Source organism: Pseudoduganella sp. HUAS MS19, from assembly GCF_053615455.1.
The window spans coordinates 6,186,082-6,240,297 of the sequence record NZ_CM132133.1; the positions used below are offsets into that span (position 1 = coordinate 6,186,082).

Sequence of the window (54,216 nt, forward strand, 5' to 3'; positions counted from 1 at the left end):
CAAGCCCTTGACCATGCGGTCGACCTGGGCGGCCTGCTGCATTGCCGCCTCCAGCGTGGGCAGCGAGATGCGGCGCAGCGCCGGCTCCATCAGCCGTTCGCGCGGGCCCCAGATGCGGTATTCCTTCAGGAGCGCCGGCAGCGGACGGCCCTGGGCCATGCCTGCCTTTAATTTTAGCAGCGTGCGGATTTCTTCGGAGACGGCCCACAGAACCAGCGGCAGCGCTTCCCCTTCGCCTTTCAAGCCTTCCAGCATGCGGATCAGGCGCGCGGTGTCGCCGGAGAGCATGGCTTCGGACAGCTTGAACACGTCGTAGCGTGCCACATTGAGCACGGCGTCCTGCACCTGTTCGTGGGCCAGCTTGCCCGGCTCGTGCAGCAGGCCGAGTTTCTGGATTTCCTGGTGTGCCGCCAGCAGGTTGCCTTCGACGCGGTCGGCGATGAAGTCCAGGCTGGCGCGCTCCGCGCTCTGCCCTTGTGCGGCAAGGCGGTTTGCAATCCATCCCGGCAGCGCATTGCGCTCGATGTTCGGGATGTCGATGTACACGGCGGCCTGCTGCAAGGCCGCCACCCACGCTGCCTTCTGCGTCTGCCAGTCAAGCTTGGGCAGGGTGATCAGCGTGAGGTTATCGGGCGATAAGTCTTTCGCGTAAGCTTGCAGGGCGGCGCCGCCATCCTTGCCCGGCTTGCCGGTCGGGATGCGCAGCTCGATCAGCTTCTTGTCGCCGAACAGGCTCATGGCCTGGTTGGCGGCCAAGAGCTCGCCCCACTTGAAATTGCGCTCGACGGTGAGCACTTCGCGCTCGGAGTAGCCTTGCGCGCGCGCCGCGCGGCGGATCTTGTCGGCCGCCTCCAGCGCCAGCAAGTGTTCGTCGCTGGTGATCACGTACAGCGGGGCCAGCGTCTTGGCGACGTGGCCGTCCAGGGCGTCGGCGCGCAACTGCATGGCGCGCCTTTAGCGGACCGGCGGCGCGGCCGGCGCGGTGGGGGCGACCATGTCGGGCGCCGCCAGCACGCCTGGCAGGACGCCGGACGGGGTGGGCGCCGGCGCCGGCTTGCCCGGTTTGATGGCGGCCATGCGCCGCATCATCTGCTGCACCAGGTCGGCCTGCATGTCCTTGTACAGCAAGGCTTCCTCCTGCTCTTTCGCCAGCAGCTGGGTTTCGCTGAAGGTGATCGGGCGGCCCAGCACGATATTGGTCGGCGCCAGCAATTCGTTGCCGGCCTGGTCGGTCACGCGGAACAGGATGTTGTAGCTCAGCAGGTATTCGCGCACGCGGCCATTGCTGTTCAGGGACAGGATCGACTTGGTGCGGGTCTTTTCCGGATTGGTCATCACCTCGATCACGCCGTCGGCCTCGCTCTTGCTCGACACCACGGTGGTGTGGCCGTTGACGCGGATATTGCGTTTGAGCTCGATCGCCAGCGGCGACGACTCCGGCAAGCCCACATACATGGCGTTGAACGGCAGCGTATACGTGCCGCCCGAGCCGCGCAGGTGGAAGCCGCAGCCGGTGGCCACGGCAGCCATGCCCAGCACACTCAGCGCCAGCATCGTGCGGCGCAGCGCGCCGCGGGATTTCAGAGTCGTCGTCATCTTTGCCTTACACCACGATATTGACCAATTTGCCCGGTACCACGATGACCTTCTTCGGCGCGCCTTCCAGGAACTTCTGCACACTTTCCTCGGCCAGCGCGGCCGCTTCGATGGCGGCCTTGTCGGCGGCCTTCGGCACTTTCACCGAGCCGCGCAGCTTGCCGTTCACCTGGATCATCAGCTCGATCTCGGACTGCTCCAGCGCGGCCGGGTCAACCTGCGGCCAGGCGGCATCCAGGATGTCCCCGGCATAGCCCATTTCCTGCCACAGTACGTGGGTGATGTGCGGTGCCACAGGGTTCAGCAGGCGCAGGAAGATGGCGTAGCCTTCTGCCAGCACGGCAGGCTCCACGCCTTTGGCCGATTCCAGGGTGTTGAGCATCTTCATGCAGGCCGACACCACGGTGTTGTACTGGATACGCTTGATGTCGTAGTCGGCCTGCTGCAGCACCTTGTGCACCTCGCGGCGCAGCGCCTTGCCGTCGTCGGTGGCGGCCACCGCGGCCAGCGGCGAACCGGCGGCGCGGATGGCGGCGCGCTGGGCGTAGCCGAAGTTCCACACGCGCTTGAGGTAGCGGTTGGCGCCTTCCACGCCGGAACCGGACCACTCCAGGGTCTGCTCTGGCGGCGAGGCGAACATGGTGAACAGGCGCGCGGTGTCGGCACCGTACTGCTCGATCTGCACTTGCGGGTCGATGCCGTTGTTCTTGGACTTGGACATCTTCTCGATGCCGCCCAGGTTGACCGGCTGGCCGTCGGCCTTCAGCACGGCCGACACCGGGCGGCCGCGGTCGTCGGTGGTCAGGGTCACGTCGTCCGGGTTGAACCAGTGCTTCTTGCCCGAGGCTTCCTCGCGGAAGTAGGTTTCGTTCAGCACCATGCCCTGGGTCAGCAGGTTGGTGAAGGGCTCATCGAACTTCACCAGGCCGAAGTCGCGCATCACCTTGGTCCAGAAGCGCGCGTACAGCAGGTGCAGCACGGCGTGCTCGATGCCGCCGATGTACTGGTCCATCGGCATCCAGTAGTCGTTGCGCTCGTCGATCATGGCCTGGTCGGAACCTGGCGAGGTATAGCGCATGTAGTACCAGCACGAGTCGACGAAGGTGTCCATGGTGTCGGTCTCGCGGCGCGCCGGCTTGCCGCATTTCGGGCAGTCGCACTTGAGGAAGGCTTCATGCTTGTTCAGCGGGTTGCCGGTGCCGTCCGGCACGCAGTCTTCCGGCAGCACCACCGGCAGGTCCTTTTCAGGCACCGGCACCGAGCCGCAGGATTCGCAGTGGATCATCGGGATCGGGGTGCCCCAGTAGCGCTGGCGCGAAATGCCCCAGTCGCGCAGGCGGAAGGTGGTCTTCTTCTCGCCCAGGCCCTTGGCGGCCAGGTCGGCGGCGATCGCTTCCAGCGCTTCGTGGTAGCGCAGGCCGTCGTACTTGCCGGAGTTGGTGACCACGGAGACGGCCTTGTCGCCGTACCATTCCTGCCAGGCCTCGTCGGAATACGACTGGCCTTCGGCGGCGATCACCTGCTTGATCGGCAGATGGTATTTTTTCGCGAAGGCGAAGTCGCGCTCGTCGTGCGCCGGCACGCCCATCACGGCGCCGTCGCCGTAGGTCATCAGGACGTAGTTGCCGATCCAGACTTCGACTTGTTCGCCGCTGATCGGATGGGTGACGAACAGGCCGGTCGGCATGCCCTTCTTTTCCATGGTGGCCATATCGGCTTCGATCACGGAGCCCATCTTGCATTCGGCGATGAAGGCTTGCAGTTCCGGCTTGTTCTGCGCGGCGTGGGCGGCCAGCGGGTGCTCGGCGGCCACGGCGCAGAAGGTCACGCCCATCACGGTGTCGGGACGGGTGGTGAACACGAACAGCTTGCCGTCGTTGATCAACTGGCCGTCGCTGCCCTTGATCTGGTGCGGGAAGGCGAAGCGCACGCCGGTGCTCTTGCCGATCCAGTTCGACTGCATGATGCGCACGCGCTCAGGCCAGCCTGGCAGCTTGTTGTCGACGTAGTCCAGCAGCTCGTCGGCGTAGTCGGTGATGCGGACGTAATACATCGGGATTTCGCGCTTTTCGATCAGCGCGCCCGAACGCCAGCCCTTGCCATCGACCACCTGCTCGTTGGCCAGCACGGTCTGGTCGACCGGGTCCCAGTTCACGGTGCCGGTCTTCTGGTAGATGATGCCTTTTTCCAGCATCTTCAGGAACATCCACTGGTTCCATTTGTAGTATTCCGGCTTGCAGGCGGCCATCTCGCGCGACCAGTCGATCGCCAGGCCCATCGACTCCATCTGCTCTTTCATGTGGTCGATGTTGGAATAGGTCCATTTGGCCGGCGGCACGTTGTTGGCCATGGCGGCGTTTTCGGCCGGCATGCCGAACGCATCCCAGCCCATCGGCATCAGCACGTTGTAGCCGTTCATCCGCAGGTAGCGGTACATCACGTCATTGATCGTATAGTTGCGCACGTGGCCCATGTGCAGCTTGCCCGACGGGTAAGGCAGCATCGAGCAGGCGTAGTACTTGCCCTTAGGGAAACGCGGGTCGTTTTCGACCGCTTTGTAGGCGTCGATCGCCTTCCAGTGCGATTGGGCGGCTTTTTCGACTTCTGCTGGACTATATTTTTCTTGCATGATGGAGCGCACTAAAATGAGAGGATATGAACCGGACATTATAACAATGCATTGGTGCGGCGCGTCAGAATGAGATATCAGGAATTTCCTCCCCCGCCCGGGCTGGCCGGCCTGGTGGACTGCCTGTGGCTGTCCGAGGCCTCGGCCGCACCTGTTCCGGCGACCGTTCCCGCCCCGGTGTTGCACCGGGTGCTGCCCGATAATTGCACCGACATCCTGTGGCAGGACAGCGGGGCGGCCTTTTTTGTCGGCATGATGAGCACCTGGTTCGATGTGCCGGCTGCGCGCCGGCTGCGCACGGTGGCGGTGCGCTTCCGGCCGGGGGCGGCCAGCGTGTTCATCGGGCCGGTGCCGCAGGCGGGGCTGGTCGACCAGCGCGCCGACCTCGACCTGCTATGGGACCGTCCGATGGCCGAGCGGCTGCGCGACACACTGTGGTCGGTGGCGCGCAGCGATGCCGAACGCCTGGCACTGCTGACCGAGGCACTCTACGCCCGCCTCTCGCTCGCCCCAGCCGGCGCCCGCGCCGCCAGCTCGCTTGCGGCCCGCGTGGCCGCTACTGCGCCGGCCGGCCAGTCGCTCGCCTTGCGCGCAGTGGCACAGCTTGAAGCCAGCGGCGGGGCCTTGCGCGTCGAATCACTGGCGGCGGCGTTTGGCGTCTCACGCCAGTACCTCGCCAACCAGTTCCGCGACCATGTCGGTCTGTCGCCCAAGCTGTTTGCCCGCATCTGTCGCTTCCGGACAGCCCGCGCTTCCGCCCTCGCTGCCGCGCCCGCCCAGCATGGTCACGACTGGGCCACCCTGGCCCTCGACAGCGGCTATTTCGACCAATCCCACCTGATCCGCGATTTCCAGGACTTCACCGGCACCTCTCCTGAGGCCTATTTAGGCAAAGGGTGAGTCGCCCGGCGCTGTCGCGAGAAAGTGCGTTTTTGGGCCCAAATTGGCCTGACCAAACCGCTATTTTTTGCGATTTTTGGGAACTTTCCGTGATTTCGGCTGTCCAAAGGAAAAAATCACGGAAAAGACCTGAAAATCGCACGAAATAGCGGTTTGGTCAGGCCAATTTAGGGCAAAAAACGCACTTTCTCGCGACGGAGATGAAAATGACACCGAATCTTTGTATCGCCATTTCGGCGCCCACACTGCGCGCCCTGCTCGACTTCCAAAGCGAGCATGACCATGAAGTCGATCCAGCCGCTCTGGCCGATCTGGCCATCCGCAACTGGCTGCACCATCAACGCGAGCTCGCCAAACCTTCCGGCCAGCGCGGATATTTCTGGAAGAAGCTCTTCCTTCGCGCTGGAGGCCGATGAACGCCGTGCCGCCAAGCGCACGGGCGCGCCGCCAGCGGCCGCCACGCCACCGCAAGCCTTGACGCCACAGGTGGCGTCACCGTCGCCGCCGCGCAGTTTACCCGCTGGGACCCTGCTTGCGCCTCAGTTGAGGTCCGACTGCGAAGAGCGGCGCAAGGCATATCGCCGCGCAGAAGACCTCCTGCTCGATTAGTTTCCATTTTTCCAATCGTGGCAGCGACCGGCATGGCAAGATGCGCCCATCAACCCGCCAACAGAGGAGAACACCATGATCAAAGGCCTGCGCACTGCAATTTACCCTACCCCCGACCTGGAAGCCGGCAAAGCCTGGTACAGCAAAGTTTTCCAGACCAAGCCCTACTTCGACCAACCGTTCTACGTCGGCTTTGAAATCGGCGGTTTCGAGCTCGGCCTGGTGCCAGATGGCAAACCGGTCAAACACGGCGTCCAGGCCTATTGGGGCGTGGAAGACATTGCCAAGGAAGTCGAACGCATCGTGACCCTGGGAGCGAGCATTCACTCCGACATCCAGGAAGTGGGTGAACGGATCCTGGTGGCCGAACTGGCCGACCCGTTTGGCAACTTGCTGGGCCTGATTGAAAACCCGCATTTCGACAGGGCCAAGGTCACGTGATACCATGCACCCCCTATGCGCAAACGCAATAACAAATCCATCCTGATCAAGACGCCCGACCAGGTCGAGCTGGCCCGCGTGGCCGGCCAGCTGGCAGCCGACGTGCTGAGCTTCATCGCCCCGCACGTCAAGCCGGGCGTCACCACCGCCCAGCTGGACAAGCTGTGCAACGATTACATCGTCAACACCCAGCAAGTCATCCCGGCCAACGTCGGTTATGGCGGCTTTACCGGCACGGTGTGCACCTCGGTCAACGAGGTGGTCTGCCATGGCATCCCATCGCCCAAGAAGGTGCTGAAGGATGGCGACATCATCAACATCGACGTGGCCGTCATCAAGGATGAATGGTTCGGCGACACCAGCCGCATGTACTACGTCGGCACCCCGTCCAAGGCAGCGCAGAAGCTGTGCGAGGTGACGTATGACGCGATGTGGGCCGGCATCCGCGCAGTCAAGCCGGGCAACCGCCTGGGCGACGTCGGGCACGCCATCCAGAAGCTGGCCGAAGCAGCCGGCTACAGCGTGGTGCGCGATTATTGCGGGCATGGCATCGGCATGGTGTACCACGAAGACCCGCAGGTGCTGCATTACGGGCGTCCGGGCACCGGCCTGCTGCTCGAACCGGGCATGGTGTTTACCATCGAGCCGATGATCAATGCGGGCAAGCATGCCACGCGCGCGCTGCCCGACGGCTGGACGGTCGTCACGGCCGACAGGTCGCTGTCGGCGCAGTGGGAGCATATGGTGGCAGTCACCGAGACCGGCTTCGACGTGTTGACGTTGGCGCCGGGCGAGCAAAACCGGTAAGCCTGTGTCAGACCCACAGGGTCTGACACTGCATTGCCGGTTTTAGCGCAAGGTCAGCTTCAACGCCGGCTTCTCGCCGTAATCGTCATAACGCTCGTTGATCCCGCCAACGCAGTAAGTGATCTCTTCCAGCAGATCCGCCGGCATCTTCGCCGCCTCCGTAATGACGATCTCCAGCACCTCATTGGGCTTGAGCCTGAACCTGGTCATATTGTCCTCATCGCGCAGGTAGGACAGGCAGTCCACCCAGGCATCGATGGTCGCGCTATAGCCCGACGGGAATCCCAGTTCCGCCTGGCAGGCAGCGTGGAAAGCCGCCTCATCGCCGATCGCGGCGCCGTTTAATGTGGCAATAGCCATTATTTCTTTTCCTTCGGATCGGTGACAAACCCAATGCGGGTCAGGCCATGCGACTGCGCCGCCGCCATCACCTGCGCCACCACTTCATAGCGGGTATCCTTGTCCGCCCGCAGCTGCAATTCTGGCTGCTGCGGCAGGCCCGCCGCCTCGGCCAGGCGCTGTTCCAGCTCCCCGGCCTGCAAGGCAGCGTTATTCCAGTAGACCGTGCCGGCGGCATCGATAGCCAAGCTCACACTATCGGCTTGCTGCTGCGAAGCCTTGGCCTGCGCCTTGGGCAGCTCCAGCTGCACCGCATTGGTAAACATCGGCGCGCTGATGATGAAGATCACCAGCAGCACCAGCATCACATCCACCATCGGCGTGACATTGATGTCCGCCATGGATTCCTTCTGCCGGTGATGGTTGAAGGAGCCGAATGCCATCCGTTCAATCCCTGGCCAGGTAAGCGTGCAAGTCGTGCGCAAACGCGTCCAGCTCGGACAGCGTGATGCGGTTGATGCGGTTAAAGCCGTTATACGCCAGCACCGCCGGTATCGCCACCACCAGGCCGACGCCGGTCATGATCAGGGCCTCGCCCACCGGCCCGGCCACCTTGTCGATCTGCACCGTGCCCTGCGCCGACACCGCCGCCAGCGCATGGTAGATGCCCCACACGGTGCCCAGCAAGCCGACAAACGGCGCGGTCGAGGCGATCGAAGCGAGCAGGGTCAGGCCGGACTCGAGCCGGGTGGTCGAGACATGGATCGCATCGCGCAGCACGCGGGTGACCTGCTCGGAGCGCGCCATCTCGGCGCCGATGCTGCCGCTCCTGGCATGCGCCAGCTGGTGCGCGCCGGCCTGCGCCACTGCCGCGAAGATGCCCTCCTGGTCGCGCACGGCCATCAGCGCCACGCCGTCGGCCACCGACGGCGCATCCCAGAACGCCTGCACCACCGGCGCCGCGCGCCGGATGCGCCACGAGGCCCAGCCCTTCCACAGGATGAAGAACCAGGACGCGAGCGACATCGCCAGCAGCAAATAGGCCACGGCGTGGCTGATCGCATCGCCGCGCTGCCAGTAGCTGGCGAAGGTGAAGTGCTCCATCAACCGTTCAGGCCCAGCACGTCGTACATATCGTACAAGCCGGTCTTCTTGTCGGCCAGGAAGGCGGCCGCGCGCAGCGAGCCGTTGGCGTAGTGCTGGCGCGAAGAAGACTTGTGGCTGATTTCGATGCGCTCGCCCTCGGTGGCGAACATCACGGTATGGTCGCCGATGATGTCGCCGCCGCGCACGGTGGCAAAGCCGATCTGCGACGGCTCGCGCGGGCCGGTTACGCCTTCGCGCGCGAACACGCCGCATTGCTTCAGGTCGCGCCCCAGCGCTTCGGCAATCACCTCGCCCATTTTCAGCGCGGTGCCAGACGGCGCATCGACCTTGTGGCGGTGGTGCGCCTCGATGATCTCGATGTCGTAACCAAGGTCGAACTGCTTGGCCGCAAACTCCAACAGCTTGAGCGTTACGTTGACGCCCACGCTCATGTTCGGCGCGAATACGATCGCCGTGCGCTTGGCCGCTTCCGCGATAGCCGCCTTGCCCGCCTCGTCGAAGCCGGTGGTGCCGATCACCATCTTCACGCCATGCTCGGCGCAGTAAGCCAGGTGGGCCAGGGTGCCTTCGGGGCGGGTGAAGTCGATCAGCACGTCGGCGCCGGCCAGGCCGGCGGCCAGGTCGGCCGTGATGGCCACGCCCGCGGGCTGGCCGGTGAAGGCGGCCGCGTCGCTGCCCAGGGCCGGCGCGCCTGCGCGGTCCAGCGCACCGGACAGGCGCGCCGCCGGCGCCTTCTGCACCGCCTCGATCAACATATGGCCCATGCGGCCGCTGGCGCCGGCGATGGCGATATTCAGTTGCGTCATCTTGCTAATTCCTTAATGCTGTCAATGCTTACTGCCTGGTGCCCGATTCCTGGCCGCCCGGCAGCGGCGCCTTGCCCGGCGCCAGATTGCCCTTGGCGTCCTCGGCCTTCTTGAATTCCTTGATCGGGCCGGCAATGCGCTCGATGTATTGCTGTTCGGTCGGCAGGTCGCCGCCCTCGAAGCGTTCCACCTTGTCATCCTTGTCGAAGAACACCACCACCGTGCTGGTGGTCAGCTCGCCATTGCCCTTGGCCAGGCGGAACGGGTAATCCCAGCGCTTGCCGTGGAAGGCATCGGCCATCAGCGGGGTGCCTAGCAGGAACTTGACCTGGTCCTTGCTCATGCCGTTCTTGAGCTGGGCCAGCATTTCCTTGGACACGAAATTGCCCTGCTGGATGTCGGGCCGGTAGGGCGAGAAGAACCACAGGAATTTCTGCGTCTTGCTGATCTGGGTGGTCTGGGCCCCCTGCGAGGCTTCCACCGGGGCCACGGTGGCTGGCTTGCTGGCGCAGGCCGCCAACAGGGCAGCAGCCAGCAGCGCAGTGCTACGTTGCAACAAAGACAGCGGGGTCAAACGCATAGTATGCATACCTCAATTCCGTGAGCAGAAGTGCCTAAAACGCTATATCATAAAGCACTTCCCGCAACTGACGTTAGCAAACATGAGTAACAGCCCTACCGACCTGAAGGCGTCCGGCCTCAAGGCTACCCTGCCGCGCCTGAAGATCCTCGACATTTTCCAGAGCAGCCCCGTGCGCCATCTGACGGCAGAAGACGTGTACAAGCTGCTGCTGGCCGAGAACATGGATGTTGGCCTGGCCACCGTGTACCGCGTGCTGACCCAGTTCGAGCAGGCCGGCCTGCTCAACCGCAACCATTTCGAGAGCGGCAAGGCGATTTTCGAGCTTAACGAAGGCTCGCACCACGACCACCTGGTCTGCCTCGATTGCGGCCGGGTCGAAGAATTCGTCGACGAAGAGATTGAAAAGCGCCAGCAAAGCATCGCCGCTGAGCGCGGCTTCAAGATTGCCGAACACGCGCTGGCCATCTACGGCAGCTGCACCAAGGTCAACTGCCCGCACAAGCACTGAAAAAATAAATGGGGACGTACCCCATTTTTCTTCGAAAAATAAATGGGGTACGTCCCCATTTATTTTTTAGTGGTTGCTGAGCGCGTTTGACAGCAGCCGCGACGTAATATCGACAATCGGGATGACCCGTTCGTACGCCATGCGGGTCGGTCCGATCACCCCCAGCGTGCCCACGATCTTGCCGTTGGCTTCATAGGGCGCGGTCACCACGCTCATTTCATCCATCGGCACCAGCTGCGACTCGCCGCCGATGAAAATCTGTACGCCGGAAGCCTTGGACGACACGTCCAGCAGCTGCATCAGTCCGGTCTTCTGCTCGAACAGGTCGAACATCGCGCGCAGCGAGCTCATATTCGAGGACAGGTCGGCCACCGACAGCAAGTTGCGCTCGCCGGCGATCACCATGTCTTCGGCCGATTCGGCCATCGCCGCGCTGCCGGCCTCCACCGCCGCCTGCATCAGGCGCCCCATATCGTCGCGCAACTGGCGCAGCTCGTGCTGCAGGCGTCCGCGCACATCCTCGAACGACAGCCCGGAATAATGCTGGTTGATGAAATTGGCCGATTGCTGCAGCTGGGCCGGGGTGTAGTCGACGTCGGTCAGCAGGATGCGGTTTTGCACGTCGCCGCCGGGCGAGACGATCACCAGCAGCACGCGTTTCTCGCCCAGGCGCAGGAATTCGATCTGTTGGAACACCGACTCGTGGCGCGGCGCCAGCACTACCCCGGCAAACTGGGTCAGCGAGGACAGCATCTGGGCCGCGTTGGCAATCAGCTTTTGCGGCTGCGGCGAGGCCGCCTGCAGGCCGGCCTGCACCGCGCGTTCGTCGATGTGCTGCACCGTCAGCAGGGTGTCGACAAAGATGCGGTAGCCGCGCGGGGTCGGCACCCGGCCGGCCGAGGTATGCGGGCTGGCCACATAGCCCTGCTCTTCCAGGTCGGCCATGATGTTGCGGATGGTGGCCGGCGACAGCTCCAGGCCGGAAATCTTGGACAGGGCGCGCGAGCCCACCGGCTGGCCGTCGGCAATGTAACGCTCGACCAGGGCTTTGAGCAGGGTTTGGGCGCGGAGATCGAGATGCATGGCTCTATTCTGCCAACTGTTGTTCCAGCCACGCAAGCAATTCATCGAGCGTGGCGCAAATCGCGTCCGGCCGCGGCGCCCCTTCCGGCAGCGTGGCGCCATGCCGGTTCATCCACACCGCGCGTAGGCCGGCCGCCTGCGCCCCGGCCACGTCCAGCGCCAGGTCGTCGCCCACGTACACCGCATCGTGCGGCGCCACGCCCAGCGCCTGGCAGGCGGCGCGGAAAATGTCCGGCGCCGGCTTGGCCGCGCCGAAATGGGCGGCCGCCAGCGAAACCTGGAAATGGTGGGCCAGGCCGATCACTTCCAGGTCGGCGTTGCCATTGGAAATCGTACCCAGTTGCACATGCTGGCGCAGCTTGAGCAAGCCCGGCAGTACATCGTCGTAGGGCGTCACCGCGTTGCGCGCGGCAAAAAAATGCGCCATGGCGCTGTCGACATGGGCCGCGTCCTCGCCCGCTGCGGCAAAGGCCGCCTGCAGGCTGGCGCGGCGCAGCTGGCCCAGGTCGATCAGCAGTTCCGGGCGGGCCGCCGCCAGTTCGGCGCGGTGCGCGCGCAAGGCATCGATCGACCACGCCGCGGCCACTTTCGGCGCATGGGCCGCCAGCCAGGCGTGCAGCGTGACTTCCGCCTCGGCAATCACGGGCGCGATCGGCCACAGGGTGTCGTCCAGGTCGAACAGGATGGCTTTCGGCTTCATGGGCGCATTGTACCGCGCCGCGGTTGCAAGCTGTTACAAGGGAAAAGCTGGCCAAATCGGCTATAGAAGTAGCAAATGCACTAAAATAGGCGCCGATTTGTCCGCGCAAGGCGCGAAACCGACTGGAGAACGTGGAATGAAGAGTAAGTATCTGTCTGCTGCCGCCGCGCTGCTGTGCGTCGCCGGCCTGGCCGCCTGTGGCGGCAAGGGCAACGGCAGCTTGAACCTGGGCGTGCAGGTCATCGGCATCGACCGCAGCGGCCTGGTGCTGCAGAACAATGGCGGCGACGACCTGGTCATCACCGGCACCGGCAACGGCATGTATTACTTCAAGACCCTGATGGAACCGGACGCGCCATTTAACATCACCATCAAATCCGCGCCGGCCAACGTGACGTGCAAACTGGCCAACAATACCGGTAAGATCAATTACTACACCTATCAGCAAGCCGCCGTGACCTGCACCCCCGATGCCTTCCCCCTGGGCGGCACAGTTAGCGGTCTGAACGGCAGCGGCCTGGTGCTGGCCAACGGCGCCCAGACCCTGGGCGTGACCGCCAACGGCCCGTGGCAATTCGCCAGCCCGATCGGCAACAATACGGTGTATGGGGTGACCGTGCTGAACCACCCGACCGGCCAGACCTGCACCGTCAGCGGCGGCGGGAACGGCCTGGGCGCCGGCACCATGCCCGCCAACGCTGTCGTTGACGTGACAGTCACCTGCGTTACCAAATCCAGCTAAGAAGGCATCCTCATGAAAACCAAACTGATTGCCGCGGCCCTGCTGGCCGCAGCCCTGGCCGCCTGCGGCGGTAAAGCCAGTTTCACCCTCGGCGGCACCATCACCGGCCTGGCCAACAACGGCCTGATCCTGCAGAACAATGGCGGCAACGACCTGAGCATCAACGCCGGCGCCACCAGCTTCAGCTTCCCGAACAGCATCAGCTACGGCACCGAATACCGGGTCAGCATCAAGCAGCAGCCAGAGCACATGACTTGCGGCTTCCTGGGCGGCACCGAACACGGGTCGGCCGGCCACACCACCAGCATCAATATTGCCATCAGCTGCAGCCAGAACGCCTACGCCCTGGGCGGCACGGTGGAAGGCTTGAATGCCACCGGCCTGGTGCTGGTCAACGGCAGCTCGAGCGGCAGCATCACAATTGCCAAGGATGCCACCAGCTTTACCGTGCCGGGCACTATCCCGGTCGGCACCGCTTACGGCATCACGGTGCTGGCCCAGCCAGATACCCTGTCTTGCAGTGTGGAAAACGGCAGTGGCGTGATGGGCGATGCCCCCCGCACCAACGTCAAGGTGATTTGCAAAGCCAAATCGTGATATAAGAAAATGGAATGACTGGGATTCGTAAAATAAATTGGAACAATATGCCGCGACGCAGCATACTTCTCCCTGTCTCCTCCACTTCTTAACAGAAATGGATTCAGCCCGCTCCCTGAGCGGGCTTTTTTTTCGTCCAGCGCCGGCCGCACCCGAACCGGGCCAGTCTTGATGCGCGCGATATTTGTGAGCTATAGTCGCCTACTGTTTCAAGATCCAAGCGGCATTGCCGGAAAAATTTATGACCTCAGACGGCTACCAGGGCCAACCGGTAAAACTGCTGAATGCAACACAAAACGCCTACGCGGTAGCATTCTTCTTTCTTCCCCTGTCCAAGGCACTGCTGTTCATTGCGCTGGCGCTTGCCTTCATCCTGTTTGTGGCGGGCGGCGGCTTCGCACGGGCGCTGCGCTGCTGGCGCACCTTGCCCTGGATCGCGCCGGCGGCGATCCTCGCCGCCTTGCCGGTATTGTCGCCCCTGCTCCATCCTGCCAGCAGCAAACTGGTGATCCAAGCCGAAACCAGCTACTACTGGATCATTGCGCTCATGACCTCCCTGGCGGCCAGCCAGATGCGTATCCTGCCCTGGCTGCGCGCGCTGGTATGCGGCATCTTCGTCGGCTTCCTGTACGCCCAGCTCCCGTACAAGGGCTGGTGGCCACTCGACCCGCCGTCCCTGATTGCCAATTACATCCTGTACTCGCAGTTCCTGGCAATTGGCGTGGTTTTGCTGTCGATTCTGTATAAACATGAAACAAGCAAGGGGATCCGGGCCGCCTATATTGCGGGCATGATCCTGTTCTTCGCCGGCCTGACTTCCGGCATGGGGCGCACCGGCATGTGGGTGGTGCTGGTCTTGTTGCCTTTCATCATCACCAACCTGTTCACCAAGCAGAACCGGACCAAGGCCGTCCTGCTCTGCGTGATCGCCTGCGTTGCGCTCCTGATGGCGCCCACGGTGCAAAAACGGATCAAGGACGCGGCCAGCGATATGCAGCTGCTGCAGCAAAATGTCACGCAAACCTCGCTGGGTTACCGGCTGGAAATGTGGAAGACCGCCTGGGGCGTCTTCCGCGCGCATCCCCTGCTGGGCGGCGGCGCGGCAGGTTTTGAAGCCGCCTGGGCCAGCCAGGCGCAAGGCGAGGAAGGCAAGGCATTCGTGGAGCCGCACAACGCCTTCCTGTTCTACGCCTCGTTTTACGGGATTTTCGGCCTGCTGGCCCTGGTCTGGCTGTATGCGGCTGTGTTCTGGACCGGCTGGCAGCGGCGCCATAGCTTCGAGGGCGGGGTGGTCCTGGCGTTTGCCCTGATCCTCATCCTGTGCAGCTTCACCAATACCGTATTCATGGGCTCGGTCAGCCGCGCCTGGGTCATGTTGTTCCTCGGCCTGCAGGGCGCCCTGATGTTTGCCGCCCCCAAATGGAAGGCAGGCAGCACTTGAACCACGATCACCAACCCCGCCTGCTGTTCATTTGCCCCACCGTCGCCGCCTACATCGGCGGCACGGAGACCGTGGTCAGCCAGTTCTGCCAGCGCCTGCGGGACCAGGCGCGCATCACGCTGCTCAGCGGTGACCCTGGCGACGGCCGCCAGCGCCTGATCGACCTCGACGGCGTGGAGCTGCTGACCTTGCCCTTCGTGGCGCGCGACTCGACGCTGAACCATGTGCTCAGCAAGATCCTGATGACAAGCCGCTTCAAGATCGAGAGCTACAGCTTCTTCCGGGCGCTCAAGCAGTCGGGTATGGACTTGGCGCGCTACGATTACATCGTGACCTTCTATGAAGCCGATGCCTACCTGCTGTCGAAGCGCTACCCGGCGCTGCGCGGTCGGTTCCGCCATTTCCTGCCTGGCGTATCGATGCGGGGATTCTTCCGCCATGTGCCACCCGCGGAGGTGTTCTACCTGGGCTACCGGGCGGCGCAAAAGACCCGGCGCAAATGGGGCCTCGAGATTGCGTCGCTGCCGCTGGGCGTCGGCGACAACTTTTTCCCGGCCCGCCCGCCCGCCTACCCGGCCGACAAGCGCTTGCTGTACATCGGCCGCCTGGACCGCAGCAAGAATGTCGACTGGCTGGCCGACTTCTTCATGCAAAGCGGCCTGGCCCAGCAAGGCTACCACCTCGATATCGTGGGCGACGGCCCCCTGCTGGACGGCTTGCTGGCCAGGTACGGCAATGCGCCCGGCATGACTTTCCACGGCCGCCAGCGCCAGGACCAAGTGCTGGCACGCTTGCGCCAAGCCTTCCTGCTGCTGCACCCGACCGATCTCGAGAGTTTTGGCTTGACCATCCTGGAAGGGATGGCCGCCGGGATTCCGGTCCTGACGCACGAACTGGACAGTATCAAGATCTGGGCCAAGGATTATCCACGCTATCCCGCCCACCTCGATGCGGCAGCCTGGCGCAGCGAAATCCTGAAATTCGAGCAGCCCGCCTACTGGCGCGAGGTCAGCGCCAGCAGCCTGGAGTATGCGAAATCATTCACCTGGGACCGCGTCGCCAGCCAGGTGCTGCAACTGATCACCGCCCGCTAAGTTGAAAGTCGGGGTCAGGTCCGGCAATCGGACAAATCGCTTTGCGATTTGTCCGATTGCCGGACCTGACCCCGACTTTTAAACTGGAAGGTTGGCGAGTGCCACGTAGGCTGCCACCGGCACCGTTTCCGGCCGGTCTTGCGGGTTGATGCCGGCCGCCAGCAGTTGCTCTTCGGTAAACATGCCGGCCACGCAATTGCGGATCACCTTGCGCCGCTGCGAGAAGGCTTTCTGTACCACCGTTTCCAGCCGCGCCGGGTCGCAGGAGAGCGGCTGCTCGATCGGGATCATGCGCACGATGGCCGAATCGACTTTCGGCGGCGGGTCGAAGGCGTCCGGCGGCACGATGAACAGCATGGCCATGCGGTAGCGCCATTGCAGCATTACCGACAGCCGGCTGTAGGCCTTGCTGCCCGGCTCGGCCACCATGCGCTCCACCACCTCCTTTTGCAGCATGAAATGCTGGTCTTGCACGATGGGGGCGAATTCGGCCAGGTGGAACAGCAGCGGCGAAGAGATGTTGTACGGCAGGTTGCCCACCACGCGCAGCTTCTTCCCTTCCGGCACGGGAATATAGCCGAAATCGAACTTCAGCGCGTCGCCGGCGTGAATGGTGAGTTTTTCGCGCGGGTAGCGCTTTTCCAGGCGCGCCACCAGGTCGCGGTCGAGCTCGACCACGTGCATGTGCGGCAGCGACTTGAGCAGCAGGTCGGTCATGGCGGCCAGGCCGGGGCCGATTTCCACCATGGTGTCGCCGGCGGCCGGCGCGATGGCATCGATGATGTCGCCGAGGACGCGGTCGTCCTGCAGGAAGTTCTGGCCGAAGCGTTTGCGGGCAATGTGTTTCATGTTCTGTCTTTCTTATTGGCTGGCCTGGGCCATCTGCAGCGCCGCTTCCAGCGCGGCCTGCATGCTGGAGCAGTCGGCGCGGCCCAGCCCTTGCGCGGCCAGGTCGAGCGCGGTGCCGTGGTCGACCGAGGTGCGGATCAGCGGCAGGCCGAGCGTGATGTTGACGCCGTGGCCGAAGGTGGCGTACTTCAGCACCGGCAAGCCCTGGTCGTGGTACATGGCCAGCACGCAGTGCGCGTCCTTCAGGTATTTGGGCTGGAACAGCGTGTCGGCCGGGTACGGCCCGCGTGCGTCGATGCCGCGCGCGCGCGCCGCTTCCAGCGCCGGAGTAATGGTGTCGATCTCTTCGCGCCCCAGGTAGCCGTTTTCGCCGGCATGCGGGTTCAGGCCGGTCACCAGGATGCGCGGCGCGGCGATGCCGAACTTGCTGCGCAGGTCGGCGTGGATGATGTCCAGCGTCTGCGCCAGGCTCTCTTGCGTGAGCGCGGCACTGACGTCCTTCAGCGGCAGGTGGGTGGTGGCCAACGCCACGCGCAGGGGCATGCCATCGGCGTCGCCCGCCAGCATCATCACCACGCGCGCGGTGCCGGTCTGCTCGGCAAAGTACTCGGTGTGGCCGGAGAACGGCACGCCGGCATCGTTGATGGTGGATTTCTGCACCGGCGCCGTGGCTACGGCTTCAAACCAGCCGGCGCGGATGCCTTCAATGGCGGCGTCCAGCGTGGCCAGCACGTAGCGGCCGTTTTCCTTGTCCAGTATGCCCGGTTGCACGTGGGCGCCAAGCGGGATGTCCAGCGCGCACAGGCGGTCGGCGCCGAAGTGCGGCAGGCCGGCGTTGCGCGCGGCCATGGTGGAAATGGCGCTGACGCGGATCCCGGGATCGATGGCCGACGCGGTCATGGCCAGGAAGGCGGCATCGCCCACCAGCACCGCGTTGACCTGGTGGCGCATGGCCCACGCCGCGCGGATGGCAATTTCCGGCCCGATGCCGGCCGGCTCGCCGGTGGTAATGGCAACGACGGGGCGCACACCCGGGCGCCGTGCTTGCAGGTTGGCGCTCATGGTGTGCCCCGCCTGCTTATTTCAGCGACTCGTCGCGGAATTCGACGTAAGCGCGGTCGCGCACCTGGCGCTGCCAGTCTTCCACCGCCTCCACCAGCTTGCGTTCGCGCAGGGCGTTGCGGGCGGCGGCGCGCTGCTTTTCCTTCGAGACGTCGTCGGTTTTGCGCTCCAGCACTTCGATCAGGTGGTAGCCGAAGGAGGTTTCCACCGGCTCGGATACCTGGCCGAGCTTCAGGCCGTTCATGGCCTGCTCGAATTCCGGCACGGTGTCGCCCGGATACAGCCAGCCCATGTCGCCGCCCTTGCTGGCGCTGCTGTCGTTGGAGAACAGGCGCGCCAGTTCCTCGAATTTTGCGGCCTTGTTGTCCAGGCGCTCCTTCAGTTCCTGCAGCTTGCGCTTGGCGTCGGCCGCGCTCATGGTCGGCGTCACCTTCAGCAGGATGTGGCGGGCGTGGGTCTGCTGCACGGTCTCCTGCGCAGCCGCTTCGGCCATGCTGCGCTTGTCGACCAGCTTCAGGATGTGGAAACCGGCCGCGCTCTTGATGATCGGTGTGTTCTGGCCCGGCTTCAGCTTGTTCAGCGCATCGGCGAAGATCGGCGGCAGCGCACTGCCGGGACGCCAGCCCACCGCGCCGCCTTGCAGCGCGTCGGAGGCGTCGGAATAGGTGGCGGCCATCTTGGCGAAGTCGGCGCCGGTGCGCAGCTGGCGCAGCACCTCCTCGGCGCGCTTCTGGCGCTGGCCGATCACCTCCGGCGCGGCGTTTTCCGGGATGCGCACCATGATCTGCGAGATATTCAGCTCGAACTGCTCGGACGCTGCCGCTTTTTCGGCGGCGATGAAGTTGTCCACTTCCGCTTCGGCGATATTGATCTTGTTGTCGACCTCATACTCGCGCAGGCGCTGCATCACGATCTCTTCGCGGATCTCTTCGCGGAAGGCGGCGAAGGTGGTGCCCTCCTTCTCCATCTGGTTGCGCAGCTGCTGCACCGTCATCTTCTGCTGCTCGGCGATGCGGGCGATGGCGCGGTCGAGCATATTGTCGTCGACCCGCACCCCCATTTCCTTGGCCAGCTGGAGCTGGGCGCGCTCCACGATCATGCGCTCGAGCACCTGCTTGCGCAGTTCGCCGGCGTCAGGCAAGGCCAGTTTCTGCTGCTGCATGCGGGCCACGATGGTGGCCACGCGTTCGTTCAGTTCGCGCTGGGTGATCACTTCATCGTTGACGATGACGGCGATGGCGTCGATCGGCGTATTGGCCGACTGGCCCGGCGGCGTGAAGCCCTTCGATGGCGCCGCCTTGGCAGCGGCGGCCGGTGCGGCCGGCTTGGCCGGCTTGGCGTCCTGCGCCAGGGCCGGGACGGCCAGGGAAGCACACAGCAGGGCAACAGCTAGTTTGATCGGGTGCATATCTGAAACGCTCATGTATCAGTGTTGATGAAATCGAAAGCTTAACGCATGCCTTCATTGACGCGGCGATAGCCAGGGATACTGTTTTTCAGCACCTCCAGCGGGTTGCCGAAACCGATTTTGGACAGGCCGTTCAGCTCGAGCTGGAAGAAGAACTGGGTCGAGGTTTTCTTGGCCGAGGTGACGAAGCGCTGCGCCCCCATGCGGAATACCCAGCAATCGCAGTTGTATTCCAGCCCCACCACGCTTTCCAGCATCTTGCGTTCGCGCAGCGAGTATGACACGCGGCCCACGCCGAACCACTTGTCCGTGATCGGCCACTGGGTCGACAGGTCGGCATTCTTGAAGCTGTCGCGCACATAGCGGTAGCCGGCGTTGAGCACCTTGTAGGTGCCCGGCGTGTACTGCAGCGACATATTCGAGGTGGTGACCTTGCTGGTGCTGGGGTTGTACTGCACCAGGCTGTCGATGCCCCAAGAGCTGGAGATGCGGCCGGTGGCCGCCAGCAGCATGTCGGAGCGGGTGCTGTTGACCGGCGTGGAATTGTCGATCTGCACGCGCTGGTCGGCAAAGTAGAAGCGCTGACCGAACGCCAGGCGCAGCCGTTCGGCGCCGGAAGACTCCAGGAAGCGCGATACCACGGCCGCGGTCACCTGGTTGGCGTCGCCAATGCGGTCGGAGCCGACGAAGCGGTTCTCGCTGAAAATCTGCGAGAAGTTGAAAGTGGCAGGCGCGGTGTCGAAGTTCGGGAACTGGTCCTGCTTGCGGTACGGCGTGTAGACATAGAACAGGCGCGGCTCCAGGGTCTGGGTCAGCTGCTTGCCGCCCACCTTGGCGTCACGCTCGAACACCAGGCCCGAATCGAGCGAGAAAGTCGGCACTGTGCGCTGCAGCGAGCGCGATGGATCGTTGCCGAAGGCCTCAAGCTGGTAGGCACTGGCGTTCATCATCACTTTCGGCGTCACGAAGTAGGAGGCGCCGATGATCGGGTAGCTAAGCTGCGGCACGGCCACCAGGCGGTTACCCTTGATCATCTCAGGGTGCCAGAAGCGGGTCAGTTCTGAATCGAGCTGCCAATCGAAGCCGCCGACGTCATAGCGCGCCGCGTGCAGGTTGATGGCCGGCAGGCGGTCATAGGGTCGTGTCACGAACACGCCTCCATCGTCCGGCCATGCCGGGTCCTGCAGCACATGGTACTTCTGGGCGCGCGCAGTAAGGCTCCAGAACTCGCCGGCGTAGTCGGTGCGCAGTTCCTTGAGCAACTGGCGTTCGACCGACGACGAGACGGTCTTGGAGAAGTCGTTCGGGTAGTTGTTGTCGGAAGCGGCGCGCAGGTTCCAGCCATAGGTCCAGTCCTTGGACAGGTTCTGCGTGTGCACGGTATGCAGCTGCCAGCGGTCGCGGTTGGCTTCCTTGTCGTTCGGCAGGTACTCGAGCAGGGTTCTGCCCTCGTAGTAATTGCCGGCGTCGGTCTCGCCGATATAGCGGGCCACCGCGCCCAGTTGCAGGCCGCGGCGCGAAATATAGCGCGGGTACAGCGTCAGGTCGCGGTTGGGCGCAATGTTGAAGTAGTACGGCGCCAGCAGTTCCGCCCCGCCGCGCGAAGAATAGGCAGGGGTCGGCGGCAGCCAGCCGGAGCGGCGCGCGCCCGACAGCGAGAACGACATGGCCGGCGTACCCAGGATCGGCACGTCCTTGAAATAGACCAGCGTGGCGCCGGCGGTACCGACGTCGCGGCCCTGGTCCAGGTTGAGCGAACGCGCCTTCACGTACCAGTCCGGGTTCGGTCCCTGGCAGGTGCTGTAGGTGCCGTCCACCACCTGGACTTCGTCCTCGTTGAGGAAGTTGATGCGCTGCGCCTTGCCCTGGGCATTATTGGTTTCGAGCTGGTAGGTCGGCTGCAGCGCATAGCCGCGTGCCGTTTCCAGGTTCAGCTTCAGTTCATCGGCGGTGTAATAATCGCCGAAGCGCCACAGGCGAACGTTGCCCTTGGCCTCGAGTTCCTGCTCCACCTGCTGGAAGCTGGCCGCATCGGAGGTCACGCGCGTCTTGTCGCGCACGACTTCCACGTCGCGCATCAGGCGCAGGTCGCGTTCCGGGCGGCCCGACATGTCTTCGGCGCGCACGGTGGTGGGAGCATTCTTGTCTTCCACGTGCGGCGGACGTTTGGCTGCGGGATGCGACTGTGCATGGGCGGACATTGCCGTGGTGGCGGCAGCAATGGCGGTCAAGGCGAACGCCCAGCGCTTGGAGTTGGGGGGTGCCAGGAACCGGGTCATGGGTAGGACGCGTGAAACACCATATAGGCGATTTTTTAATGTGAATCCCTTATTATATGGGAATCTTTACCACTGACTGGATTTCGCAGGCTGCTTTAATGTCTTTATTGTCTAATTCACCATCCCCGGCCGCCGATCCACGCCTTGCCGAGCTCACCGAATGGCTGCAGGGCACCGGCCTGGTGGACGCCGCATCGGCACGCCCGGCTTCCGAGGACGCCAGCTTCCGCCGCTATTTCCGCGTCGACGTGCTGCCGGCACAGCGCGCCGCCCACGGCGCCACCCTGGTCGCCATGGACGCGCCACCGCAGCGGGAAAACGTGCCCGCCTACGTGAAGGTCCAGCAGCTGCTGCAAGCTGCCGGCGTGTCGGTGCCGAAGATTGCCGCCGCAAGCATTGAACAGGGCTTCCTGCTGCTGTCCGACCTGGGCACCACCACCTACCTGCAAGCCTTAAACCACGATTCGGCCGCCACCCTGTATGCCGAAGCGCTGTCGTCCCTGGTCAAGATCCAGCAAGCCAGCCAGCCGGGCGTGCTGCCCGAATTCGACCGCGCCTTCATGCTGCGCGAGCTGAATATCTTCCCCGAGTGGTACATCGGCAAGCACCTGGCCACCACCCTGAACGAGAAGCAGCAGCAGGAGCTGGACAAGGTGTTCGAAGCCATCCTGGGCAACTGCCTGGCCCAGCCCCAGGTGTATATGCACCGCGATTACCACTCGCGCAACCTGATGTGGATGGACGAGGGCAACCCCGGCATCCTCGACTTCCAGGATGCGGTGTGGGGCCCCATCACCTATGACGCCGCCTCGCTGCTGCGCGACGCCTATGTGTCGTGGGACGAGGAACTGGTGCTCGACTGGCTGATCCGTTACTGGCAGCACGCGCGCAGCGCCGGCCTGCCGGTGAAGAAGGACTTCGACGACTTCTACAAGGATTTCGAGTACATGGCCTTGCAGCGCCACCTGAAGATCCTCGGCATCTTCTGCCGCCTGAACTACCGCGACGGCAAGCCGCACTACCTGGGCGACCTGCCGACCGTGATGGAATACGTGCGCAAGACCGCCAACCGCTACCGCGAACTGAAGCCGCTGATCAAGCTGCTCGACACGCTGGAAGGCACCGCGCCGCAAGTCGGCTACACCTTCTGAGGACGACGCATGAAAGCCATGATTCTCGCCGCCGGCCGCGGTGAACGCATGCGGCCCCTGACCGACACCTGCCCCAAGCCGCTGCTGAAAGTGCGCGGCCGTCCGCTGATCGTGTGGCATATCCTGAACCTGGTACGCGCCGGGATCACCGACATCGTCATCAACCACGCCCATCTGGGCCACATGATCGAGCAAGCGCTGGGCGACGGCTCGCAGTTCGGCGCGCACATCCGGTATTCGCCGGAAGCGCAGGCGCTGGAAACGGCAGGCGGCATCGCCAACGCCCTGCACCTGCTGGGCGACGAACCGTTCCTCGTGCTCTCGGGCGACATCTACTGCCCGCATTTCGATTTCTCGGAAGCGCTGGAGGTCCTGAAGGACAAGGACCACCGCGGCGCCCCGTATCCCGCCCACGTGCGCGACATCGCCTGGATCTGGCTGACGCCCAACCCCTGGCACAACCCGGAGGGCGACTTCGCGCTGAACCTGTACACCGTTTCCGGAGAAGGCGCGCCGAAGTGGAACTTCGCCAATATCGGCGTGTACCGTCCCGAAATGTTCGGCGGCATCACGCCCGGCGAGAAAGCCGGCCTGGGCAAGCTGCTGTTCGAATATGCCGGCCAGGGCCGCATCGGCGGCGAGATCTACCAGGACGAGTGGGTCAACGTCGGCACCGTGCGCCAACTGGAAGAGCTGAACGCATGAAGCCCTACGCCGGCCGCCGCGCACGCCTGCTGGCCCAGATGGAAGCGGGCAGCGTAGCGGTCATCGGCACCGCGCCCGAAGCGACGCGCAACGCCGACACCGAATACCCCTACCGCCACGACAGCTCCTTCTACTACCTGACCGGCTTTACCGAGCCGGAGGCGGTGCTGGTGCTGGTGGCGCCGCGCGGCAACGCTGCGGCACAGGCCATCCTGTTCTGCCGCGAAAAGCACCTGGAGTCGGAAATCTGGGACGGCTACCGCTACGGCCCGGACGCCGCACGCGCAGCCTTCGGTTTCGATTTCGCCTTCCCGATCGGCGTGCTGGATGAACACATGGTGCGCCAGCTCGCCAACGCCAGCGCCCTGTACGCCCCGCTGGGCCGCGGCGCGGCGAACGACGAGCAGCAGCGCCGCTGGCTGGCTGGCGTGCGCAAGCTGGCGCGCAGCGGCACCAGCGCGCCGCCCGTGCTGCGCGATTTGCCGCCGCTGGTCGACGAAATGCGCCTGTTCAAGGATGAACACGAAAGCGCCATCATGCTGCGCGCCGGCGAAATCTCGGCCGGCGCGCACGCGCGCGCGATGCGCTTCGCCGGTGGCCGCGGCGCTGGCGTTTTCGAGTACGAGCTGGAAGCCGAGCTGCTGCATGAATTCCGCCGCCACGGCGCCCAGTTCCCGGCCTACACGCCGATCGTGGCCTCCGGACCGAACGCCTGCGTACTGCACTACAACGCCAACAACCGCCGCAGCCAGGACGGCGACCTGGTGCTGATCGATGCCGGCTGCGAACTTGATGGTTATGCCTCCGACATCACCCGTACCTTCCCGGTCAACGGCCGCTTCAGCCCCGCCCAGCGCGAGCTGTACGAGCTGGTGCTGGCCGCGCAGCAAGCAGCCTTCGGCGCCATCAAGCCCGGCCGCAAGTACCACGACGCCCACGACGCCGCCGTGCGGGTGCTGGCGCAGGGCATGCTCGACTTCGGCCTGCTGCAAGGCACGCTGGACGAAGTACTGGCCGAAAAAAAGTACACGCAGTTCTACATGCACGGCACCGGCCACTGGATCGGCATGGACGTGCACGACGTCGGCCTGTACCGCGACGCGGGGCACGAAGACAAGCCGTCGCGCCTGCTGCAAGCGGGCATGGCGATGACGGTGGAACCGGGCATCTACGTGCGCCCGGCCGAAGGCGTACCGGAAAAGTACTGGAACATCGGCATCCGTATCGAGGACGACGTGATCGTCAGCGACAACGGCTTTCAACTGTTGACGGGCGGCGCGCCCAAGACGGTGGCCGAGATTGAAGCTTTGATGAAATGATTGATTACGATATCGCCATTTGCGGCGCCGGCCCGGCCGGCATGGCACTGGCGGCACTGCTGGTGAAGCGCGGCGTGGACGCCGCCCGCGTCGTGCTGGTGGATGCCAAGCCGCTCGAACAGGCCATGCAGGATCCGCGCACCCTGGCCTTGTCCTACGGCAGCCGCCAGATCCTCGAACACATCGGCGCCTGGCCGATCACGGCTACCGCCATCCACGAAATCCATGTCTCGCGGCGCGGACAGTTCGGCCGCAGCATGATCACGCGCGATGAACACAAGCTGCCGGCACTGGGCTACGTGACGCGCTACGGCGCCATCGTCGAGGTGCTGGGCATTGTCTGCGAGCGCCTCGGCGTCGCCGTCCTGCGCCCGGTGCGCGTCAGCGGCAGCGACGAAGCGGCCGACAGCGTCACACTGCATCTCGAACGCGAAGGCCAGGCCGCGCGCGTGCTGCGCGCCGCCATCGTAGTGCAGGCGGAGGGCGGCCTGTTCGGCGAACAGGCCGATAAGGCCGAAACACGCGACTACCAGCAGAGCGCCATCATCGCCCAGGTACGCACCAGCTCCCCGGTGGCGCACCGCGCTTACGAACGCTTTACCAGCGAAGGCCCGCTGGCCCTGCTGCCGCAGGACGACGGCTACTCGCTGGTCTGGTGCGCCCGTCCCGCCACTGCCCAGGCCATCCTGGCGCTGGACGATGCCGCCTTCCTCGCCAAGCTGGGCGAGACCTTTGGCGACCGTCTCGGCAAGTTCACGCAAGCCACGCGCCGCCTGGCCTTCCCGCTCGGCCTGAACGCCGGCGTCACCGGCAGCGCACGCAGCGTCGCCATCGGCAATGCCGCGCAGACCCTGCACCCGGTAGCCGGCCAGGGCCTGAACCTGGGCCTGCGCGACGCCGCCGAACTGGCGCGCGCCCTGGCCCGCGGCGCCACGCTGCAGACACTGGAGCAATACGCCACCCGGCGCCGCCAGGACCGCAAGCTGACCGTGCGCCTGACCGACACCATGGCGCGCATCTTCGCCAATGAATCGGTGCTGCAGCCGCTGCTCGGCCTGGGCCTGGCCGCCATCGACGTTGCCGCCCCGGCGCGCGCCGTGCTCGCCGAGCTGATGATGTACGGCCGCCGCTAAAGGACAACATGCGCCCCGCACTCGCGCTGCTCGCCGCCCTGCTGCTGCCGGCCGCGCAGGCGCGCGACACGATGACCTGGCTGATGCCAGACATCCCGCCCGCCTCCATGCCGGTGGGCGGCAAGCCCACCACCGGTATCGCCGACCAGATCGTGCTCTACCTCAGCACCCACTGGCCGGACGCCGAACACCGCTTCATCTACGCCAATCCCAAGCGCACCTGGCTGATGGTCGAGCGCGGCGAGCGCGCCTGCGTGGTGGCCGCGCTGCGCAATGCCGAGCGGGACAGGCTGGCCTACTTCGTCAACACCAACCTGGTGCCGCCGCTGCAGCTGGTGGCGCAGGAAAGCACCTTGCCGCGGCTGCCGCTGAACGCCCAAGGCGAAGTCGATCTGGAGAAGTTGTTGGCCCATCCCGCCTTGCGCGGCATCATCGTGGAGCGCCGCAGCTACGGCGCCGCGGTCGACGCACTGCTGGCCAAGCGGCCTGCCAGTTCAAGGATGGAGTCGACGTCGGTCGGCGACTACGGCCGCAACGTGCTGAAGCTGGTCACGCGCGGCCGCGCCGACTACACGCTCGACTACGACTACGCCCTGCAATACGCCAGCAAGTCCGAGCCAGAGATCGGCGCGTTGAAAACCGTGCCGATCGCGCAAAACAACCGGCCCATGCTGGGCGGCATTGCCTGCCCGCGCAACGCGTGGGGCAAGGCGACCGTGAAACGGATCGACCAGATTGTCGGCACGGCCGCAGGCGCCGCCGCCATGATCAAAGCGCAGAACAGCTGGCACACCCCGGCCTCGCAGCAACGCTACGCCGCGCAGATCAGCGAATTCCAGCGCCAGCGCGCCAAGCCCGCCCACTAGAACAGAAGAGCCCGTGTCACACCTTGGGGTCACACCCCACGGTGTGACACGGGCTGGGCCGTGCTTACGCGCTGGCCCGCTTACTCGGCGGCTTTGACCATGTCTTCCAGCACTTTCTTGGCGTCGCCGAAGACCATCATGGTTTTGTCCATGTAGAACAGCTCGTTGTCCAGGCCTGCATAGCCCGATGCCATCGAGCGTTTGTTGACGATGATGGTTTTCGCTTTGTACGCTTCCAGGATAGGCATGCCGGCGATCGGCGATTTCGGGTCTTTCGCGGCCGGGTTCACGACGTCGTTCGCGCCCAGCACCAGCACCACGTCGGCCTGGGCGAACTCGCTGTTGATGTCTTCCATCTCGAACACCTGGTCATACGGCACTTCGGCTTCGGCCAGCAGCACGTTCATATGCCCCGGCATGCGGCCGGCGACCGGGTGGATCGCGTACTTCACCGTCACGCCGTGGTGGCCCAGCTTTTCGACCAGCTCCTTCAGCGCGTGCTGGGCGCGCGCCACCGCCAGGCCGTAGCCCGGAACGATGATCACGGTTTCGGCATTCTGCATCAGGAACACGGCGTCGTCGGACGAGCCCGACTTCACGTTGCGCTGCGCCTGCGCGCCGCTTGCCGCCGCCGCGGAAGTGTCGCCGCCGAAGCCGCCCAGGATCACGTTGAAGAACGAGCGGTTCATCGCCTTGCACATGATGTAGGACAGGATGGCGCCCGAAGAACCCACCAGCGAGCCGGCAATGATCAGCATCGAGTTGTTCAGCGAGAAGCCGATGCCCGCTGCCGCCCAGCCGGAGTAGGAGTTCAGCATCGACACCACCACCGGCATGTCGGCGCCGCCAATCGGGATGATGATCAGCACGCCGAGCACGAAGGCGATTGCCGTCATGATCAGGAACGGGGTCCAGGCCGGCTCGCTGCCGCCGCTGAACACGAACACCAGGCCCAGGCCGACCATCACCAGTGCCAGCACCAGGTTCAGCATGTGCTGGCCGCTGAACACCACCGGCGCGCCCTGGAACAGGCGGAACTTGTACTTGCCGGCCAGCTTGCCGAAGGCGATCACGGAGCCGCTGAAGGTAATCGCGCCGACAAAGGTGCCGATGAACAGTTCGATGCGGTTACCGATCGGCAGCGCCTGGCCGCGTGCAGCGATGCCGAAGGCGTGCGGCTCTGCCACCGCCGCAATGGCGATGCAGACTGCCGCCATGCCGATCAGCGAGTGCATTGCCGCCACCAGCTCCGGCATCTTGGTCATCTCGACGCGCTTGGCCAGGAAGGCGCCGATGCCGCCGCCCACCAGTACGCCCAGCGCTACCAGGCCGAAGCCCAGGCCGCCGGAGCCGGAACGCGCGTGCACGTCCATGCCCAGCGCGCGCGCTGCGGATGCCAGGGCCTCCGCCGCCTGGTTCGCTTCGGCCGCATCGGCCTTCAATCGCATGATCAGGGCGATGGTGGTGAGGGCGGCAATCGCCATGCCGGCCATGCCGAAGGCGTTGCCCTTGCGTGCCGATGCCGGCGACGACAACCCTTTCAGTGCCTGGATGAAGCAGACCGACGCGATCAGGTACATCATCGTGACAAGGTTCATGGTGATGAAGCTCATGCCTTGGCCTCCTTCTCAGCCGAGGCCGAAGCTGCGGCGCCTGCCGCAGGCGCTGCCTTCTTCTCCTTCTTCTTGAACATTTCCAGCATGCGCTGGGTGACCATGAATCCGCCGAACACGTTGACCGCGGCCAGCGCCACGGCGATCGTGCCCATGATTTGCCCAACCAGGCCCTCGGTCAGCGCGGCCGCCAGCATGGCACCCACGATGATGATGGCCGATACGGCATTGGTTACCGCCATCAGCGGCGTATGCAGCGCCGGCGTGACGTTCCAGACCACGTGGTAGCCCACATACACGGCCAGCACGAAGATGATCAGGTTGATGATGGTGTGACTGACTTCCATTCGTCTCTCCTATTTCCGCAACTGCTCGCCGCCGTGGCAGACCAGCGTTGCTTTGATGATTTCATCCTCGCGGTCGATGACCAGCTTGTCCTCCTTGTCGAAGACCAGCTTGAGGAAGTCGAGCACATTGCGCGCGTAAAGGGCGGAAGCATCCGCCGCCACGTGGCAGGCCAGGTTCGGCTCGCCGACGATGTGCACGCCATGCTTGATGACCGTTTTGCCCAGTTCTGACAGGGGGCAATTGCCACCCTGCTCCACCGCCAGGTCGACGATGACCGAGCCGGGCTTCATGGCCTTCACGGTTTCTTCGGAGATCAGCACCGGCGCAGGGCGGCCCGGGATCAGTGCCGTGGTAATGACGATATCGGCCTGTTTGGCGCGTTCATGCACCAGTTCCGCCTGGCGTTTCATCCACTCGGGCGGCATCGGGCGCGCATAGCCGCCGGCGCCTTGCGCTATCTCGCGCTCTTCGTCGGTGAGGTAAGGCACGTCGATGAATTTTGCGCCGAGCGATTCCACCTGCTCTTTTACTGGCGGGCGCACGTCGGACGCTTCGATCACGGCGCCCAGGCGCTTGGCGGTGGCAATCGCTTGCAGGCCGGCCACGCCGACGCCCATGATCAGCACACGGGCAGCTTTCACGGTGCCCGCTGCCGTCATCAGCATGGGCATGAAACGCTGGTAGGTATTCGCGCCAACCATCACGGCCTTGTAGCCCGCGATATTGGCCTGGGAGGACAGCACGTCCATCGACTGGGCACGCGTGATACGCGGCACAGCTTCCAATGCAAACGCGGACAGGCCGGAAGCCGCCATGGCCGCAGTGTTTTCCCCATCAAAGGGATTCAGCATGCCGACCAGCACGGCGCCCGCTTTCATCAGGCCGCGCTCCTCGGCATTCGGGGCGCGTACCTTCAGTACTATTTCCGCGCCCAGCGCCTCTGCCGCGGTGCCAATGGTGGCGCCGGCAGCGGCATATGCTTCATCCGTCACCGAAGCGGCAATGCCGGCTCCCGCCTGCACTATCACCTGGTGTTTGACTGCTAGTTTCTTGACCGTCTCGGGCGTTGCCGCCACCCTGGTCTCCCCCGGCCTTGATTCGGCCGGTACGCCAATCTTCATATTGCCTCCAAATAGTGGGAAAAACTGACTAAAATCTAACATGAAATGTTCTACGGCCAACATTACCTGTGCCGAATTGTTGCAATGCACAAGCATTTCACACCGTGGTCACAACGAAGGGGGCAAGATCAGGCTACAATGTCGGGTCTTCTGAGGATGGACTAACATGCCGCGCACCTGGAAACCGAATGTCACAGTCGCCGCCGTCATCGAGCGCGACGGGAAGTTTCTTCTGATTGAGGAAGAAACCAGTGACGGCATTCGCCTCAACCAGCCGGCCGGCCATCTCGATCCGCTGGAATCGCTGGAACAGGCCGTGATCCGCGAAACCCTGGAAGAAACCGCCTACGATTTCACGCCGACTGCCCTGGTCGGCATGTATATGTCGCGCTACCGCTCGGCGCGTACCGGGCAGCTGGTGACGTTCCTGCGTTTTGCCTTTTGCGGCGAAGTTGGCACCTACTATCCCGATCGGCCGCTGGATGAGGGCATCCTGCGCACCCATTGGATGACGCGCGATGAAATCGCGGCCTGCCGTGAACGCCACCGCAGCCCCCTGCTGCTGACTTGCGTGGACGAATATTTGGCCGGCAAGCGTGCCCCGCTGGAAATCCTGCACACCCACGTGTCGGTGTTTGAAGAAGTCTGAAGATTTCTTCTATTTTGGAAAATTTGCAACACCCCTCGCATCATGACTAAGAAAAAAGTTGTCATCGGCATGTCCGGTGGCGTTGATTCCTCCGTTTCCGCCTGGCTGCTGAAAGAACAAGGCTATGAAGTTGTCGGCCTGTTCATGAAGAACTGGGAGGACGACGACGATTCCGAATTCTGTTCCTCGCGCCAGGACTGGATCGACGCGGCCAGCGTGGCCGACGTGGTGGGCGTGGACATCGAAGCCGTCAATTTCGCCGCCGAATACAAGGACCGCGTGTTCGCCGAATTCCTGCGCGAATACCAGGCCGGCCGCACCCCGAACCCGGACGTTTTGTGCAATGCGGAGATCAAGTTCAAAGCCTTCCTCGACCACGCCATGCACCTGGGCGCGGACCTGATCGCCACCGGCCACTATGCGCGCGTGCGCCACAACAGCGCCAGCGGCCGCCACGAGCTGCTGAAAGCGGTCGACCACACCAAGGACCAGAGCTATTTCCTGCACCGCCTGAACCAGGCGCAGTTGTCGAAGACCCTGTTCCCGCTGGGCGAAATCCCGAAAACGGAAGTGCGCAAAATCGCCGAGAAGCTGCAGCTGCCTAATGCGGCCAAGAAGGATTCCACCGGCATCTGCTTCATCGGCGAGCGCCCGTTCCGCGAATTCCTGAACCGCTACCTGTCCTACAAGGCGGGCCCGATCAAGACCCCGGACGGCAAGGTGGTGGGTGAGCACGTCGGCCTGTCCTTCTACACCCTGGGCCAGCGCAAGGGCATCGGCATCGGCGGCGTGAAGACTTACCAGAAGTCAGACGGTTCCAGCGACGCCTGGTATGTGGCGCGCAAGGACGTCGAGAACAATACGCTGTGGGTCGTGCAAGGCCACGACCACCCTTGGCTGCTGTCGGAAGCGCTGCATGCCGGCCAGGCAAGCTGGGTTGCCGGCGTCGCGCCGGAAGCCGGCCGCGTCAGCGCCAAGACCCGCTACCGCCAGGCCGACGTGCCTTGCGACGTGGCCGCCAGCGGCGACAGCGAGTTCGCGCTGAAATTCATGGAAGCCCAGTGGGCAGTCACCCCCGGCCAGTCGGCCGTGCTGTACGACGGCGACGTTTGCCTGGGCGGCGGCATCATCAACGGCTCAAACTTCGTCTGATCCCTCAACCGGGCTGGCGCCTTGCGCGTCGGCCTGCGCTTTCTGTTGCCGCTTTACCGCCGCGATGACGGTGTTGCGGATGGTCTTCAGTACCGTACCCGCGTTGAACGGCTTCACGATATAACCGTTGACGCCCATCGCATGGGCTTTCTGGATGGTGGCCTGGTCGAACTCCGACGACACCATGAAAATCATGGCTTTCGGCCATTCCTTGCGCATGGCCAGCATGGCCGGCTCATCGGCTTCGATGCAGTCGCGCGAAACGCAGATGATCTGGGGCTGGTGCTTGATCAGCAGCACATTGCCAGCCAGGCAAGTGTGCGCCTGGCCGACCACGTCGTAGCCGCCGTCCAGGAGCACCGTGTTGAGCAGGCCGCGTGCAATGGCGCTGCTGTCGATGAGAACCGCTTTTAACATCAGGAGGTATAACGGTCCCAGGCCAGCATATTCCAGCTCACGCCGATCCGGACGTCCGTTTTCAGTTGTACCAGTTGACGAGAAAGATACAGCATCTCGCGCTCTTTTCGTAGGCTTTCGCCGACTTTGTCCTTCAGTATGCCTGCACCGGCCATGATTGCGTCCAGAGTGCCGTATGTTCGCAACAGTTTGGCGGCGGTCTTCACGCCCACGTTGGAGACGCCGGGAATCGAATCGGTCTCGTCGCCCATCAGCGCCAGCAGGTCCGGCAGCATGCCGGGTGTGACGCCCCACTTCTGTTCGACCCAGGCGCGGTCGTGCCATTCGGACTTGAAATGGTCCCAGATGCGGGCGCCTTCGGCGATCAGGCAGTGCAGGTCCTTGTCGGTGGTGGCCACCACCGCTTCGCCACGGTTTTCGTTGAGCCAGCGCGTGACCACGGTGCCGATCACATCGTCGGCTTCCACATCGGGGATGGCAATCGGGCACATGCCGATATTGGTGAGCTGCATGTAGAACTGGGGCAGCGCCTCGCGCAGTACTTCCGGCATCGGCTGGCGGCCTTCGCGGTAGCCCTTGTACAGGCTGTGGCGCCAGGTCGGCCCGCCGTAATCGAAGGCGGGCAGGATATGGGTGGGTTCGTGGCCGTTGACCAGGCGCTGGAAGGCGTTGAACGCATGGCGCATGGCGATCTCGGCTTTGAGGTCGGAGTCCGGTTCCGGACTTGCCTCATACACACGCCGCACGATATTCAACCCATCAATGGCCAACAATCTTCCCGTCATGCCGCTATTTTACCGCACAGCTACCTGCTCTCGGCCTATCTCAGGCGCGAACGCACTTCCATCAAGGCGAAACCAAGCAGGTTCATGCCAGTCCATTCGGACGGGTTTTCCGCATGCGGCGAGTCCGCAGCAAAGCCGCTGCCCCAGACGAAGTCGACCGGGCTGGCTTCCACCAGCACATGCTCTCCCGTGGCGAGCAGGAATTTACGCAAGGGTGGGTTCTGCGAGAATTTCGCATGGTTGGCCTTGACCACGATATCCCAGCGCTTCTCCGCCCAGACCTCTTCATCGAAGCCTTCCACATTGCGGCCGGCGGCCTTGGCCACGGACGGGTTGGGCGATTGCAGGATGCGGCCCAGCGCAGCGGTATCGCCGAACAGGCGCGCCTTCTCCGCCATCATGAAATGCTCGGCCGTCGGGTAGCGGGTGCCATCGATTACGAACCCTGCCTCAAACCATTGGCTGAAGCAAGTCTTCGTGACGACGCCGTTCTTCGACGGCCGATGTCCCCAGAACAGGACCATCCTGGGCTGCCCATGGTTTTGTATGTGCTCACAAAGCTCGACGACATTTCTCATTTCGATTCTTCTCCCGTGAACTGCGTTTCGAAGGCGGCAACCGATGCGCCCTTGCGGTCAAGCACGGCAAAGACCACGTGCGCGAATGCGTTGCGGTACTTGGGGTTGCGCAGCAAATGCTGGGCGAACCAGCGCGCCATGTCCGAAGGCTGGTTAGCGAACACGCCGCAACCCCAGGCACCCAGCACCAGCGCTGTATGACCGTGGTGTACGGCTAGTGCCAGCAGCATATCAATGCGGGCCAGCATGGCCGCTTCCAGCTCGCCAAGACGCTGCGGTTCGTTGCGTGCGACAGCGCCGCGATTGACGGCCGGCGCGGTGACCATCGAGGCGAAATATGGTTCATCCAGCAGGCCGTAATCGTCGTCGCGGAATACCGGCACCTTGGGCGAATAGATCATGTCGTCCAGGTAGATGCACGACTTGTGCGCGCGGTTTGCCTCGTACATTTCGGGCTTCTGCGCGATGCAGGGGTACAGCCCGGAAGACTTTGCCAGGTTCTCTTCCTGCGCCTCGGCACCACCAAGGAATCCGCCACCAGGATTCTTGGCCGAAGCGAAGTTCAGGCAAAGCGGATCGGCGTGACCGAGTTCGACAAGGCGGCGGGCTGCCGCCAGCGTCGATTCGTTGCGCACCTCAAACCTGGTCGCAAAGGACCGGCCGCCGCTGTGGTTTCCCAGAAGTTGTCCCAGCGCCCCGCCCTTGTAATGGACTGTGCCTGCCTTGGCCCGTCCAAGGGCGTCCGCGAGATCGACATAATTGCCAAGCGCATTTTCGTAACCGCCGACCTCCATGATGGCCAGGGTTTCCTGCGCGATGCGCGAGCGGATTTCTCGATTGATCATTGTGATGTTCCTTTCTTGTTATTGGTTTTCTCGATCAAGCAGGAACATCATAAGCCACTTAGTGTGTTTTAGCAACTAAGTTATATTGGATTTTACACTAAGCATCAGCGCAGCAGTTCATAGGGACCGCCACGCTCCAGGGCGCGCTGGTAAGCCGGGCGGGCGTGGATGCGCTGCAGGAAGGCTTGCAGGCGCGGGTGGCTGGCGCCCAGGCCACCGCGCGCAGCGGCCGCCTCGAGCGGGAAGCTCATCTGGATATCGGCCGCACTGAACTCGTTGCCGGCGAACCAGTCGCGGTTGGCGAGTTCGGATTCGAGGTAAGCCAGGTGGCGGTCGATATTGGGTTGCACAAAGCTCGACATCACTTTCTGCACAATGGCGCTCTTGATCGGCTTGACGAAGAATGGCGCCGGCGACGATTCGACCTTGTCGAACACCAGCTTCATCAACAGCGGCGACATCAGCGAACCTTCCGCGTAATGCATGAAGTAGCGCCAGCGCAGCTTGTCGGGCGTGCCGGCCGGCGGCACCAGGCGGTCGTTGCCGTGCTTCTCCACCAGGTACTCGATAATGGCGCCCGACTCGGCGACGATATTGCCTTCATGCTCGATGACGGGCGACTTGCCAAGCGGGTGCACCCTGGCCAATTCCGGCGGCGCCAGCATGGTTTTCGGATCGCGCTGGTAGTGCTTGATCTCGTATGCCAGCCCCAGCTCTTCCAGCAGCCACAGCACACGCTGCGAACGAGAGTTATTGAGGTGATGGACGATGATCATGGGCGCACTCCACAGGGTTGTAAGTCCCACAAGCTTATCAGCTTTTTCATTCCTGTTTTTGCCGCCTTCAATCCCGCGAAACCGGCCTTCGTCCACTGCGCGCAGGCGGCGCTGCGCCGCGGCGCTAAGCTGGCCGGACCTTGTCACCCGATCTAAGAAAGGAGCAGCATGTCGCACCGAATGTCGCGTGCCGCCATCGCGGCCGCCGTTACCCTTGCCCTATTGGCTGCCTGCGGTGGCGGCGGTGGCGGCAGCCCTGCCGACCAGCAGCTGTCAGGCCAGGGGCAGCAAAGTTTCCGTATCGCCGACCTGCCGGAGGTGAGCACCAATCCGGTCGGCAGCACCCAGGCCGCCAACCCGCAGATCGACCAGACCGTCCAGGCGGCCCTGAAGAAATTCAACCTGCCCGGCGCCACGGTCGTGGTCCTGAAAGACCAGCAAGTGCTCTACGCCAAGGGCTATGGCTACAGCAACCTGGCAACGCGCGCCGCGGCGCGGCCGGAAGACCGCTTCCAGATCGGCTCCATCAGCAAGATGTTTGTCGCCACCGCGATCCTGCTGCTGGCCGAAGATGGCAAGCTGGCCCTGGATGACACGGTGGGCAAGTATTACAGCGGCTTGCCGGACGGCTGGCGCACCCTCACGATCCGCCACCTGTTGAGCCATTCGTCCGGCGTGCCGGGCGACGGCCCGAACGACGCCATCGACCCGGCCATCCTGAGCCGCTTCGACAGCTTCATGGCCGGCAGCGATGACGCGCGCGTGGCCGCCATTGCCGCCCTCCCTTTGCATGCCGCGCCCGGCGCCCGCTTCGAATACAGCAATATGGGCTACGACGTACTAGGCATGCTGGCGACCAAGGTGGCCGGCATGGACTATGCGGAGCTGCTGCAGCAGCGCGTGTTCCGCCCACTTGGCATGAGCACGGCGCGCAAGCTCGACGCGGCCAACACCAAGGCCGGCACGGCCATCGGCTACCGGCCGGACGGCACGGCGCTGCGCGAACACATCATGACCCCTTACCGCTACAGCTGGCCGGCCCTGGGCGCGGGCGGCATCGAAATGAGCGTGTTGGACATGGCGAAATGGGATAACGCGCTGTACGGCAACCATGTCCTCAAGGCGTCCAGCCTGGCCGAAATGTGGAAGCCGCACATCGATGCGGGCGGCGGCTCCTCCTATGGCTTGGGCTGGTTCCTGTTCACCGTCAATGGGCACGCCCTGCTGAAACACTCGGGCGGCATGGGCGGCTTCATCGCCGAGTATCGGCGCTGGCCGGACGAGCGCTTCAGCACCATTGTCCTGACCAACAGCGGCGCCACCAGTTCCGACCTCTCTGGCGCGCTGACCATCGCGCGCACCATCACCGACCTGTTGCAGCCGTCGCTGTCGATCCGTTAGCAAAATCGCCACGCCGCCGCTTCTGATGCATAATGCGCCACCTGATCCAAATTTGCTTACGTATGACGCATACCTGGAGCCGCACCCGCGTAGTCCTGGCCATTGTGCTGGCCAGCGTACTGCTGCACCTGCAGGGCAACGCGCGCTTCTGGATCAACGGTGGCAGCTGGAGCGACCTGGGCTGGCGCATGGGGCTGGGCCTGCTGTATTTTGCCGGCGCCGGGATAGCCGTATGGCTGGCCGCCAGCCGCGCCACACCCTGGTTGGCGCGCCGCCTGCACACGCCGCTGCTGCGCATGCTGGCCGGCAGCCTGCTCCTGCTATGCGCGCTGGCCGCGCTGACGGGTCTGGTCTATGCAGTGCTCTTCCCTTGGGCGATGGGCCGTCCGGTCACCGCGACCGGTCTGTACGCCATCGCCTACAAAGTCACGGCAGTGGCGCTGCTGGCCTACTGCTGGCTGTGGGCCAGCAGCAGTACCCGCAGCCGGCACGATGCCGCGCTCAGCCTGCAGGCCGAGACCGACCGTCTGGCGGCGGAGCTGGAGCGCGCCGAACTGGCCGTGATGCAGGCGCAGATCGAGCCGCATTTCCTGTTCAATACCCTGGCCCTGGTCAAGCGCCGCTACCGCACCGACCCGGCGCAAGCGGCGGTCGTGATGGACGCGCTGGTGGCCTTTCTCGAATCGGCCGCGCCGGCCCTGCGCCAGGACAACTGGACGCTGGGACAGGAACTGGATCTGGTGCAGCTTTACCTCGATATTCTCGGCTACCGTTTCGGCGCTTCACTGGAGCACGCCATCGCCGCGCCGCCCGCCTGCCGCGCACATCGCCTGCCGGCGCTGGTGCTGGCGACCCTGGTGGAGAACGCGGTGCGGCACGGGCTGGCGCCCAAGGCCGGAACCGGGCGCGTGAACGTGGCGGTGCGCCAGCACAGCGGCGGCCTGCATATCGAAGTGGCTGACGACGGCGTCGGCCTGCGCCAGCAGTCCGGCAGCGGCCTCGGTTTAAGCACGGTGCGGGCACGCCTGCGCAGCGCCTTCGGCAATGCCGCCAGCCTGCTGGTGCAGCCCGGCCAGCCCTGCGGCGTGCGCGCCGTCCTGACCATCGCCGGCCATGCGGCATAAGCGCGCCACCATGCTGTTCGCCCTGGGCGGCGCGGTCAATGCCGTGCTGTCGCGCCTGTACCATGCGCCCGCCTTCCTGGCCGAGAACGGGGTGGCTGCCCTGCTAAGGGAACTGGCGGCGCAGCTTGCCATCTATTGCGTGCTCGGCTGCGCGCTGATGCTGGCACTGCGTGGCGCGGCGCGGCGGCCTGCACTGCTGCTGCAGCAGCCCTTGCGCTTCGTCCTGGTGCTGGCGGTGGCCAGCGCGGCACTGTCGCGCCTGGAATGGATCCTGGAGCAGGCGCTGGAGCACGGCACTGTCGCGCTTTCCGGCCAGTCCATGGGCGGATTCCTGGAAACCTGGCTCAGCATCGTACTGTGGGGCGGCCTGTTCGGCTGGCTCTACCTGCTCTACCTGCAGCGCCTGGCGGACCAGCAGCGCCTGGACGGCATGCTGGCCAGGCGTGCCTTGTTGACGCGGCAAATGGCGCAGGCCGCGCTGCATGCCGCGCGTGCCCGCATCGATCCGGTAGCCGTTGCAGCCGACCTGCGCGCGGTCCAGGCCGGCTATGCCAACGACCCGGCGCAAGGCGCGGCCATGCTGGACCAGCTGATCGGCCGCCTGCGCCAAGCCTTGAGGCGCAACAAATGACCCTGGCTCCGCGCGCCCTGATTGTCGAAGACGAAGCCGAACTGGCCGATGAATTGCGCGAACAGTTGCACGCCCTGTGGCCGGAGCTGCGCCTGGTCGGCCACGCGCGCGACGGCGAACAGGCGCTGCGCATGGTGATGGACGAGCAGCCCGACATCGTCTTCCTCGACATACAGATTCCCGACCCCAGCGGCCTGCAGGTGGCGCGCATCATCCGCGAGCGCTGCCACATCGTCTTCGTTACCGCGTACGACAGCCATGCGCTGGAAGCCTTCGAGCGCGGCGCCATCGACTATCTGCTCAAGCCGGTCATGGCCGAGCGCCTGGCGCAGACCGTGCAAAGGCTGCAATGCCGGCTGCCGCAAGCGCCGCCCGACCTGGGCCGCCTGCTCGAGGAGCTGGACGCGGCGTCCGCGCCAGCGCGGCACCTGCGCTGGATCACCGCGGCGGCGGGCAATTCGCTGCGCCTGATCACGGTGGACGAAGTGGTGTTCTTCCAGGCGGCGCACAAGTCGACCCGCGTCGTCCTGGCCGACTCCGACCTGCTGATCCGCAAGAGCTTGAAGGAACTGGTGGCGGAGCTGGACCCGGAACAGTTCTGGCAAACCCACCGCTCCACGGTGGTGAACGCCCTGCACATCGCCAGCATCGGTCCCAAGCTCGATGGCGAACTGGCCATCATGCTCAAGAAGCGCCGTGAGCAGTTGCCGGTGTCCGAAGCCTTCGTCCGCAGGTTCCGCCAGATGTAGGTATACTGGCCGGCATGCTGCCCCTGACGCCCGAATCGATCCACCGCCTGGTCCACGCCTTCTACGACGGCGTGCGCGCCGACCCTGAACTGGGGCCGGTATTCGAGGCGGCCATCGACGACTGGGAACCGCACCTGGCGCGCATGGTGGAGTTCTGGAGCACCACCATGCTGGGCACCAAGAGCTTCCAGGGCAATGTCTACGGCAAGCATATGGCGCTGCCGGGCGTGCAGCCGCAGCATTTCCAGCGCTGGCTGGCGCTGTTCCAGGCTACTGTCGACCGGCTGTTCGAGCCGGCTGTGGCCGGGGAGTTCCGCATCGTGGCCAGCCGCATCGCACAGAGCCTGCAATACGGCTTCTTCGGCCAGGTGCACTTCAGCTGAAGGCGTCGGCCGCGCTCATGACCGAATAGCTGGCCTGCCAGCGCCGCAGCGTGGCCGGCAGCACATGCACCGGCTGCGGCGAGGCGATGAATGTTCCCGCCGCCTGCGCGCAATCGGCATCGCGCACGCGCAGCCAGTCGAGCAGGTCGGATACCTCGCAGCATGGGGCAGCCGCGTGTCCGCCGCCGGGCGTGCCCGCCCTCTCGTCCGCGCTGCCTGCGCCACCCGTGCCGCCACGCAGCGCCAGCCGGGACGGAGCGCAGCCCGCCTGGGCCAGCAAGTCCGCGACCGCGCCGCGCGTGGCCGCATCGTCCAGCACCTGCTGCGGTACCGGCAGCGCCAGCACCAGGTCCAGTTCGAAGCCTTCCGCGTGCCACATGCGCAACGCGGCCAGCGCGTCGCACACCATATGCAGCACGAAGAGCTGCCGCGCGGCCGGCCCGGCCAGCGCGGCCAGGGTGGCGGGCGTTGCGGCCAGGCTGCCGTCCTGCCGGCGCCAGCGCACGTCGGCCCGCACGCAGGCGATGCTGCCATCGCGTGCCGCCACATGCGGGTGGCACCATAATTCGAACTCGCCGAGTTCCAGGGCATTACCAATCAAATTTCACCTCGGCTGTGTAAGAGCGCTGTGGGTAGGGATGGAAGTTCCAGTATTTGTAGTTGTTGGCATTGTCGATGCCGAAGGCGGCACTCCAATGCTGGTCGATGCGGTAGCGCAGGCGCATGTCGACCGTGAAGTATTTGCTCGCTCCCTGGTAGGCGAAGCCGTTGACGTCAGTGTTGTCCAGGGTCGAATACTGCTTGCCGCTGTAACGTGCAGCCAACGTGGCGCTCAGCTTGTCGTTCACGCGATAAGTCGCTACCGCGCTGGCACGCCATTCCGGAATGCGCGGCTGCCATTTGCCGACGCTGGCGGGGAATCGGGCGTTGCGCTTGATCTTGGAATCGGTCCAGGTCAGGCTGGCCTGCATGTCCAGGCCTTCCACCAGCACGTCCTCGTTCGACCAGGCGGTTTCCAGGCCGTGGGTGCGGATCAGCTCCACATTCTGCACATTGGTCACGTTCGGCGTGACCAGCACATTGGTCTGCGCGTACAGCGCGTCGCTGTTGCGCTCGAAGAAGGCTGTCAGGCGCAGTGCGGAACTGCCCACCAGGCGCTCGGCGCTCAGCTCCGTGGTCCAGGAGCGTTCGGCTTTCAGGCCGGGGTCGTTGTTGATCAGGGTGCCGGCATTGTTGATGCCGCCCTGGTACAGCTCGGATACGGTCGGCATGCGCACGGCGCGGCCGGTGGACGCCTTGATGGTCCAGTCGTCGCTGGCCTGGTAGGCCAGTGCCGCTTTGGGGGACACATGGTTTTCGCTGCGCCGGGCGTGGCGCACCACGGTGCTGGCGTTGGCTGTCTCGCCGTCGCGGCCGGTCCAGTGCTCGAAGCGCGCGCCGAGCACGGTCTTCCAGTCCGGCGCCAGTCTCCAGGTGTCTTGCAGGTACAGGCTGTCGATGCTGGTGCGGCCGGAAAAGGCCTGGTTGCGCGCGCCGGGGGAGCCGTTCAGCCAGTCGCTGGTGGCGCGTTCGAGGGTGGACAGCTTGTATGCCGCCCGCTGGTAGCCGAAATCGACGATGTGCGCGCCGCGCATGCCGCCGGGACGCCAGACGCCTTTCAGCGACAGCGTGCTCCAGCCGGTGCCGCCCTGGTCGACGATGCGGCCGGCGCCGCCGGTGGCAGCAGCCGGGCGTGCCGTTGCAGGTGCGCGCAGGATGTCGCGGCTGTAGTCGTACAGGCTGGCCGCCACTTCCCAGTCGAAGACGCCCTTGGTGTTGCTCTTCACCGTCAGGCCGTGCATCAGGTGGCGCAGTTCTTCGCGCGATGAATTGAAGTCCGGTGCAGCCAGGGTGAAGCTGCGGCCAGCAATCGATACCGGGCCGCTGTACACCGGCCTGCCCGCCGCATCGCGCAGGTAGCTGTTGGGCGTGCCATCCGAATCGTTCTGCCACCAGCCCAGCGCGTAGCTGGCGCGCACGGTCGGCGAAAAGTCGTAAGCCAGCTTGAACTTGGCGTGCTCCTGCACCGTGCTGTACTGGGTGGCCGTGCCGAGAATATAGATGTCGCGATTGGTACGGTCCTTGCCCACCACGGCACCCGTTACCGGCACGCCGGCGCCGCCCGCCGCGCCGCTGGCGATCACGCGACTGGTATAGGTTTGCGGATGGCCGTCGCTGTCGGTACGGTTCACGCTGAAGAACCAGGACCAGGCGCCGTGGCGGCTGCCCAGCGACATGCTCGCTTGCCTGGCGCGGAAGTCCTGGTCCGTGCCGTACAGCCCAAAAGGCTGGACCACGTAGCCGACCCGGGCATGGGCTTCGAACTGCTTCGGCATGCGCGTCTGGTAATCGACCACCGCGCCCACCGAGTTGCCGCCGTAGGCGGCGGAGAATGGGCCGTACAGCACGTCCACCCGTTCGATTTCCTCCGGCGCCACCATGCCCCAGCGTGGCGCGAAGGTGGCTCCGTTGCCAAGGTAGTTCGACAGCAGCACACCGTCCGCATACACTGCCGAACGCGCACTGTTGCCGGTGCCGGAGGCGCGGGTCGACAGCACGGCGTGGTTGTAGTCGCCGATATAGCGCTTGCGCACCAGCAGGCTAGGCAGGTATTTCAGGGCGTCTTCCGCATCGCTGGCGTTGACCTGGTCTTCGATCCGGGCGCGGGTGATGCCTTCGATGGTGGTCGGAATCTGGGTCGGCAGCGAGGTCGGATTGGTGCCGGCGATGACGACAGTGCCAACCAGCTTGAGCGGCGATTCCCCTACGTGGTCGGCCAGTGCTGGCGTCGAAAACACGGCCAGCACAGCGGCGGCCAGGGGAATGAGGCGGGTGTTCATGATGCTTCCTTTCTTGTTCTTGCGAGCGGGGGCCTTGCAACCGCGCAGCCAAAGGGGCGCGTGCAATGCAAAGCCGGGGGAACTACGCGGGAAAGATCAAGCTGAAGGCGGGGCGCGCGAGGGTGGCGCCACAGGTCCTTGCTGGGGCAGCGCTGCAGGCGCCTGCAACGCGGGTTCGGCGCGCGAAGGCGCCATGAGCGCCAACGCAATGGCGGCGAATGGCGGCGGCACAGGCGGCAGGTCGGCCTGTACCATGCAGTAGCCGCACTTCTGAACCATGTGGTGGGCTGTCGGCTTGGCGTGGCAATCGACGGCGCTGTTGTCGCCGCAGGCGGCCGACAGCAAGGTGGATAGGGTTGGCGCGGACACCGCCACCAGCATCGCAAACAATGCGATCCTGACTATATTGGCGAATTGTCTCCTGCTCCAGGCCACGATGGCTCCACAATGCTGCTTGCGATAAGTGGCATTGTAGGTACCCCTTTTGGGGCTTCACATGTCCTGCGTCAAGCTTTCAGGAGATCGGCGGGCTAGCGCTGGACGTGCAGCGTAATGACGCGGCGCGCCGGGCCGCCGCCGGATGGGGGCGCTGGCGGCGCGGGAGAATCGCCGCAGCCGCCGCAGGAACCGCAGCCGCTGCCGCAGCTCGATTCCGTGTTGAAGAAGCGCGCCAGCTTTTCCTGCGGCAGGCCGCGGCGCGACAATACATGGACAATCCGCTGGCGCCATGCGGCAGGCAGGTATTTGCGCGCCGCGTGCAGCGCGGCGGCTGCCACGATGATGCCGACGATGATTTCCTGCCACATGGTTCAGCCCGCCAGCGCCAGGGCGACGCGGTATGTGATGAAGGTGGCGGTGTAGGCCAGCGCAAACATATAGCCAGCCATCAGCAGCGGATACTTCATCGAATTGGTTTCGCGCCGCACCACGGTCAGCGTGGACAGGCACTGCGGCGCGAATACGTACCAGGCCAGCAGCGCCAGCGCAGTGGGCAGGCCCCAGCTTGCCTGGATCACAGGCAGCAAGGTGTTCGCCAGCTCGTCGCCGGTCTGCGACAGCGCATACACCGTGCCCAGCGCGCCGACAGCCACTTCCCGCGCCGCCATGCCCGGCACCAGCGCAATGCAGATCTGCCAGTTGAAGCCGATCGGCGCGAAGATGTATTCCAGCGCGCGGCCCAGCATGCCGGCCACGCTGTAATAGATCGGCGGATGGGTCGCGCCTTCCGGTGCGCCCGGGAAGCTGGACAGGGCCCACAGCAGCACCATCAGGGTCAGGATGGTGGTACCGACGCGCATCAGGAAGATCTTGGCGCGTTCGTACAGGCCGATGACCAGGTTGCGCATATGCGGCCAGTGGTAGGCCGGCAGTTCCAGCATCAGCGGCTGGTTGCGTTTGGCGCGCATGGAGCGCTTCATGACCCAGGCGACAGCCATGGCGGAGATGATGCCGGCAAAGTACAGGCAGAACAGCACCAGGCCTTGCAGGTTGAACATGCCCCACACTTCGCGCTCCGGGATGAAGGCGGCAATCACCAGCGCATACACCGGCAGGCGCGCCGAACAGGTCATCAGCGGCGCGATCATGATGGTTACGATGCGGTCGCGCGGATTCTGGATGGTGCGCGCCGCCATGACGCCGGGAATGGCGCAGGCGAACGAGGACAGCAACGGAATGAAGGCGCGGCCCGACAGGCCGACGCCGCCCATCAGGCGGTCCAGCAGGAAGGCTGCGCGCGGCAGGTAGCCGCAATCCTCCAGCACCAGGATGAAGAAGAACAGGATCAGGATCTGCGGCAGGAATACCAGCACAGCACCGACACCGCCCAGCACGCCGTCGACCAGCAGGGAGCGCAGCACGCCGTCGGCCATATGCTCCCGGACCAGGGCGCCCAGGTGCTCGACGCCGCCGCTGATCATGTCCATCGGCACTTCGGCCCAGCTGAACACGGCCTGGAACACGCAGAACATCAGCACGGCCAGGATGATCGGCCCCATGAAGGGATGCAGCACGAAATGGTCGATCTTTTCGGAACGGTTGCCGCGGTCGTCCGCGTCCTTCACCGCAAGCGCCATGATGCGGCGCACCTCGCGCTGGGTTTCCTCGACGCTCACGGCATCGATCGCGGACAGCGGCTTGGCCGCGCTTTCATAATATGGCCACAGGCTGTCCAGTGCATCGACCAGGGCTTTCTCGCCGCCGCTCTTCACGGCCACGGTTTCCACCACCGGCATGCCCAGTTCCTGCGACAGCCTTGCCGCATCGACCACAATGCCGCGCTTCCTGGCCACGTCGACCATGTTCAGGCACAGCACCATCGGCAGGCCGAGGCGCTGGATTTCCAGCGCCAGGCGCAGGTTCAGGCGCAGGTTGGTGGCATCGACCACGCAGACCACCACGTCGGGCGAACGCTCGCCTTCACGCAGGCCGGCCACCACGTCGCGCGTGATCATTTCATCCGGGGTGTGGGCCGACAGGCTGTATGCGCCCGGCAGGTCGAGCAGGCGGTAATGCTTGCCGGCGCCGGAGGTGAACTGGCCTTCCTTGCGCTCGATGGTGACGCCGGCATAGTTGGCGACCTTCTGGCGTGCGCCGGTCAGGCGGTTGAACAATGCGGTCTTGCCGCAATTCGGGTTGCCCAGCAGGGCGACCATTGGCTGCTGCGCGACGACTGGCGCGGCCTTTTCTACTGCACCCATTACATTTATTCCGGTTGGATCGAGATCAGCGCGGCTTCGAAGCGGCGCAAGGCAAAGGTGGCATTGCCTACTTTAATGGCGAGGGGTTCGCCGCCCGGCAGGCCGCGTTTGAGCATGCGGATCCGTTCGCCGGGCACGAAGCCCAGCTCCATCAGGCGGCGCGCCAGGTCGGCGCCGTCCTCGGTGTCTTCCGGGTTGCCCGGAGCAATATGTACCACCGTTCCGCTCTGCCCCACCGGCAGGGAATCAAGCTTGATCAGGGTTGGCGCAAGGGTCATGGCGAACTTTCCAGGGGGACATACAACCGCATCATTATAAATGAGAATGGTTTTCAATTTCGCTTGCATTGTAGCCCTGTTCGGGTAGAATGGGAACCGTAATGATAATGATTCTCAATAACGGAATCGCAATCTTAGCCAGAAGGTAATTTCTGAAATGATCGTTTGTGTCTGCAACAACATCTCTGATCGAGAAATCCGTCAAGCCATAGATATGGGTATCAGCTCCATGGACGAGTTGCGCGAAGCGCTCGGCGTGGCCACCTGCTGCGGCAACTGCCTCAGCTATGCGGTGGAAGTGCTGGACGAACATCTGGGCAGCGGAATACAGGAGACTGTGCTCAAGCGCCCAACACTCACCGTGTAAGGAGCGCTCTATGCAATCGATGACTTTCCCGGCTGGCGGCGATTTCGGCGCCGGTGATGGCGGCGCCAAGCTGACCAAGATCGCAGCGGTCGTCGCTTTGCATGCAGTCCTCGGTTATGCCTTTATCAACGGCACCATGCACCGCCTCGTGGACCGCATTCCTGAAGTGGTCAACGTCACTTTCGTGGCTGCACCACCACCGCCGCCTCCCGCGTCGCAGCCCAAGACGGTGGACATCGCACCGAAAGCGCCTTCGATCACCCCGCCTCCGCTGCCGATGCTGCCGATCGTGATTGAAAACACCATCACCTTGCCGCCATCGCAAGCGCGTGTGACTGAAGCTGCACCGGCAACGCCGGTGGTGGCTGCGCCGGCCGACCCTGCGCCTGCGGCTCCTGCCGCTCCAGCCGGCCCGCGCGTGATTTCCGCCGTGGAGTATATTCGCGCACCGCAGCCGGTATACCCGTCGGTTTCGCGCCGCATGGGCGAACAGGGCGTGGTGACCTTGCGCGTGCTGGTGAACGAGAAGGGTTATGCCGAGCAGGCAGCGATCCAGAAATCTTCCGGCTTCAACAACCTGGACGAAGCGGGCCGCGCCGCTGTCATGCGCGCGCTGTTCAAGCCGTATGTGGAAGATGGCAAGGCGCAGCCGGTGTATGTGGTTGTGCCGATTAACTTCCAGATGTCCTAAAACCGGTGTCAGACCCATAGGGTCTGGCACCTATGCGAAAACGCCGCGTGCTTCGTTCGAAGTCCGCGGCGTTTGCGTTTCGGTTTACGGGTTTTTACAGGTCAGCCCACATCCGCAGCAGGTTGTGATAGTGTCCCGCCAGTCCGACGGTAGCCTCATCATCGCCATGCGCGGCGCGCAGCTTCTGGATGTTCTGGTCCAGCTCAAACAGCATGCTGCGCTTCCAGTCATCGCGCACCATCGATTGCGTCCACAGGAAGGACGCCACGCGTTCACCGGCAGTCACCGGGTTCACGCGATGCACGCTGCTGGCCGGATAGATGATCGCATCGCCTGCCGGCAGCTTGACTTCATGCGCGCCATAGCTGTCCATGACGGTCAGCTCGCCGCCTTCATACTCTTCGGGATCCGACAGGAAGACCGTGGTGGAAACGTCCGAACGCATCACGTCGGACGACCCCACCATATGGCGGATCGCGCCATCAATATGCAGGCCGTAAGTCTCTCCGCCGGCATAGCTGTTGAAGTATGGCGGCAGGATCTTCAGCGGCAATGCCGCCGAATAGAACAGCGGGTTCTTCGCCAATGCCTTGATGATGATATCCCCGAGCTCCAGCGCCAGCGGCGTCCCTTCCGCGATCTGGCGGTTGCGCTTGACTTGCGCCCCCTGCGAGCCCACGCTGGCGCGGCCGTCGATCCATTCGGCGGCGGCCAGGCGCTGGCGGAAGGTCTTGACTTGTTCCGGCGTCAGCACGCCGGGGATATGCAGCATCATATTAGTAGCGGAAGTTCGCGGTCAGGGTGGCGGAGCGGCCCGGGGCCACGCCGGCGTAATGACCGGACGAGGTCTTGTCGAAGTAGAACTTGTCGGTCAGGTTCTGCACGTTCAGCTGCAGGTTGATGTTCTTGTTCACGTCGTAGCTCGCCATTGCATCGAGGCGGGTGTAGCCAGGCACGTACTTGGTGTTATTGATGTTACCAAATACCTTGCCGGAGGTGCTCAGGCCGCTACCAAGGATCAGGCCAGGCAGCACGGTGTACGAGGTCCACAGCGATGCGCTCTTCTTCGGCGTGCCCGGGAACTTGTTGCCGTTGAACGGGGACGGACTCCACACCGGCTTCGCAGTGGTGCCAGTGTTGACGAAGCCGTTGTCATCGACTACCGCATCGAGGAAGGTCACGCCGCCGAACACCTGCCAGTTGGTGGTGATGGCACCGCTGGCGCCGAACTCGATACCCTTGACCGACTTCTTGCCGACGTTCTGGGTGGTGCCGTCCGGTGCGGTGACGCGGGCGTTGTCCATGCGGCTTTCGAAGATGGCTGCGCTCAGGGACAGGCGGCGTGCGCTGACTTCCCACTTGGTGCCCAGTTCAAAGTTCTTGCTTTCCTGCGGCTTGAGGTTGGCGACCGCCGCGGACAGCGCGTCGGTGCCGTCGCCGCTGTCATTGCCAGGCGGGGTGGACGAGGTGCCGTAAGAAACGTAGATGCTGCTGTTGGCGGCTGGCTTGTACACCAGGCCGGCCTGGGTGCTGACGAAGCTGGACTTGTTCTCGGCATTGACCGCAGCGACCACCGGCGTGACGGCGGTGTTGGCATTGGTGTGCAGCTTGCTGCGGTAGCCATCCCAGCGCAGGCCCACGTTCAGCAGCCAGTTCGGGCTGAATTCGATGGTGTCGAAACCATACACGGAACGGTTGTTGGTGTGCACGTCGGTGTTGTTCGGCGCCACGGAACGTACCTGGCCCACGCTCCATGGATCGTATGGGTTCGGGTTGGCCAGGGTGGTGCAGTTGTACAGGGTTGCCGCGCCGGCGGTCGGGCAGGTGGTCGACTTGGTCAGCGGGTTGTTGGTGCCCGGCGTGAACAGATAGGTCAGGCGATCGGTCAGCTCGCGCGAAAACTCGACGCCGGCGGTGAAGCTGTGCTTGATGCCGGCAGCAGTGAAGGAACCGGTCAGGGCCGAGGTGTTGGCCAGCGAGTCGGTCTGCACCAGGCGGCTGTTGTGGCGGCGCCATACGGTGCCGTACAGTGCCACGTTGCCCTTGGAATCGTCCGGCAGGGTATACACGTAGTGGTTTTCGGTCTTGGCCGAACGGGTCACGTTGCGCAAGGCCAGGCCGTTGCCGAAGTCATGCTTGATGTCGATGGTGCCGATGTTGGACTCGGTGTCGCGGAAATCGCGCTCCACCAGGCCATAGAAGGTGTCGCGCGCCACCGATACCGGCGTGCCATTGCCGTTCTTCGACATATTGGCGCCGCTGGTGAATGGATTGTTGTACGGCTGGCCGGCGTCCGGCATTTCGCTGGACTTCATCAGGTAGTAACTCAGGTTGACCTTGGTCGCGCCGCTCAGGCCGAAGGCCACGGAGGGGGCGAAGCCCCAGCGGTCGCCTTTGGCTTCCTTGTGATGGCCCGGTACGCGGCTGTCGTGGCCCATCACGTTCAGGCGCACGGCAGCATTGTCGCCCAGGGTGCGGTTGATGTCGGCGGTCACGCGGCGGTAATCGGCCGTGCCCACGCCCACATTGGCGTTGATGAAGTTGTCGGCCTTGGCAGTCTTGGAGACCATGTTCACGCCGCCGCCTGCCGAGGAACGGCCGCCGTATGCGGAGTTCGGGCCCTTGACCACCTCGATCTGCTCCAGCGCGAAAATTTCGCGCGACTGGGAGCCGCTGTCGCGGATGCCGTCGATATAAGTGTCGGTCTGGGCGTTATAGCCACGGATGAACAGGTTGTCGCCCACCGGCTGGCCGCCTTCGGCCGCACCCACGGTAATGCCCGGCACCATGCGCAGCGCGTCCGACAGCGAGGTCGAGCCGGTCTGGGACAGCACTTCGGTCGGGATCACGGTGACCGATTTCGGGGTATCCAGCAGGGGCGCGGTGAATTTTTCGGAAGCGGACTGCTTGACCTGGAAGTTGGTGCCGTTGTGACCGGTGACAGTCACTTCGTGCATTTTGTTTTCCGGGGCGGTGCTGTTTTCGGCGTGGACTGCCGGCAGCGCCAGGGAGGCGGCGATGGCTGCGAGCGTAGCTGGCGAATGCTTGCGGCTCTTGATAAAGGACATGAACAACTCTGAATTGTTGGGATAAAACGCAAATGATAATAGTTTTCATTTGCATTAGCAATGTCGTTAGCAATCCTATGTTGCCCGCATGACTAGGTTGGCGCCCTGCTTCGTGGCAAAATGCCATTATTCCCAACCAAATAAGAAGGAAACCCCATGAAGGGCGACAAAGACGTTATCCGTCTGCTCAATGCACAGCTGACGAACGAGCTGACGGCGATTAACCAGTACTTCCTGCATGCGCGCATGTACCGTCACTGGGGCTTCGACAAGCTGGGCAAGAAAGAATACGACGAGTCGATCGGCGAGATGAAGCATGCCGACCGCCTGATCGACCGCATCCTGATGCTGGACGGCCTGCCTAACCTGCAAGCCCTGCACAAGCTGCTGATCGGCGAGAACACCGAAGAAATGCTGGCCGCCGACCTGAAGCTGGAAAAAGGTGCGCATGCGACCATCAAGGAAGGCATTGCGCAGTCGGAAAAAGTCGGCGATTACGTATCGCGCGACCTGCTGCTCGAGATCCTGAAGGATACCGAGGAGCATATCGAATGGCTGGAAACCCAGATCGACCTGATCGGCAAGATCGGCATCCAGAACTACCTGCAATCGCAGATGTCGGAAGCTGAGTAATGCCCGGCCAGAGTCCGGAGTTGCTGCGCCGCCTGCTGCGCGCAAAAGACCGGATGGACGGCGCCTCGCACGAGGAATGGCCGGTAAGCCGCCTGGCGGAAGTGAGCTGCGTCTCCCCGACGCACTTCGCCCGCTCGTTCAAGGAGGCTTTCGGCCTGCCTCCCCACCGCTACCTGCTCACGCGCCGTATCGAACGCGCCGTGACGCTGCTGCGCGAAACCGACCTGCCCGTCACCGATATCGCTTATTCGACCGGCTGGAACAGCATCGGCACATTCGGCCGCACCTTCCGCGATATCACCGGCAAAAACCCGGGCGACATCCGGGACCAGGTACGCGCCGAGGCTGGGCAGGCCGGCCGGGTCCCCGCCTGCGTGCTCAGCGCGGCGCACCGTCCCGACCTCACAATGGCAGTTTCGGAGAAGCGGCGCCAGGAAAGCGTCCCTACAATGGAGTCTCACTTAAAGGAGACCACCCCATGACTCAAGGTATTCAAACCGTAGGCCTGTATGTACGCGACCAGGATGAAGCACTGGCCTTCTATGTCGACAAACTCGGCTTCAAGGTCCACACCGACGTGCGCAATGGCGACTACCGCTGGCTGACCGTGCAGCATCCTGAGCAGCCATCGTTCCAGCTTGGCCTGTACGTGCCGGGCGCGCCAGTCCATGATGCGGCCACCGCCCAGGCGCTGAACGCGCTGGTTGCCAAGGGCGCCATGCCGCCGATGGTCCTGGAAGTGGACGATTGCTTCGCCGTCTACGACAAGCTGCACCAGAAAGGCGTGGAATTCACCCAGGAACCGGTGGAACGCTACGGTACGGTGGATGCCGGCTTCCGCGACCCGTCCGGCAATGGCTGGAAAATGATCCAGACGCGCCGCAAGGTGGCGGCGGCTTAATCCAGGCCCCAGGCCGAGCGCCAGGGCGCGTAGAACACCGGATCCGGCGCTACCGCGCCCGCCATGCCGCACACTGCGGCGGCGAAAGCGTTGGCGCGCTCCAGGATGAGCTGCATCTCCCAGCCGCGCGCACGGCCCAGCAGGAACACCGCGGCAAACGCATCCCCGGCCCCGACCGAATCGACAAACCGGCCCGGCTTGCCGTCGGGGCGCCCGGCCACGCGCGCTCCATCGGCGCCGAAATACATGGCGCCGCGCTCTGCCAGCGTGACAAGCAAGCCCTTGATGGAAAAGTTGTGCATCATGGCGCGCGCTTCCGCTTCGACGGCGGCGCAATCGATATCCACCGTGTCGGGGCAGGTGTGGCAGTACCATGAGAACAGCGCCTGCAGCTCGTCCTCGTTGACCTTGAGGATGTCGGCCCGCTGCAGCGCGGCAAACACCACGGATTCGTCCGCGCCGTCGCGCAAGTTCAGGTCGAGGAAATGTTCGGCCTCGTCGGCGCCATCCAGCACGGCATTGAGCGCAGCACGGGAAGCCGGCTCGCGCTGGCCCAAGGTGCCGAAGTACACGGTGTCGGGGGAGAAGGCCCGCATCACATCGACTGCGGCTGCCGCTTCGATATGGTCGTAAGCCTGTTCGGCCAGGATGTGGAAGCGGTGGCCGCCGTTGCCGTCGCGCTCGACGAGCACGCGGCCAGTCGGCTGCGGCCCGTGCTGCAAGCCTTCGGTGCTCATGCCGAAGCGCGCAAACGCCTCCCGCACCTGGTCGCCGTGCTTGTCGTTGCCGACGCGCGTCACCATCAGTGCGGGCAGGCCCAGCGCGGCCAGGTTGCGCGCCACATTGAACGGGGCGCCGCCGACGACTTGCTGGTCGCCAAAGTCGTCCAGCAGGGCTTCGCCAAATACCAGTACTCGCTCTGACATCGCTGCCCTCCCCTCGTTGTTCGGCTCGGGCTATTTTAGCAAAACAGCTTCCTGGTGCGAGGCGCTAGCGGGCAGCGGGCGTGCGGCCCGCAACTTGACGAACAGCACGGCCACCGCAGCGCACAGCAGCAGCGCGCCAGCCAGGCGCACCACGTTGGCGGGATCGCCGCGCAGCAAGCGGTGGTAATACAGTGGCAAGGTGAAAATCTGGATGATCATCGGCATCACGATGAACAGATTGAAGATGCCCATGTAGACGCCGGTGCGCTCAGGAGGAATACTGCCCGCCAGCATCACATAGGGATTGCCCATGATGCTGGCCCAGGCCAGGCCAATGCCCAGCATAGGCCACAGCAACTGCAGCGGTTCGCGGATCAGCGGAATGCACAGCATGCCGATGCCGGCCGCCGCCAGGCAGACGCTGTGGGTAAGCTTGGGGCCGAAGCGGCGCGTGAACGGCACCAGCGCAAAGGCGGCGATGAAGGCGACGAAATTGTAGAAAGCCCCTACCTGCCCGTTGAGCAGGCCCGCTTCGCGGAAGCCGGCCGACGCCGGATCCGATGTCTTGTAGATGGACGACGCCAGTGCCAGCATGATGTACTGCCAGTAGCAGAACATGGCATACCACTGGAACAGCTTGACCACGGCCAGCTGCTTCATGGTGGACGGCATCTCGCGCAGCGCATCGGCAATTTCCTGCAGGGTATGGCGCCAGCCGGCGGGCCTGGCGCGCAGCTCCGCTTCCTCCTGCGGCGACAGCGGCAGCTCGGGCGTGGTCCAGCAGCTCCACAGCACCGACGCCAGCGAGAACACGGCCCCCAGCAGGAAGGCGCCGATCACAGTGTAGGGGATCTGGTGGCTGTTGACGGCGTCGCGGCTGGTGCCAAGGTAGACCAGGATCGAGGGCGTGAGGTAGGCCAGCGTCTGCCCCAGTCCGGTGAAAGCGCTCTGGGTCAGGAAGCCGAGCGAATGCTGGCGCACTGCCAGGCGGTCGCTGACGAAGGCGCGGTACGGTTCCATGGTCACGTTGTTGGCCGCATCGAGTATCCACAGCAGGCCGGCGGCCATCCACAGCACGGGGCTGAAGGGCATGGCCAGCAGTCCAAGGCTGCAAATCAGGGCGCCGATCAGGAAATACGGTGTGCGGCGCCCCCAGCGGCTTACCGTGCGGTCGCTCATGGCGCCAATGATGGGCTGCACCAGCAGGCCGGTGACCGGTCCGGCCAGCCACAGGTAAGGCAGGCTGGCTTCATCGGCGCCCAGGTATTTGTAGATCGGGCTCATGCTGCTTTGCTGCAGGCCGAAGCTGAACTGGATGCCGAAGAAGCCGATGTTCATGTTGGCGATCTGCCGGAACGACAGATGCGGTTTGTGCTGCGTCATCGCGTGGCTCCTTCCGCTGCGGCTTGCCAGCGCTGGGTCCATGGTTCGTAAAACGCCAGGTCCTGCGGCACGGCGCCGGACAGGCTGCAAACAGCGCCGGCAAAGGCGTTGGCGCGCGCCATGGTCAGCGCCAGCTCCCAGCCTTGCACATAGCCGTGCAGGAAGACGGCGGAGAAGGCGTCGCCGGCGCCTACCGTGTCCACCAGCTTGTACGGTTCCTCATTGCCATGCTCGCGGATTAGCCGGCCGTCTGCGCCAATATACATCGCGCCGCGCGGGCCGAGGGTGACCAGCATGGCCTGCAGGTTGAATTTTTCGATCAGCAGCGAGCAGGCCGGGGGCAGCCCTGGATCGTGGGCGCGCACCAGTTGCGGGCCGCCTGGCGCGTACCAGGACAGCAAGGCCGCCAGCTCGTCTTCGTTGACCTTCAGGATATCGGCATGGCGCAGCGATTCATAGACGCTGCGCTCCGTGTACTGGCCTTCGCGCAGGTTCAGGTCGAGGTAGCGCGTGGCCTGGCTGGCCTCCAGCAGCTCGATCAGGGCAGTGCGCGAGGTCAGGTGGCGCTGGGCCAGGGTGCCGAAGTACAGCACTTGCGGCCTGGCCGGTTCGAAGGCGGCCCGCGCCGGGGCAGCCTCGATATGGTCGTAAGCCTGGCCGGGCAGGATGTGGAAGGCATGGCCATGCTGGCCGCGCTCCACCACGACGCGGCCGGTGGGCCAGGTGGGGTCCGTTTGCAAGCCCCATTGCGCCATGCCGTAGCGCTCGAATTCCGCCCGCACGGCGGCGCCATTGGCGTCCCGGCCGATGCGGGTAATCATCAGCGCCGGCGTGCCGAGGGCGGCCAGGTTGCGCGCCGCATTGAAAGGCGCGCCGCCGACTACCTGTTCGCTGCCGAAATCATCGACGAGGGCTTCGCCGAACATTGCCACACACATGGCTGTCTCCATCATTATTTCTGGTTGTCGCGCTCGAGCCAGTGCATGGCCCAGGGCGCCAGGGTAATCTCGCCGCGCATTACGCCGCCTTCAAGGGCGTCGCGCCATTGGCCAGGCAGCGCGAACT

The 54,216-nt window shown here is 64.2% G+C and carries 60 protein-coding genes (2 of these 60 cut by a window edge); 26 read left to right on the forward strand and 34 right to left on the reverse strand.

Going from position 1 to position 54,216, the window contains the following annotated elements; genetic code table 11:
* The 3 genes in view from holA to leuS are tightly spaced (at most 9 nt apart) and all read right to left on the reverse strand, a layout consistent with a single transcriptional unit that may run on beyond the window.
* Positions 1-945, reverse strand: partial view of a DNA polymerase III subunit delta gene (gene holA, locus ACWBU6_RS28370; protein WP_452646663.1) — the 5' portion only. 72 nt of this gene lie to the left of the window's left edge; the window shows 945 of its 1,017 coding nt (coding positions 1-945); its start codon is at positions 943-945; the stop codon falls past the left edge of the window.
* A gap of 9 nt (positions 946-954) precedes the next feature.
* The gene (locus ACWBU6_RS28375; RefSeq protein ID WP_452646664.1) at positions 955-1,596 is read right to left on the reverse strand and encodes an LPS-assembly lipoprotein LptE; all 642 of its coding nucleotides are present in this window, start codon (positions 1,594-1,596) and stop codon (positions 955-957) included.
* A 7-nt stretch (positions 1,597-1,603) separates the two neighbouring features.
* Complete coding sequence (gene leuS, locus ACWBU6_RS28380; RefSeq protein WP_452646665.1) at positions 1,604-4,225, reverse strand: leucine--tRNA ligase; 2,622 nt, start codon at positions 4,223-4,225, stop codon at positions 1,604-1,606.
* Between the two features lie 69 nt (positions 4,226-4,294).
* Between leuS and ACWBU6_RS28385 the strand changes: the two genes are divergently transcribed.
* The 4 genes from ACWBU6_RS28385 to map all read left to right on the forward strand — a co-directional run bounded on the left by ACWBU6_RS28385 (position 4,295) and on the right by map (position 6,982).
* Entirely contained in the window at positions 4,295-5,125 is an 831-nt protein-coding gene (locus ACWBU6_RS28385) for a DUF6597 domain-containing transcriptional factor (protein WP_452646666.1), read from the forward strand.
* Between the two features lie 206 nt (positions 5,126-5,331).
* On the forward strand, positions 5,332-5,541 hold the full coding sequence (locus ACWBU6_RS28390; protein WP_452646667.1) for a hypothetical protein: 210 nt from the start codon (positions 5,332-5,334) through the stop codon (positions 5,539-5,541).
* A 268-nt stretch (positions 5,542-5,809) separates the two neighbouring features.
* Positions 5,810-6,175, forward strand: a complete 366-nt coding sequence (locus tag ACWBU6_RS28395) for a VOC family protein (RefSeq protein ID WP_452646668.1) — start codon at positions 5,810-5,812, stop codon at positions 6,173-6,175.
* Between the two features lie 15 nt (positions 6,176-6,190).
* Positions 6,191-6,982 carry a type I methionyl aminopeptidase gene (gene map, locus ACWBU6_RS28400; RefSeq protein WP_452646669.1) on the forward strand — a complete coding sequence of 264 codons (792 nt, stop codon included), beginning with the start codon at positions 6,191-6,193 and terminating at the stop codon, positions 6,980-6,982.
* A gap of 42 nt (positions 6,983-7,024) precedes the next feature.
* On the opposite strand, the gene ACWBU6_RS28405 is transcribed toward map, so the two are convergent.
* From ACWBU6_RS28405 to ACWBU6_RS28425, 5 genes are read right to left on the reverse strand one after another with little or no spacing between them, the layout of a single operon-like run.
* Positions 7,025-7,342, reverse strand: a complete 318-nt coding sequence (locus ACWBU6_RS28405) for a barstar family protein (RefSeq protein ID WP_452646670.1) — start codon at positions 7,340-7,342, stop codon at positions 7,025-7,027.
* Positions 7,342-7,764: an ExbD/TolR family protein gene (locus ACWBU6_RS28410; protein ID WP_452646671.1), complete on the reverse strand. Its 423-nt coding sequence runs from the start codon at positions 7,762-7,764 to the stop codon at positions 7,342-7,344. Before ACWBU6_RS28410 ends, ACWBU6_RS28405 begins: the two co-directional genes overlap by 1 nt.
* A gap of 4 nt (positions 7,765-7,768) precedes the next feature.
* Positions 7,769-8,425 carry a MotA/TolQ/ExbB proton channel family protein gene (locus ACWBU6_RS28415; RefSeq protein WP_452646672.1) on the reverse strand — a complete coding sequence of 219 codons (657 nt, stop codon included), beginning with the start codon at positions 8,423-8,425 and terminating at the stop codon, positions 7,769-7,771.
* Positions 8,425-9,234 (reverse strand): 4-hydroxy-tetrahydrodipicolinate reductase, encoded by an 810-nt coding sequence (gene dapB / locus ACWBU6_RS28420; protein WP_452646673.1) that lies wholly within the window; start codon positions 9,232-9,234, stop codon positions 8,425-8,427. The genes ACWBU6_RS28415 and dapB overlap by 1 nt, the downstream gene beginning before the upstream one ends.
* Positions 9,235-9,262: 28 nt before the next feature.
* Complete coding sequence (locus ACWBU6_RS28425; RefSeq protein WP_452646674.1) at positions 9,263-9,790, reverse strand: outer membrane protein assembly factor BamE; 528 nt, start codon at positions 9,788-9,790, stop codon at positions 9,263-9,265.
* 106 nt (positions 9,791-9,896) lie between these two features.
* Between ACWBU6_RS28425 and fur the strand changes: the two genes are divergently transcribed.
* Positions 9,897-10,325, forward strand: a complete 429-nt coding sequence (fur, locus tag ACWBU6_RS28430; RefSeq protein ID WP_090439976.1) for a ferric iron uptake transcriptional regulator — start codon at positions 9,897-9,899, stop codon at positions 10,323-10,325.
* A gap of 66 nt (positions 10,326-10,391) precedes the next feature.
* Here the strand turns inward: fur and hrcA are convergent, their stop codons facing one another.
* Together hrcA and ACWBU6_RS28440 are read right to left on the reverse strand one after the other, a co-directional pair.
* Positions 10,392-11,408 carry a heat-inducible transcriptional repressor HrcA gene (hrcA, locus tag ACWBU6_RS28435; RefSeq protein ID WP_452646675.1) on the reverse strand — a complete coding sequence of 339 codons (1,017 nt, stop codon included), beginning with the start codon at positions 11,406-11,408 and terminating at the stop codon, positions 10,392-10,394.
* Between the two features lie 4 nt (positions 11,409-11,412).
* Positions 11,413-12,108 (reverse strand): HAD family hydrolase, encoded by a 696-nt coding sequence (locus ACWBU6_RS28440; protein ID WP_452646676.1) that lies wholly within the window; start codon positions 12,106-12,108, stop codon positions 11,413-11,415.
* Positions 12,109-12,244: 136 nt separating this feature from the next.
* On the opposite strand from ACWBU6_RS28440, the gene ACWBU6_RS28445 reads away from it, so the two are divergent.
* From ACWBU6_RS28445 to ACWBU6_RS28460, 4 genes are all read left to right on the forward strand, one after another.
* Positions 12,245-12,850: a hypothetical protein gene (locus ACWBU6_RS28445; protein ID WP_452646677.1), complete on the forward strand. Its 606-nt coding sequence runs from the start codon at positions 12,245-12,247 to the stop codon at positions 12,848-12,850.
* A gap of 12 nt (positions 12,851-12,862) precedes the next feature.
* Entirely contained in the window at positions 12,863-13,447 is a 585-nt protein-coding gene (locus ACWBU6_RS28450) for a hypothetical protein (RefSeq protein WP_452646678.1), read from the forward strand.
* Between the two features lie 241 nt (positions 13,448-13,688).
* Positions 13,689-14,888, forward strand: coding sequence for an O-antigen ligase family protein (locus ACWBU6_RS28455; RefSeq protein WP_452646679.1), 1,200 nt, complete (start codon positions 13,689-13,691; stop codon positions 14,886-14,888).
* Positions 14,885-15,982, forward strand: coding sequence for a glycosyltransferase family 4 protein (locus ACWBU6_RS28460; protein ID WP_452646680.1), 1,098 nt, complete (start codon positions 14,885-14,887; stop codon positions 15,980-15,982). Before ACWBU6_RS28455 ends, ACWBU6_RS28460 begins: the two co-directional genes overlap by 4 nt.
* Before the next feature lie 78 nt (positions 15,983-16,060).
* On the opposite strand, the gene rsmA is transcribed toward ACWBU6_RS28460, so the two are convergent.
* From rsmA to ACWBU6_RS28480, 4 genes are read right to left on the reverse strand one after another with little or no spacing between them, the layout of a single operon-like run.
* Complete coding sequence (gene rsmA, locus ACWBU6_RS28465) at positions 16,061-16,831, reverse strand: 16S rRNA (adenine(1518)-N(6)/adenine(1519)-N(6))-dimethyltransferase RsmA (RefSeq protein ID WP_452646681.1); 771 nt, start codon at positions 16,829-16,831, stop codon at positions 16,061-16,063.
* Positions 16,832-16,843: 12 nt separating this feature from the next.
* Positions 16,844-17,893 (reverse strand): 4-hydroxythreonine-4-phosphate dehydrogenase PdxA, encoded by a 1,050-nt coding sequence (pdxA, locus tag ACWBU6_RS28470; RefSeq protein WP_452646682.1) that lies wholly within the window; start codon positions 17,891-17,893, stop codon positions 16,844-16,846.
* 16 nt (positions 17,894-17,909) lie between these two features.
* Positions 17,910-19,316, reverse strand: a complete 1,407-nt coding sequence (locus ACWBU6_RS28475; RefSeq protein ID WP_452646683.1) for a peptidylprolyl isomerase — start codon at positions 19,314-19,316, stop codon at positions 17,910-17,912.
* A gap of 26 nt (positions 19,317-19,342) precedes the next feature.
* A complete protein-coding gene (locus ACWBU6_RS28480) occupies positions 19,343-21,580 on the reverse strand; it encodes an LPS-assembly protein LptD (RefSeq protein ID WP_452646684.1) in 2,238 nt (745 codons plus the stop codon).
* 98 nt (positions 21,581-21,678) lie between these two features.
* Between ACWBU6_RS28480 and ACWBU6_RS28485 the strand changes: the two genes are divergently transcribed.
* From ACWBU6_RS28485 to ACWBU6_RS28505, 5 genes are read left to right on the forward strand one after another with little or no spacing between them, the layout of a single operon-like run.
* The gene (locus ACWBU6_RS28485) at positions 21,679-22,731 is read left to right on the forward strand and encodes an aminoglycoside phosphotransferase family protein (RefSeq protein WP_452646685.1); all 1,053 of its coding nucleotides are present in this window, start codon (positions 21,679-21,681) and stop codon (positions 22,729-22,731) included.
* Positions 22,732-22,740: 9 nt separating this feature from the next.
* Positions 22,741-23,436 (forward strand): N-acetylmuramate alpha-1-phosphate uridylyltransferase MurU, encoded by a 696-nt coding sequence (murU, locus tag ACWBU6_RS28490; RefSeq protein WP_452646686.1) that lies wholly within the window; start codon positions 22,741-22,743, stop codon positions 23,434-23,436.
* The gene (gene pepP / locus ACWBU6_RS28495; RefSeq protein ID WP_452646687.1) at positions 23,433-24,755 is read left to right on the forward strand and encodes a Xaa-Pro aminopeptidase; all 1,323 of its coding nucleotides are present in this window, start codon (positions 23,433-23,435) and stop codon (positions 24,753-24,755) included. The genes murU and pepP overlap by 4 nt, the downstream gene beginning before the upstream one ends.
* Positions 24,752-25,888: an FAD-dependent monooxygenase gene (locus tag ACWBU6_RS28500; RefSeq protein ID WP_452646688.1), complete on the forward strand. Its 1,137-nt coding sequence runs from the start codon at positions 24,752-24,754 to the stop codon at positions 25,886-25,888. The genes pepP and ACWBU6_RS28500 overlap by 4 nt, the downstream gene beginning before the upstream one ends.
* Positions 25,889-25,896: 8 nt before the next feature.
* The gene (locus ACWBU6_RS28505) at positions 25,897-26,754 is read left to right on the forward strand and encodes a TIGR02285 family protein (RefSeq protein ID WP_452646689.1); all 858 of its coding nucleotides are present in this window, start codon (positions 25,897-25,899) and stop codon (positions 26,752-26,754) included.
* A gap of 80 nt (positions 26,755-26,834) precedes the next feature.
* On the opposite strand, the gene ACWBU6_RS28510 is transcribed toward ACWBU6_RS28505, so the two are convergent.
* Genes ACWBU6_RS28510 through ACWBU6_RS28520 form a run of 3 tightly spaced genes read right to left on the reverse strand, consistent with a single transcriptional unit; the run spans position 26,835 to position 29,836 of the window.
* Positions 26,835-28,367 carry an NAD(P)(+) transhydrogenase (Re/Si-specific) subunit beta gene (locus ACWBU6_RS28510; protein ID WP_452646690.1) on the reverse strand — a complete coding sequence of 511 codons (1,533 nt, stop codon included), beginning with the start codon at positions 28,365-28,367 and terminating at the stop codon, positions 26,835-26,837.
* Positions 28,364-28,714: a proton-translocating transhydrogenase family protein gene (locus ACWBU6_RS28515; RefSeq protein ID WP_452646691.1), complete on the reverse strand. Its 351-nt coding sequence runs from the start codon at positions 28,712-28,714 to the stop codon at positions 28,364-28,366. The genes ACWBU6_RS28510 and ACWBU6_RS28515 overlap by 4 nt, the downstream gene beginning before the upstream one ends.
* Positions 28,715-28,723: 9 nt before the next feature.
* The gene (locus ACWBU6_RS28520) at positions 28,724-29,836 is read right to left on the reverse strand and encodes a Re/Si-specific NAD(P)(+) transhydrogenase subunit alpha (RefSeq protein WP_452646692.1); all 1,113 of its coding nucleotides are present in this window, start codon (positions 29,834-29,836) and stop codon (positions 28,724-28,726) included.
* Positions 29,837-30,002: 166 nt separating this feature from the next.
* Here ACWBU6_RS28520 and ACWBU6_RS28525 point away from each other — a divergent pair, with 166 nt between their 5' ends.
* The gene (locus ACWBU6_RS28525; RefSeq protein ID WP_452646693.1) at positions 30,003-30,485 is read left to right on the forward strand and encodes an NUDIX hydrolase; all 483 of its coding nucleotides are present in this window, start codon (positions 30,003-30,005) and stop codon (positions 30,483-30,485) included.
* A 42-nt stretch (positions 30,486-30,527) separates the two neighbouring features.
* Positions 30,528-31,637, forward strand: a complete 1,110-nt coding sequence (mnmA, locus tag ACWBU6_RS28530) for a tRNA 2-thiouridine(34) synthase MnmA (protein WP_452646694.1) — start codon at positions 30,528-30,530, stop codon at positions 31,635-31,637.
* Here mnmA and ACWBU6_RS28535 read toward each other — a convergent pair.
* From ACWBU6_RS28535 to ACWBU6_RS28555, 5 genes are all read right to left on the reverse strand, one after another.
* Positions 31,623-32,054, reverse strand: coding sequence for an ANTAR domain-containing response regulator (locus ACWBU6_RS28535; protein WP_452646695.1), 432 nt, complete (start codon positions 32,052-32,054; stop codon positions 31,623-31,625). The genes mnmA and ACWBU6_RS28535 overlap by 15 nt on opposite strands.
* Positions 32,054-32,839 (reverse strand): 5'-3' exonuclease, encoded by a 786-nt coding sequence (locus tag ACWBU6_RS28540; RefSeq protein WP_452646696.1) that lies wholly within the window; start codon positions 32,837-32,839, stop codon positions 32,054-32,056. The genes ACWBU6_RS28535 and ACWBU6_RS28540 overlap by 1 nt, the downstream gene beginning before the upstream one ends.
* 35 nt (positions 32,840-32,874) lie before the next feature.
* Positions 32,875-33,363, reverse strand: coding sequence for an NADAR family protein (locus tag ACWBU6_RS28545; protein ID WP_452646697.1), 489 nt, complete (start codon positions 33,361-33,363; stop codon positions 32,875-32,877).
* 50 nt (positions 33,364-33,413) lie between these two features.
* On the reverse strand, positions 33,414-34,262 hold the full coding sequence (locus ACWBU6_RS28550; RefSeq protein ID WP_452646698.1) for a TIGR02452 family protein: 849 nt from the start codon (positions 34,260-34,262) through the stop codon (positions 33,414-33,416).
* A 104-nt stretch (positions 34,263-34,366) separates the two neighbouring features.
* A complete protein-coding gene (locus ACWBU6_RS28555) occupies positions 34,367-35,038 on the reverse strand; it encodes a glutathione S-transferase family protein (protein WP_452646699.1) in 672 nt (223 codons plus the stop codon).
* Positions 35,039-35,206: 168 nt separating this feature from the next.
* On the opposite strand from ACWBU6_RS28555, the gene ACWBU6_RS28560 reads away from it, so the two are divergent.
* The 5 genes from ACWBU6_RS28560 to ACWBU6_RS28580 all read left to right on the forward strand — a co-directional run bounded on the left by ACWBU6_RS28560 (position 35,207) and on the right by ACWBU6_RS28580 (position 39,326).
* Positions 35,207-36,439: a serine hydrolase domain-containing protein gene (locus tag ACWBU6_RS28560; RefSeq protein ID WP_452646700.1), complete on the forward strand. Its 1,233-nt coding sequence runs from the start codon at positions 35,207-35,209 to the stop codon at positions 36,437-36,439.
* Between the two features lie 62 nt (positions 36,440-36,501).
* Entirely contained in the window at positions 36,502-37,563 is a 1,062-nt protein-coding gene (locus ACWBU6_RS28565; RefSeq protein WP_452646701.1) for a sensor histidine kinase, read from the forward strand.
* Complete coding sequence (locus ACWBU6_RS28570; protein WP_452646702.1) at positions 37,553-38,194, forward strand: hypothetical protein; 642 nt, start codon at positions 37,553-37,555, stop codon at positions 38,192-38,194. The genes ACWBU6_RS28565 and ACWBU6_RS28570 overlap by 11 nt, the downstream gene beginning before the upstream one ends.
* A complete protein-coding gene (locus ACWBU6_RS28575; protein ID WP_452646703.1) occupies positions 38,191-38,943 on the forward strand; it encodes a LytR/AlgR family response regulator transcription factor in 753 nt (250 codons plus the stop codon). Before ACWBU6_RS28570 ends, ACWBU6_RS28575 begins: the two co-directional genes overlap by 4 nt.
* Before the next feature lie 14 nt (positions 38,944-38,957).
* Positions 38,958-39,326, forward strand: coding sequence for a group III truncated hemoglobin (locus tag ACWBU6_RS28580; RefSeq protein WP_452646704.1), 369 nt, complete (start codon positions 38,958-38,960; stop codon positions 39,324-39,326).
* Here ACWBU6_RS28580 and ACWBU6_RS28585 read toward each other — a convergent pair.
* The 6 genes from ACWBU6_RS28585 to ACWBU6_RS28610 form a co-directional block, all read right to left on the reverse strand.
* Entirely contained in the window at positions 39,319-39,927 is a 609-nt protein-coding gene (locus tag ACWBU6_RS28585; RefSeq protein WP_452646705.1) for a hypothetical protein, read from the reverse strand. The two genes, ACWBU6_RS28580 and ACWBU6_RS28585, sit on opposite strands and share 8 nt — an antisense overlap.
* Positions 39,917-42,205 (reverse strand): TonB-dependent receptor, encoded by a 2,289-nt coding sequence (locus ACWBU6_RS28590; RefSeq protein WP_452646706.1) that lies wholly within the window; start codon positions 42,203-42,205, stop codon positions 39,917-39,919. Before ACWBU6_RS28590 ends, ACWBU6_RS28585 begins: the two co-directional genes overlap by 11 nt.
* A gap of 96 nt (positions 42,206-42,301) precedes the next feature.
* Positions 42,302-42,595, reverse strand: coding sequence for a hypothetical protein (locus tag ACWBU6_RS28595; RefSeq protein WP_452646707.1), 294 nt, complete (start codon positions 42,593-42,595; stop codon positions 42,302-42,304).
* A 140-nt stretch (positions 42,596-42,735) separates the two neighbouring features.
* On the reverse strand, positions 42,736-43,011 hold the full coding sequence (locus ACWBU6_RS28600) for a DUF6587 family protein (protein WP_452646708.1): 276 nt from the start codon (positions 43,009-43,011) through the stop codon (positions 42,736-42,738).
* A gap of 3 nt (positions 43,012-43,014) precedes the next feature.
* Complete coding sequence (gene feoB, locus ACWBU6_RS28605) at positions 43,015-44,904, reverse strand: ferrous iron transporter B (protein ID WP_452646709.1); 1,890 nt, start codon at positions 44,902-44,904, stop codon at positions 43,015-43,017.
* A gap of 5 nt (positions 44,905-44,909) precedes the next feature.
* Positions 44,910-45,182: a FeoA family protein gene (locus ACWBU6_RS28610; protein WP_452646710.1), complete on the reverse strand. Its 273-nt coding sequence runs from the start codon at positions 45,180-45,182 to the stop codon at positions 44,910-44,912.
* Positions 45,183-45,339: 157 nt separating this feature from the next.
* On the opposite strand from ACWBU6_RS28610, the gene ACWBU6_RS28615 reads away from it, so the two are divergent.
* Positions 45,340-45,549, forward strand: a complete 210-nt coding sequence (locus ACWBU6_RS28615; protein ID WP_055934253.1) for a (2Fe-2S)-binding protein — start codon at positions 45,340-45,342, stop codon at positions 45,547-45,549.
* 10 nt (positions 45,550-45,559) lie between these two features.
* A complete protein-coding gene (locus tag ACWBU6_RS28620) occupies positions 45,560-46,240 on the forward strand; it encodes an energy transducer TonB (RefSeq protein WP_452646711.1) in 681 nt (226 codons plus the stop codon).
* Positions 46,241-46,334: 94 nt separating this feature from the next.
* Here ACWBU6_RS28620 and ACWBU6_RS28625 read toward each other — a convergent pair whose 3' ends face one another.
* Positions 46,335-47,015 carry a Fe2+-dependent dioxygenase gene (locus ACWBU6_RS28625; protein WP_452646712.1) on the reverse strand — a complete coding sequence of 227 codons (681 nt, stop codon included), beginning with the start codon at positions 47,013-47,015 and terminating at the stop codon, positions 46,335-46,337.
* 1 nt (position 47,016) lies between these two features.
* Positions 47,017-49,308 carry a TonB-dependent receptor gene (locus ACWBU6_RS28630; RefSeq protein WP_452646713.1) on the reverse strand — a complete coding sequence of 764 codons (2,292 nt, stop codon included), beginning with the start codon at positions 49,306-49,308 and terminating at the stop codon, positions 47,017-47,019.
* Positions 49,309-49,464: 156 nt separating this feature from the next.
* Between ACWBU6_RS28630 and bfr the strand changes: the two genes are divergently transcribed.
* The 3 genes from bfr to ACWBU6_RS28645 are packed head-to-tail and all read left to right on the forward strand — an operon-like array spanning position 49,465 to position 50,842.
* Complete coding sequence (bfr, locus tag ACWBU6_RS28635) at positions 49,465-49,941, forward strand: bacterioferritin (protein WP_452646714.1); 477 nt, start codon at positions 49,465-49,467, stop codon at positions 49,939-49,941.
* A complete protein-coding gene (locus ACWBU6_RS28640; RefSeq protein ID WP_452646715.1) occupies positions 49,941-50,423 on the forward strand; it encodes a helix-turn-helix transcriptional regulator in 483 nt (160 codons plus the stop codon). The genes bfr and ACWBU6_RS28640 overlap by 1 nt, the downstream gene beginning before the upstream one ends.
* Entirely contained in the window at positions 50,420-50,842 is a 423-nt protein-coding gene (locus ACWBU6_RS28645; protein WP_090440082.1) for a VOC family protein, read from the forward strand. Before ACWBU6_RS28640 ends, ACWBU6_RS28645 begins: the two co-directional genes overlap by 4 nt.
* Here ACWBU6_RS28645 and ACWBU6_RS28650 read toward each other — a convergent pair.
* The 4 genes in view from ACWBU6_RS28650 to ACWBU6_RS28665 are tightly spaced (at most 30 nt apart) and all read right to left on the reverse strand, a layout consistent with a single transcriptional unit that may run on beyond the window.
* Positions 50,839-51,768 carry a PfkB family carbohydrate kinase gene (locus tag ACWBU6_RS28650; RefSeq protein ID WP_452646716.1) on the reverse strand — a complete coding sequence of 310 codons (930 nt, stop codon included), beginning with the start codon at positions 51,766-51,768 and terminating at the stop codon, positions 50,839-50,841. The genes ACWBU6_RS28645 and ACWBU6_RS28650 overlap by 4 nt on opposite strands.
* Positions 51,769-51,798: 30 nt before the next feature.
* The gene (locus tag ACWBU6_RS28655) at positions 51,799-53,151 is read right to left on the reverse strand and encodes an MFS transporter (RefSeq protein WP_452646717.1); all 1,353 of its coding nucleotides are present in this window, start codon (positions 53,149-53,151) and stop codon (positions 51,799-51,801) included.
* The gene (locus tag ACWBU6_RS28660; protein ID WP_452646718.1) at positions 53,148-54,089 is read right to left on the reverse strand and encodes a PfkB family carbohydrate kinase; all 942 of its coding nucleotides are present in this window, start codon (positions 54,087-54,089) and stop codon (positions 53,148-53,150) included. The genes ACWBU6_RS28655 and ACWBU6_RS28660 overlap by 4 nt, the downstream gene beginning before the upstream one ends.
* A 14-nt stretch (positions 54,090-54,103) precedes the next feature.
* Positions 54,104-54,216, reverse strand: the final stretch of a protein-coding gene (locus ACWBU6_RS28665; RefSeq protein WP_452646719.1) for an alpha-amylase family protein. The gene runs 1,759 nt beyond the window's last position; the window shows 113 of its 1,872 coding nt (coding positions 1,760-1,872); its start codon lies off the right edge, out of view; its stop codon occupies positions 54,104-54,106.

Coding starts and splice junctions, on each gene's coding strand:
- ACWBU6_RS28375 (WP_452646664.1), bottom strand. CDS start 1,596: ATGACGACGACTCTGAAATCCCGCGGCGCGCTGCGCCGCACGATGCTG.
- leuS (WP_452646665.1), bottom strand. CDS start 4,225: ATGCAAGAAAAATATAGTCCAGCAGAAGTCGAAAAAGCCGCCCAATCG.
- ACWBU6_RS28385 (WP_452646666.1), top strand. CDS start 4,295: ATGAGATATCAGGAATTTCCTCCCCCGCCCGGGCTGGCCGGCCTGGTG.
- ACWBU6_RS28390 (WP_452646667.1), top strand. CDS start 5,332: ATGACACCGAATCTTTGTATCGCCATTTCGGCGCCCACACTGCGCGCC.
- ACWBU6_RS28395 (WP_452646668.1), top strand. CDS start 5,810: ATGATCAAAGGCCTGCGCACTGCAATTTACCCTACCCCCGACCTGGAA.
- map (WP_452646669.1), top strand. CDS start 6,191: ATGCGCAAACGCAATAACAAATCCATCCTGATCAAGACGCCCGACCAG.
- ACWBU6_RS28405 (WP_452646670.1), bottom strand. CDS start 7,342: ATGGCTATTGCCACATTAAACGGCGCCGCGATCGGCGATGAGGCGGCT.
- ACWBU6_RS28410 (WP_452646671.1), bottom strand. CDS start 7,764: ATGGCATTCGGCTCCTTCAACCATCACCGGCAGAAGGAATCCATGGCG.
- ACWBU6_RS28415 (WP_452646672.1), bottom strand. CDS start 8,425: ATGGAGCACTTCACCTTCGCCAGCTACTGGCAGCGCGGCGATGCGATC.
- dapB (WP_452646673.1), bottom strand. CDS start 9,234: ATGACGCAACTGAATATCGCCATCGCCGGCGCCAGCGGCCGCATGGGC.
- fur (WP_090439976.1), top strand. CDS start 9,897: ATGAGTAACAGCCCTACCGACCTGAAGGCGTCCGGCCTCAAGGCTACC.
- hrcA (WP_452646675.1), bottom strand. CDS start 11,408: ATGCATCTCGATCTCCGCGCCCAAACCCTGCTCAAAGCCCTGGTCGAG.
- ACWBU6_RS28440 (WP_452646676.1), bottom strand. CDS start 12,108: ATGAAGCCGAAAGCCATCCTGTTCGACCTGGACGACACCCTGTGGCCG.
- ACWBU6_RS28445 (WP_452646677.1), top strand. CDS start 12,245: ATGAAGAGTAAGTATCTGTCTGCTGCCGCCGCGCTGCTGTGCGTCGCC.
- ACWBU6_RS28450 (WP_452646678.1), top strand. CDS start 12,863: ATGAAAACCAAACTGATTGCCGCGGCCCTGCTGGCCGCAGCCCTGGCC.
- ACWBU6_RS28455 (WP_452646679.1), top strand. CDS start 13,689: ATGACCTCAGACGGCTACCAGGGCCAACCGGTAAAACTGCTGAATGCA.
- rsmA (WP_452646681.1), bottom strand. CDS start 16,831: ATGAAACACATTGCCCGCAAACGCTTCGGCCAGAACTTCCTGCAGGAC.
- pdxA (WP_452646682.1), bottom strand. CDS start 17,893: ATGAGCGCCAACCTGCAAGCACGGCGCCCGGGTGTGCGCCCCGTCGTT.
- ACWBU6_RS28475 (WP_452646683.1), bottom strand. CDS start 19,316: ATGAGCGTTTCAGATATGCACCCGATCAAACTAGCTGTTGCCCTGCTG.
- ACWBU6_RS28480 (WP_452646684.1), bottom strand. CDS start 21,580: ATGACCCGGTTCCTGGCACCCCCCAACTCCAAGCGCTGGGCGTTCGCC.
- ACWBU6_RS28485 (WP_452646685.1), top strand. CDS start 21,679: ATGTCTTTATTGTCTAATTCACCATCCCCGGCCGCCGATCCACGCCTT.
- murU (WP_452646686.1), top strand. CDS start 22,741: ATGAAAGCCATGATTCTCGCCGCCGGCCGCGGTGAACGCATGCGGCCC.
- pepP (WP_452646687.1), top strand. CDS start 23,433: ATGAAGCCCTACGCCGGCCGCCGCGCACGCCTGCTGGCCCAGATGGAA.
- ACWBU6_RS28500 (WP_452646688.1), top strand. CDS start 24,752: ATGATTGATTACGATATCGCCATTTGCGGCGCCGGCCCGGCCGGCATG.
- ACWBU6_RS28505 (WP_452646689.1), top strand. CDS start 25,897: ATGCGCCCCGCACTCGCGCTGCTCGCCGCCCTGCTGCTGCCGGCCGCG.
- ACWBU6_RS28510 (WP_452646690.1), bottom strand. CDS start 28,367: ATGAGCTTCATCACCATGAACCTTGTCACGATGATGTACCTGATCGCG.
- ACWBU6_RS28515 (WP_452646691.1), bottom strand. CDS start 28,714: ATGGAAGTCAGTCACACCATCATCAACCTGATCATCTTCGTGCTGGCC.
- ACWBU6_RS28520 (WP_452646692.1), bottom strand. CDS start 29,836: ATGAAGATTGGCGTACCGGCCGAATCAAGGCCGGGGGAGACCAGGGTG.
- ACWBU6_RS28525 (WP_452646693.1), top strand. CDS start 30,003: ATGCCGCGCACCTGGAAACCGAATGTCACAGTCGCCGCCGTCATCGAG.
- mnmA (WP_452646694.1), top strand. CDS start 30,528: ATGACTAAGAAAAAAGTTGTCATCGGCATGTCCGGTGGCGTTGATTCC.
- ACWBU6_RS28535 (WP_452646695.1), bottom strand. CDS start 32,054: ATGTTAAAAGCGGTTCTCATCGACAGCAGCGCCATTGCACGCGGCCTG.
- ACWBU6_RS28540 (WP_452646696.1), bottom strand. CDS start 32,839: ATGACGGGAAGATTGTTGGCCATTGATGGGTTGAATATCGTGCGGCGT.
- ACWBU6_RS28545 (WP_452646697.1), bottom strand. CDS start 33,363: ATGGTCCTGTTCTGGGGACATCGGCCGTCGAAGAACGGCGTCGTCACG.
- ACWBU6_RS28550 (WP_452646698.1), bottom strand. CDS start 34,262: ATGATCAATCGAGAAATCCGCTCGCGCATCGCGCAGGAAACCCTGGCC.
- ACWBU6_RS28555 (WP_452646699.1), bottom strand. CDS start 35,038: ATGATCATCGTCCATCACCTCAATAACTCTCGTTCGCAGCGTGTGCTG.
- ACWBU6_RS28560 (WP_452646700.1), top strand. CDS start 35,207: ATGTCGCACCGAATGTCGCGTGCCGCCATCGCGGCCGCCGTTACCCTT.
- ACWBU6_RS28565 (WP_452646701.1), top strand. CDS start 36,502: ATGACGCATACCTGGAGCCGCACCCGCGTAGTCCTGGCCATTGTGCTG.
- ACWBU6_RS28570 (WP_452646702.1), top strand. CDS start 37,553: ATGCGGCATAAGCGCGCCACCATGCTGTTCGCCCTGGGCGGCGCGGTC.
- ACWBU6_RS28575 (WP_452646703.1), top strand. CDS start 38,191: ATGACCCTGGCTCCGCGCGCCCTGATTGTCGAAGACGAAGCCGAACTG.
- ACWBU6_RS28580 (WP_452646704.1), top strand. CDS start 38,958: ATGCTGCCCCTGACGCCCGAATCGATCCACCGCCTGGTCCACGCCTTC.
- ACWBU6_RS28590 (WP_452646706.1), bottom strand. CDS start 42,205: ATGAACACCCGCCTCATTCCCCTGGCCGCCGCTGTGCTGGCCGTGTTT.
- ACWBU6_RS28600 (WP_452646708.1), bottom strand. CDS start 43,011: ATGTGGCAGGAAATCATCGTCGGCATCATCGTGGCAGCCGCCGCGCTG.
- feoB (WP_452646709.1), bottom strand. CDS start 44,904: ATGGGTGCAGTAGAAAAGGCCGCGCCAGTCGTCGCGCAGCAGCCAATG.
- ACWBU6_RS28610 (WP_452646710.1), bottom strand. CDS start 45,182: ATGACCCTTGCGCCAACCCTGATCAAGCTTGATTCCCTGCCGGTGGGG.
- ACWBU6_RS28615 (WP_055934253.1), top strand. CDS start 45,340: ATGATCGTTTGTGTCTGCAACAACATCTCTGATCGAGAAATCCGTCAA.
- ACWBU6_RS28620 (WP_452646711.1), top strand. CDS start 45,560: ATGCAATCGATGACTTTCCCGGCTGGCGGCGATTTCGGCGCCGGTGAT.
- ACWBU6_RS28625 (WP_452646712.1), bottom strand. CDS start 47,015: ATGATGCTGCATATCCCCGGCGTGCTGACGCCGGAACAAGTCAAGACC.
- ACWBU6_RS28630 (WP_452646713.1), bottom strand. CDS start 49,308: ATGTCCTTTATCAAGAGCCGCAAGCATTCGCCAGCTACGCTCGCAGCC.
- bfr (WP_452646714.1), top strand. CDS start 49,465: ATGAAGGGCGACAAAGACGTTATCCGTCTGCTCAATGCACAGCTGACG.
- ACWBU6_RS28640 (WP_452646715.1), top strand. CDS start 49,941: ATGCCCGGCCAGAGTCCGGAGTTGCTGCGCCGCCTGCTGCGCGCAAAA.
- ACWBU6_RS28645 (WP_090440082.1), top strand. CDS start 50,420: ATGACTCAAGGTATTCAAACCGTAGGCCTGTATGTACGCGACCAGGAT.
- ACWBU6_RS28650 (WP_452646716.1), bottom strand. CDS start 51,768: ATGTCAGAGCGAGTACTGGTATTTGGCGAAGCCCTGCTGGACGACTTT.
- ACWBU6_RS28655 (WP_452646717.1), bottom strand. CDS start 53,151: ATGACGCAGCACAAACCGCATCTGTCGTTCCGGCAGATCGCCAACATG.
- ACWBU6_RS28660 (WP_452646718.1), bottom strand. CDS start 54,089: ATGTGTGTGGCAATGTTCGGCGAAGCCCTCGTCGATGATTTCGGCAGC.